We start from the raw sequence: 57,671 nt of genomic DNA on the forward strand, positions 1-57,671 counted from the left end.
GCGCTGGGCATCCCGACGTCGATGTTCACGTGCATCTTCGCGATGGCGCGTACGGTCGGCTGGATCGCGCAGTGGAATGAGATGATTGCGGATCCCGAGCAGAAGATCGGTCGTCCGCGTCAGTTGTTCATCGGTCAGGCGCCGCGTGAAGTGAAGCCGCTGGCGAAGCGGTAAGCTGATCGGAGTAAGTTGATCGGGAAGCCCCGGCGAGTGATCGCCGGGGCTTTTTGTTTAAGAGGTTTCGCTGTGGCGGAAGATCATGCACATAGCGCTGCATTCAAACTGCAAACAGTTCTTGCAGCGTGTGCAACGCATCTGCGAGTGTCTTCTCGGCTACGGCGCCTTCCTTTTTCAAGAGTCGTATCTTGTCCACGGTGCGCATCTGATCCAAGAGGATCAAGCCCTCCTTTCGCCTGAACGACACGGGAATACGAAAGGGCGCCGAGGTGCCTTTCGAAGTCATTGGCGCCACGATGACAGTGCGTAAGTGATCGTGCAATTCTGGCGGCGAAACGACCACGCATGGTCGGGTCTTCTGAATCTCACTGCCACGAGTCGGATCGAGCGCCACGAGCCAGATGTCACCGCGAGCTACCATTCGAGCTCCGTATCATCGTCGTTGCCGAACTCGCCCATGACCAGCGTGTCATCAGAAGCTGCGGCGATAGATTTGCTGGCTTCTGCCCAACCTTCGCGTGCGTGGGTTCGAGGTCGACGCAGTACGATCGCGTCATCTTCGACATTCATCTCCACCTCGTTCTCCAGCCCCAATTGCGCCAGAAACGGCTTGGGAATCAGGACACCCTGTGAGTTGCCCATCTTTCGGATGGTGGTTTTCATGTGATCGATCATGGCTGTTCTTGTATTTACAATGTTATTACTGCGTGCGGCGAGTCGTCAATCCACAATACGACCTCGCTCATACGGAGAACAGTCGACCAAACGGGTTAGGCCATCTTGCGGGCTCCATAAGGTGAGCTTCACCCGTGCGATTCAGTCCGAGCGCATCGAATCCCCATCCCGCTTCCCCACACACAACTCGATAAACCGCTGCACCGGCTGCGTCAGCGTCGCGCCCTTGCGCGTCGCGATGCCATAAGGCGCGCCACGCCGCTCCACGCGAATCGGCAGCACCGCCACCAGCCCGTGCTCCTCGAAATACTGCGCCACCTTCAGCGGCATCAGCCCGACCGTTCCCGCTCCGGATCGCAGCAGCGACAAGGTCGCGAACGTCGATGACGTCTCGATCGCGTAACGCGGAAACGGCACGTCCGCGTCGTCGAACAGTTGCTCGAGCAGCGAGCGCATCGGCAGCGTGGCTTGCGGCACGATCCACGGATTCTCGCCAAGATCCGCAAGCGATACGTGCTCCTCGCGCGCGAGCGGATCGCCGCCATCGACGACGAAGCACACTTCCTCCACCTCGAGTGGAATGAAGTCGTAAGCCTCCGGATGCACGCTGATGCTCGGCCGCCCGATCACGAGATCGAGCAGGCGCTGATCGAGCATCGACAGGAGCCGCGCGCTGTTGTCCTCCCACACTTCGACGGAAATATCCGGCTGCACTTCGCGCAGCGATTTGAGGATAGGCGTGAGCCACACGGGCATCGAGCCCATCACCGCGCCGATCGCGAGCGTGCCGCCGCCGCCGCGCATGATCGCGGCGAGCTCGTCGCGCAATGCGCCGATCTCCGAGCGCACCGCGCGCGCATGACGGATCACGCAGCGTCCGAGTTCGTTCGGCACGATGCCGCGCGGCGAGCGCGCGAACAGCTCCGTGCCGAACATCGCCTCGATTTCACGCAGGGATTTGGTCGTCGCGGGCTGCGACAGCGATACCTGTTGCGCCGCGCGGCGCAGCGAGCCGTGATCGTCTAGCGCGATCAGCAGCGCGACGTGATTGCCGCGAAGTCGCCTCAGGATCGCATCGATACTGGTTATCACCGATATAACTCCAGCTTCTCACCTGATCGGAAGGTTTCATTATCTGGCCGCGCCGCGCCTCTTTACACTGGCTTCGTCGATGTTCATCGCGCTCGAGCCGGCGCGGCTCGATCATAGCCGGAACGCACGCGCGAACGGGCACGCGCCGGAAAAGAAACGCATCCACATGGAGAGAGGCAAATTGAAAAGAATCGGTATCGATGTCGGCGGCACCTTCACCGATGTCGTGATGGTGGATGACCAGACGGGGAAGATCTGGTCGACCAAAGTGCCGACGACGCCGAAGGACCGCGTCGTCGGAACGATCGAAGGTTTCCGCAAGATTCTGGCGCTGTCGGGCACGCGCAGCGAAGACGTGTCCTTCCTCGGACACGGCACGACGATGGCGACCAACATGGTCGTCGAAGGCACGGGCGCGAAGACGGCGCTCATCACGACGCGCGGTTTCCGCGACGTGCTCGAACTGCGCCGCGTATCGCGGCATGATCGGGCCGATCTGTACGACCTGCTGTTCGACAACCCGCGTCCGCTCGTCGAGCGCCGCTGGCGGCTCGAAGTGAGCGAGCGGCTGCGCTATGACGGGCGCGTCGAGACGCCGCTCGATCAGGCCGGCCTCGAAGCGCTCGCCGATGAGATCCGCGATTCGGATATCGAAGCGATCGCGGTGTGCTTCCTGCATGCACACGTGAATCCGCAACACGAGCGCGAAGCCGTCGAGACGCTGCGGCGCCTGCTGCCCGACCGCTTCATCTGTGCATCGCACGAAGTCAATCCGGAAGCGATGGAGTACGAGCGCGCGAGCTCGACCGTCATCAACGCGATGCTCGGCCCCGTGTGCGGGCGCTACATCGGGCGGCTCATCAACGCGCTCGCGCAACTCGGCTTCGCGGGCAAGTTTCTGTTCATGCAATCGAATGGCGGCCTCGCGAGTCCGGCGATGGTCGCGGACAAGCCCATCGTGCTGCTCGAATCCGGTCCGGCGGGCGGCGTGTCCGCGGCGATCCGCAACTGCGAGAAGAGCGAGCTCAAGAACGCGATTCTCGGCGACATGGGCGGCACGACCTTCGATGTCTCGCTGATCCGCGATTTCCGTCCCGAGCTGCGCAACAAGAGTCTCCTACATACGTACACCGTGCGCTCGCCGAGCATCGATATCGATTCGGTCGGCGCGGGCGGCGGCTCCATCGTCTGGATCGATGCGGGCGGCGGCGTGCGCATCGGACCGGAAAGCGCGGGCGCCGATCCCGGCCCCGCATGCTACGGACGCGGCGGCACGCGTCCGACCGTGACGGACTGCAATCTCGTGCTCGGCTATATCGATCCCGACAGCTTCCTCGGCGGCGAATTCAAGCTCGATGCGAAGGCCGCCTGGCGCGTCGTCGAGGACGTGATCGCGAAGCCGCTGGGCGTCTCCGTGCCGGAAGCCGCGCAGGTCGTGCGCTCGGTCGCGAACGCGCTGATGGCGCAGGCCATCCGCATCATGACCGTCGAGCGCGGCTACGATCCGCGCGAGTTCTCGTACATCTGCTATGGCGGCGCAGGCCCCGTGCATGCGGTCGATCTGGCGCACGAGATGGGTATCCGGCGCGTCGTGATTCCGCCGCTGCCCGGCCTCTTCAGCGCGTTCGGCATGACGGTCGCGGATCAGCAATACGACTATCAGCGGCCGCTCGAAAGCGATCTCGCCATGATCGACGATGCCACGCTGCATCAGGCGCTCGACGAGCTCACGGCGCAAGGCATGGAAGAGCTGGCGCGTCATGGCGTCGATCGCGACGGCGTGAAAGTCGTGCGTCTCGCGGACTGCCGCTACGCCGGCCAGCCCGACGTGATCACCGTCGAAGTGCAGGACGAGGCGCAAGGCATCCGTGCCGCGCTCGCGCAGGCGTTCGAGCGCGCGCATCAGCGGCAATGGAACTTCGTCAGCAAGGACAAGCCGGTCGTCGTCGCCAACGTGCGTCTGCAACTCGTGACGAGCACGGGCTGGCGCGGCGGCGTCGCAGGCAGCGATGGCGGCATCGTGCCGAAGCCGGTCCGCACGCGCGACGTGTATTTCGACGGCGGCGTGCGCACGCTGCCCGTGTTCGCGCGCACCGAGATTCCGGTCGGCGCGACGATCGAAGGGCCGGCCGTGATCGAAGAGCACAGCAGTTGCGCGGTGCTGAAGGCGTCGCATGTCGCGCGCGTCGATCCTGACCTCAACCTCGTCATCGAACTGGCAGCCTGAATTCATGGACATCGTTACATACGAAATCATTCGCAGCAGTCTCTTCGCGGTCGCGCGTGAAATGAAGATCGCGATGATGCGCACGGCGGGCAGCCCGCTGATGCACGCGAGCGGCGACTCGTCGGCCGCGATCTTCGACGCCGACATGCAGCTCATCGCGCAAGGCAACGACATCCCGACGATGCTCGGCTCCGCCGTCATCTCGACGCGCGTCTCGGTCGAAGCGGTGGGCCGCGAGAACCTGCGCCCCGGCGACGTCATCATCAGCAACGACGCGTATGTCGGCGGCGGCAATCATCAACCCGACGTGCAGTTCACGCGTCCGGTCTTCGCGGACGGCAAGATCGTCGCGTTCGTGATGACGCGCGGGCACTGGACCGATATCGGCGGGCAATCGCCGGGCAGCTACACGGTCACGACGTGGGACGTGTTCGCGGAAGGCATCCGCATTCCGCCGGTCTTTCTGTATCGCAACGACGAGCCGGTGCAGGACATGCTCAACCTGCTCACGAAGAACAGCCGCAACGCGCATGAACTGCGGCTCGACATTCAGGCGCAATACGCGGGCACGTTCGTCGGCGACAGGCGTATCGGCGAACTCGTCGCGAAGTACGGCGCCGATGCGCTCGCCGAAGTGATGAGCCAGAGCCTCGATCATTCGGAGAAGCTGATTCGCGCGGAAATCGCGCGCATTCCGGACGGCGTGTACGAAGCCGAGGAGTATCTCGATCCGATCGAAGCGCCGGGCTGGAAGCAGGAGCGGCCGCTGCTGAAAGTGAAGATCACGAAGGCGGGCGACCACATCACGTTCGATTACACCGGCACGGGCGCGCAGGTGCGCGGCGGCATCAACTGTCCGCTGTCCGTGACATGCAATAGCACGTGGTTCACGGTGAAGGCGCTGACCGATCCCGGCATTCCGATCAACCAGGGCTGTTATCGGCCGGTGACGATCATCGCGCCCGAAGGCAGCGTGCTGAACTGCCGCTATCCGGCATCGGTCGTGTCGGGCAATACGGAGACATCGCCGCGCGTCATCGACCTGCTGCTGAAGGCGCTCGCGCCGGCGGTGCCCGAGCGCATCACGGGGCAGAGCAACTGCGCGTCGTGCGCGGGCATCTTCAGCGGACGCGACACGGACGCGGCGCGCATCGCGCGCACGGGCCAGGAGTTCGTCACGATGCACGATGTCCACGCGGGCGGCATGGGCGCGCGTGCGCAAAACGACGGCGTGAGCGGCGTGCGCGTGTATGTCGGCAATGCGGGCAGCCAGTCGATCGAGATGATCGAGACGACTTCGCCGCTCGTCGTCGAGGAATGGTCGCTCGTGACGGACAGCGGCGGCGCGGGAAGGCGGCGCGGCGGGCTCACGTCGCGGCGCGTGTATCGCGTCGAGTATGACGAAGCGACCTTCACGGTGTCCGGCGAGCGCGGCCGCTCCGCGCCCGAGGGCCATTTCGGCGGATTGCCCGGCACGCGCTTCCATTGCATCGTGCAACGCGCGGACGGCAGCGAGCACCGCGTCGCGGCGAAGGGCGGACAGACGGTCGTGTATCGCGGCGATCGCGTGATGGTGCAGCCCGCGGGCAGCGGCGGCTATGGCGATCCGCGCGAACGCGAGCACGATCGTGTCGCGGCCGATATCGCCGATGGCTATATCAGCGCCGATGCCGCCGCGCGGCTCTACGGCGAACACGGGAACGCCGGCGCGCGGGAAAGCGCGGACGCATCGCTCGCGGTGGCGGCCGAATGAGCGTGCATGCGGACATGACGAAGCCCTTGCCGCTCGCGGGCGTGTGCGTCGTCGAGATCGGCCACAGTCTCGCCGCGCCCTACGCGGGCATGATTCTCGGCTCGCTGGGCGCGGAGGTCATCAAGATCGAAAGCGCGGAGGGCGGCGATTACGCACGCGACTGGGGCCCGCCTTTCGTCGATGGCGCCGCCGCGCTCTTTCACGCGGTGAACCACGGCAAGTCGAGCATCGCGATGTCGCTGTCGAATCCCGACGAAGCGCAGGCGCTGCGCGAGTTGATCGAACGCCGCGCCGATGTCGTCCTGCAGAACCTGAAGGCGGGCGGCACCGAGAAGTACGGCCTCGGCGGCGAAGCGATGCTGCGCATGAAGCCCTCGCTCGTCTACTGCAATCTCGGTGCGTTCGGCACGGCCGGGCCGCTGCGCGACAAGCCCGGTTACGACCCGCTCGTGCAGGCGCTGTCCGGCCTGATGAGCTTTCTCGGTCAGCCGGGCGAGCCGCTGTCGCGCATTCCCGTCTCGGTGAACGATATGGGCACGGGGCTGTGGGCCGCTATCGGCGTGCTCGCCGCGCTGTTCCGGCGGCAGGCGAGCGGCGCGGGCGAGATCGTGTCGGTATCGCTCTACGAGACAGCGATCAGCTGGGCGGGCATCCAGATCGCCGACTATCTGGCGTCGGGCGTGCTGCCGGGACGCTGGGGCTCGGGCACGGCGGCGATCGTGCCGCATCAGGCGTTCGAATGCGCGGACGGCACCATCATGGTCGCGGCGGGCAACGACCGCCTGTTCCGGCGTCTGTGCGGCGTCCTCGCGGTGCCCGCGCTCGCGGACGATGCGCGCTTCGTCACCAACGGCGCGCGCGTCTCCAACCGCGTCGAGCTGATCGACCTGCTGCACGTCGAGTTTCGCAAGGAGGGCACGGCGCACTGGCTCGCGGCGCTCGATGCGGCCGGTATTCCGTGCGGGCCGATCCAGACGATCGATCAGGTCGTCGCGCACGAGCAGACGAAAGCGCTCGACCTGCTGCGCACGACCGACGACGGCGCCGCGACCGTCGTGGGCGTGCCGATCTCGTTCGGCGGCGCGCGGCCCGCGCATACCGGCGTCACGCCGAAGCTCGGCGAACACAACCATCTGCTGGCGAAAGCGCCACTGGAGACACCTTGAAGATTGCATCGCAACTGGGCAGCGCGCTCGACACGCTGACCCTCGAAGAAATCGATCAACAGATTCTCGTCGTCACGCTGAATCGCCCGGAAGTGTCGAACGCGATCAGCACGACGATGGGCCACGAGCTGATCCGCGTATTCGGCGCGCTCGAAGCGGACCCGGCGCAGTATCGCTGCGTGATCCTCACGGGCGCGGGCGAGCGCGCATTCTGCGGCGGCGCGGATCTGAAGCAGCGCGAAGGCATGACCGACGAGCAGTTCGGCGTGCAGCACTATCTGTTCGAGCGCATGAACCGCGCGCTCACGTATTGCCCGGTGCCGGTCATCTGCGCGGCGAACGGCTCGGCGGTCGCGGGCGGACTCGAACTGCTGCTCGCGTGCGACTTCGCGTATGCCGCGAAGAACGCGGTGTTCGGCTTCACCGAAGTGAAGCGCGGCATCATGCCGGGCGGCGGCGGCACGCAGCAGTTGCCGCGCACCATCGGCGCGCGGCGCGCGAAAGAGCTGATCTTCCGCGGCGCGCGTTTTTCCGCCGATGAAGCGCTCGCGTGGGGCGTGGTCAATCGCCTGTGCGAGCCGGGCCGCGTGCTCGCCGATGCCATCGACGCCGCGCGCGACATCTGCACGAGCGCGCCGCTCTCGGTCGCGCAGGCGAAGAAGGCCATCGACCTCGGCATGCAGGGCGATCTGCGCACCGGCCTTTATCTGGAGATCGAAGCGTATAACCGCCTGATTCCGACGGAAGACCGTCTCGAAGGAATCAGCGCCTACAACGAAAAGCGCTCGCCTCGATTCAAAGGCCGCTAGCCAGCCACGCGACGGCCGACACAACACCCGGAAACACCGGAGGAGACAGACATGAACCCCGATATCGGCAGTTTCGACAGACCGCAGGCGGAAGCGACCTACGGCAAGATCACCCGCAGGCTGATCCCGTTTTTGTTCCTGTGCTACGTGTTCGCGTTTCTCGATCGCATCAACATCGGCATTGCGCAGCTCGACATGAAGCACGATGTCGGCTTCAGCGATCTCACCTATAGCGTCGGCGCGGGCATCTTCTTTCTCGGCTACGTGCTGATGGAAGTGCCGAGCAACCTGCTGCTCGCGCGCATCGGCGTGAAGCGCACGTTCTCGCGCATCATGATCCTGTGGGGGCTGATCGCATCGGCGACGGCCTTCGTCACGCTGCCTTCGCATCTCTATACCGTGCGCTTTTTCCTCGGGCTCGCCGAAGCGGGGCTGTATCCCGGCGTGATTTTCTATCTGACGCGCTGGTATCCGGTCGAGCGGCGCGCGAAGGTCATCGCGATCTTCACGTGCGCGACGGGCATCGCGGGTCTCTTCGGCGGGCCGCTGTCGGGCGCGCTGATGACCTACTTCAACGGCTGGTTCGGCCTGCACGGCTGGCAGTGGATGTTCATCGTGCAAGGCCTGCCCGCGAGCGTGCTCGGCGTGGTCGCGTTCTTCTTCCTCGATGATTCGCCGCAGAAGGCGAAATGGCTCACCGAAAGCGAGAAGGCGCTCGTGGCGGACGACATCCGCAAGAGCTCGAGCGTGTCGGCGAAGCATGCCGAGCATACGTTCGGACGCGCGCTCGCCGACTATCGCGTCTATGTGATGGGCTTCGTGTGGTTCACGCAGATCGCGGGCGTGTTCGCGATCGGCTTCTGGCTGCCGACGCTCATCAAGAGCGCGGGCGTGTCGAGCGCGTTGCAGATCGGCTGCTATTCCGCGATTCCGTACTTCGTGAGCTGGATCGCGCTCATCACGCTGAACCGCCATTCGGATCGCACGATGGAGCGCCGCTGGCACTGCGCGATCGCGATGCTGTTCGGCGCGGCCGGGCTCGTCGCCGCGGCGTTCACGGGCGGCAATCTCGCGCTGTCGCTGGTCGCGCTGTCGGTGGCGACCGCAGGCATCCTCGCGCCCAATCCGCTCATCTGGGCGATCTCGACGGACTACATCCGCGGCAGCGGCGCGGCGGGCGGCGTCGCGATGATCAACTGCCTGGGCCTGCTCGGCGGCTTCGTGAGCCCGATGATCATCGGCTCGATCAAGACGATGACGAACAGCATGGCGGGCGGCCTCGGCGCGATCGCGCTCCTGATGGTGATCGGCGCCATCGCGGCCGTGGTGCTCGCGCCGTCGACCTCGGCCGCGCCTTCGGACGATGGCCACAAGGAAGAAAGCGGCGAAGCAGTTGCAGATGCAACCATTTGACTGGACACGAACGATGACTGATGCAGCAGTGCAGATTCGCGAAGTCGGCTTGCGGGACGGCTTGCAGATGGTGCGCACGATCCTCGCGAGCGAACAGAAGCTCGCATGGTGCGCGCGGATGGTCGATGCGGGCGTGCGCGATATCGAAGTGACGTCCTTCGTGCCGCCGACGATCGTGCCGCAGTTCGCGGACGCGGTCGAGGTCGCGGCGGGCGCGCTCGCCATCGACGGCCTTCATGCGGCGGCGCTCGTGCCGAACCTGAAAGGCGCGCAACGCGCGTTCGAAGTCGGTTTGCGGAAGGTGCACTATGTGCTTTCCGCGAGCAACGAGCACAACATGAAGAACGTGCGGCGCAGCACGGCGGAATCGGTGGAGGACTTCGCGCGCATCGTCGCGGCGCGCGATGACACCGCCGGAGGCGTCGTGCTCGGCGCGGGCGTGGCGACGGCGTTCGGCTGCACGATCGCGGGCGAGGTGGACGAGCGCATCGTGCTCGGGCTCGTCGAGACGCTCATCGAGGCGGGCGCGGGGGAAATCACCATCGCCGATACGGTCGGCTATGCGAATCCCGCGCAGGTCTACGCGCTGCTGCGTCAGGTCATGTCGCTGGCCGGCGATGTGCCGGTAGCCTGCCATTTCCACGATACGCGCGGCCTCGGCCTCGCCAACGTGATGGCCGCGCTCGATGCGGGCGTCCGCGCGTTCGATGCGTCGCTCGGCGGTCTCGGCGGCTGCCCGTTCGCGCCGAACGCGACGGGCAACATCAACACCGAGGACACCGTGTTCATGCTCGAAGCGCAGGGCATGAACACGGGCATCGACATCGGCGAGCTGCTGGCGATCCGCGAGAGCGTGTCGGCATGGCTGCCGGGCGAGCCGTTCACGGGCGCCATTGCCCGCGCGGGTCTGCCGAAGACGTTCGCGCGGGCGGAGGCCGTGGCGGCTTGACGCGCGTTCGCTAGGACCGGACAGCCAGCCGTTCCAGCAGATCGACGAGCAGATCCGGCGCGAGCACCATCGCGTCGTGTCCGGTGTCGATCGACTCCCAGCCCCAACCGGGCAGCGCCTTGACGCGCTCGCGCACCGGCGCGAGCGTGTCGTACGACGGATTCGCGCAATGCACGTAGGTGCAGGGCAGGCCGTTGCCCAATGGATGCTTCAGCGCGAGCGGCGTCGTGTAGGTCGCGAGCGGATGCGGCGTCAGGCGGCGGCGCACCCATCCCGCGAGCGGATGATCCTCCGGTATGCCCGTGCCCACGAGTCCGTTCACGGGCATCGCGAGCGTCTGGCCGCTCGCTCTCACCGCCTTCATGCGATCCTCGACGACGCTTTGCGGCAGCACGTCGAATCCCGCCTGTCCGTTGTCGACGAGCAGGCTGTCGAGAAACACGAGCGAGCGGATCGGCTGTGGCATACGGTCCGCGACGCCCGACGCGACCAGCCCGCCGAAGCTGTGTCCCACGACGACGACGTCCGTCAACTCTTCCGCTTCGATCAGATTCCCGATGTCCTCGATGCACACATCGAGCGACGTCGCCGCTTCGAGCAAATGCCGGCGCTCGCCGAGCCCGGTCAGCGTCGGCGCGAACACGCGATGACCGCGCGCCACGAGCCTGTCGACGACGAAGCGCCAGCACCAGCCGCCATGCCATGCGCCGTGGATGAGCAAAAACGTGCTGCGCGCGGTGTCTTCTTGTGCCATCTGCGATTCTCCGGTTGTCTCGCCGCCGCCGATCGTATCAGCGAACGACGCGCGCAGTCATCCGGGTAGTGTTTATCCGGGTACTGTTGCCACCACGCAAGCCACTGTTTTTATTGGATTTTTTCGTAGACTGGTACTACCCGGGCGCCCCTTGACGGTGGCATAATCGACCCACAAGTGGTCAAACCCATCCCCGCAGTCACACACGAAAGCGCTCACCATGGCACAGACTCTCTACGACAAACTGTGGAATACGCACGTCGTCCACACGGAAGAGGACGGCACCTCGATCCTCTACATCGACCGTCACCTGCTGCATGAAGTGACGAGCCCGCAGGCCTTCGAAGGGCTGAAGCTCGCCGAGCGTCCGGTGTGGCGCATCAGCGCGAATCTGGCCGTGTCGGACCACAACGTCCCGACGACCGACCGCTCGCACGGCATCGCCGATCCCGTCTCCAAGCTGCAGGTCGATACGCTCGACGCCAACTGCGATAGCTTCGGCATCACGCAGTTCAAGATGAACGACCTGCGCCAGGGCATCGTGCACATCATCGGGCCGGAGCAGGGCGCGACGCTGCCCGGCATGACGATCGTCTGCGGCGACTCGCACACGTCCACGCACGGCGCGTTCGGCGCGCTCGCGCACGGCATCGGCACGTCTGAAGTGGAGCACGTGCTCGCCACGCAGACGCTCCTGCAGAAGAAGAGCAAGAACATGCTCGTGAAGGTCGAAGGCGCGTTGCCGCGCGGCTGCACGGCGAAGGACATCGTGCTCGCGATCATCGGCAAGATCGGCACGGCGGGCGGCACGGGCTACGCGATCGAATTCGGCGGCTCGACCATTCGCGCGCTGACGATGGAAGGCCGCATGACCGTCTGCAACATGGCGATCGAAGCGGGCGCGCGCGCCGGCATGGTCGCGGTGGACGACACGACCATCAACTATCTGAAGGATCGTCCGTACTCGCCGCAGGGCGTCGAGTGGAATCAGGCGGTCGAGTACTGGCGCCAGTTCAGGTCGGATGACGGCGCGCAGTTCGATCGCGTCGTCGAGATCAACGCCGCCGAGATCGTGCCGCAAGTGACGTGGGGCACGTCGCCGGAAATGGTCACGTCGATCGACGGCCGCGTGCCCGATCCCGAGAAGGAAAAGGACCCCGTCAAGCGCGATGCGATGGAACGCGCGCTGACCTACATGGCGCTGCAACCGAACACGCCGATCGAATCGATCCAGCCGGACAAGATTTTCATCGGCTCGTGCACGAATGCGCGTATCGAAGATTTGCGCGCGGCCGCGTATGTCGTGAAGTCACTGGGCAAGCGCGTTGCGTCGAACATTCGTCTCGCGATGGTCGTGCCGGGCTCGGGCCTCGTGAAGGCGCAGGCCGAGCGCGAAGGCCTCGACAAGATTTTCACGGACGCCGGTTTCGAATGGCGCGAGCCGGGCTGCTCGATGTGCCTCGCGATGAACGCCGACCGCCTGGAGCCGGGCGAGCGCTGCGCCTCGACCTCGAACCGCAACTTCGAAGGCCGTCAGGGCGCGGGCGGACGCACGCATCTCGTGAGCCCCGCGATGGCCGCCGCCGCCGCGATCGAAGGCCACTTCGTCGACGTGCGCAAGCTCGCTTAACTGGAAAGGTCCGAACGTCATGGAAAAATTCATTGTGCATAGCGGCCTCGTCGCGCCGCTGGATCGCGAGAACGTCGACACGGACGCGATCATTCCGAAGCAGTTTTTGAAGTCGATCAAGCGCACGGGTTTCGGTCCGAATGCGTTCGACGAATGGCGTTATCTCGATGTCGGCCAGCCCGGCCAGGACAACAGCAAGCGTCCGCTGAATCCGGACTTCGTGCTGAATCAGCCGCGCTATCAGGGCGCGTCGATCCTGCTGACGCGCAAGAACTTCGGCTGCGGCAGCTCGCGCGAGCACGCGCCGTGGGCGCTGGATCAGTACGGCTTTCGCGCGATCATCGCGCCGAGCTTCGCGGACATCTTCTACAACAACTGCTTCAAGAACGGTTTGCTGCCGGTCGCGCTGACGGAGCAACAGGTCGACAAGCTGTTCAACGAGACGTACGCGTTCGTCGGTTTCCAGTTGACCATCGATCTCGAAGCGCAAGTCGTGCGCACGGGTGACGGCACCGAATACGCGTTCGAAGTGCCGGGTTTCCGCAAGTACTGTCTGCTGAACGGTTTCGACGACATCGGCCTCACGCTGCGTCACGCCGACAAGATCAAACAGTTCGAAGCCGAGCGCCTCGCGAAGCAGCCGTGGTTGAATAACCGGCTCGTCGGATAAACACGCATAAAGGAAAGAGACACATGAAAATCGCAGTTCTGCCCGGCGACGGGATCGGTCCCGAAATCACCGCCGAAGCGGTCAAGGTCCTGAACGCGCTCGGCGAGAAATTCGAGCTGGAAGAAGCGCCCGTCGGCGGCGCGGGCTACGAGGCGAAAGGTCATCCGCTGCCCGATTCGACGCTGGCGCTCGCGAAGGAAGCCGACGCGATCCTGTTCGGCGCCGTCGGCGACTGGAAGTACGACAAGCTCGAGCGCGCGCTGCGTCCCGAGCAGGCGATTCTCGGCCTGCGCAAGCATCTGCAATTGTTCGCGAACTTCCGTCCGGCGATCTGCTATCCGCAGCTGACGGGCGCGTCGTCGTTGAAGCCCGAGATCGTGTCGGGTCTCGACATTCTCATCGTGCGTGAGCTGAACGGCGACATTTACTTCGGCGCGCCGCGCGGCCTGCGCGAAGCGCCGGACGGCCCGTTCGAAGGCGCGAAGGAAGGCTTCGACACGATGCGCTATTCGGAGCCCGAAGTGCGCCGCATCGCGCACGTCGCGTTTCAGGCGGCGCAGAAGCGCCAGAAGAAGCTGACGAGCGTCGACAAGGCCAACGTGCTCGAAACGTCGCAACTGTGGCGCGACACGATGATCGAGGTGGCCAAGGAATATCCGGACGTCGAACTGTCGCACATGTACGTCGACAATGCGGCGATGCAGCTCGTCAAGGCGCCGAAGGCGTTCGACGTCGTCGTGACCGGCAACATGTTCGGCGACATCCTCTCTGACGAAGCCGCGATGCTGACCGGCTCCATCGGCATGTTGCCGTCGGCGTCGCTCGACAAGAACAACAAGGGCCTGTACGAGCCGTCGCACGGTTCCGCGCCGGATATCGCGGGCAAGGGCGTCGCCAACCCGCTTGCGACCATCCTTTCCGCCGCGATGATGCTGCGCTATTCGCTCGGCAAGACCGAGCAGGCGGACCGCATCGAAAGCGCGGTCAAGAAGGTGCTCGAGCAGGGCTACCGCACCGGCGATATCGCGACGGCGGACGGCAAGGTCGTCGGCACGAAGGAAATGGGCGATGCGGTGCTGAAGGCGCTGTAAATTCCGGAAATCGATCGGCCGTTTGCCGTCAGAAAACGGTCGATCGTCTCTTTTTTCCGATGTTCGCGCACGATCCGCACGAATTTCCCGCAGGTGCAGCATCAGGCTCACGAAAACGCGAAAGTTTCGTGTAGACTGCAAAAATCATGGCGAAGAACTCCCAATTCTCTCTGGATTCCATCGATCGCGGCGCTGAAGCCCGCGCGACGGGTCTCGCCATCATCACGCGCATCGTGGCTGTCAAAGCCACGGCAAAAACGCGCATTACGAAAATCTCCATCAAAGCGATCACGATTCGCTGATCGTCCCTCGTGTCCGAGCGTCTTCCCCGCGCGGCCACGCCGGGTAAAGATGCGGGGAAGTGTCCACAGTCAAAGGTTAGTCATGAACGTAGGTCTCGTTGGTTGGCGCGGCATGGTCGGCAGCGTCCTGATGCAGCGCATGCAGCAGGAAGGCGATTTCGACTTGATCGAACCGGTGTTTTTCAGCACCAGCAATGCGGGCGGCAACGCGCCGTCGTTCGCCAAAAACGAGACGAAGCTCAAAGATGCAACGAGCATCGACGACCTGAAGAAGTGCGACGCCATCATCACCTGCCAGGGCGGCGACTACACCAACGAGGTGTATCCGAAGCTGCGCGCGGCGGGCTGGAAGGGCTACTGGATCGACGCGGCGTCGGCGCTGCGCATGAAGGACGACGCGGTCATCATCCTCGATCCGGTGAACCTCGACGTCATCAAGGATTCGCTCGTGAAGGGCGGCCGCGATTTCATCGGCGGCAACTGCACGGTCAGCCTGATGCTGATGGCGCTCGGCGGCCTGTTCCGCGAGAACCTCGTCGAGTGGACGACCGCGATGACCTATCAGGCCGCATCGGGCGCGGGCGCGCAGAACATGCGCGAACTGCTCTCGCAGATGGGCGCGCTGAACAATGCGGTCAAGGACGATCTGGCGAACCCGTCGTCGGCGATCCTCGACATCGACCGCAAGGTGCTCGCCACCATGAACAGCGACGCCATGCCTACCGACAACTTCGGCGTGCCGCTCGCGGGCTCGCTGATTCCGTGGATCGACAAGGACCTCGGCAACGGCATGTCGAAGGAAGAGTGGAAGGGCGGCGCGGAAACCAACAAGATTCTCGGCAAGCCCGCGATGGGCACGCCGGGCTCGATTCCCGTCGATGGCCTCTGCGTGCGTATCGGCGCGATGCGCTGCCATTCGCAGGCGCTCACCATCAAGCTCACGAAGGACGTGCCGCTCGACGAAGTGCACGGCATCCTCGCATCGGCGAACGACTGGGTGAAGGTCGTGCCGAACGAGCGCGAAGCGTCGATGCGCGATCTCTCGCCGGCGGTCGTCACGGGCACGCTGACGGTGCCGGTCGGCCGTCTGCGCAAGCTGGCGATGGGCGGCGAGTATCTGTCGGCGTTTACTGTCGGTGATCAACTGTTGTGGGGCGCCGCCGAACCGCTGCGCCGCATGCTGCGCATTCTGCTCGACAAGTAAAGTAAACTACGCGCCTGGAAGCGCGTGCCAAGACCGAAAGCGTCGCGTTTCTCGCGGCGCTTTTTGTTTTTGTGCAGTTTTATTGCAAAAGCCGTGTTTATCGAACGGTTTTTTCGCCGTATGGTTCAATTTTTGCCGTGCCCGGAGACTCAATGATCCAACGACCTCGCCGGTCTTTCCTTTCGTCGTCGCGTGCGGCGCTCGCCGCGGCAAGTCTCGCCGTTTGCGCGATCTTCTGGGCGAATCCCGGCGACGCGCTCGCCCAGCCGAGCAATACGCCGACAGGGCAAACCTACGCGGTCAAACCAGGCCAGTCGCTGAGCGATATCGCCGGCGAGCTCACCGGCTCGAAGGATCGCGACGTTCGCGCGCGTGCGGCGCGTGCGCTGTTCGATGCCAATCCGAACGCGTTCGGCAGTCACGATATCAACAAGCTGAAGCTCGGCGCGGTGCTGAACGTGCCCGCGGATCTGAGCGGCGCCGCGCCAGGCGCGGCTTCGGCGCCCGCTGCGCAGGAAAGCGCGCCCGCTGCCACGGCCGAGGCCGCTTCCGGCGGCGCTCCGGCGCCGCTTGCGCCTGCATCCGAAAGCGAGGCGGCGGTGGCGGCGGCCGGGGCGCCTGCATCGGCGGTCGAATCGCAAGCGAGCGCGCCGGAGCCTCAACCCGAAGCAGCGGCTTCGGCCCAGGCGCCTTCGAGCGCGGCCTCGGCACCCGCGCCTGCGACGGCCAGCGGCACCGGTATGGCGCCTGCGGTCATCGGGCTCACGCCGTTCATCGTCGGTGCCGTGATCGTGGTGATCGGTGCTCTGCTCTTCGGGATGCGACGCGGCAAGCGGCGCGCGGCCACCGGCACCCACGACGACGCCGATCGCGCGCCACGGACGTTCTCGAGCCTCGAAGAAGCCCAAGCGGACGCGGACCGGCGCAACGAAGCGCTGCGCACGGCGCGCGCCGCGGCGGCGACGCGAACGGCAGGCGCGGCGGCCAATCCCGAAGGTGCATCCATCGCGCGCGATCAGTCCGGGTTGGGCGCGGCTGCAGCGAGCATCGAAAACGCGGACGCGCCTCGAGCGCTCGCCTCATCCTCCGGGAACGAACTGCCGCCGACGATCGAAACGAAGCCTGCCGAACCGGCCGCACAGGCAGACCCGGCGCGCGACGAGCCGTTCGCGCCCGTCGCGCCCGCCGCCCGTCACGCCGACTTCGTTCCGCCGCCGCCCGTCGCGCCGGCAGGCGAAGCCGAGGCCCATGAGCAGCATGACCAGCACGCCCGCGAGATTGCCGCGCGCGAAGCGGCCCGCCGCGAGGCTGAAAAGTGGGAAATCGAGGAGCGTGAGGCCGCGGCGCGTCAGGCAGCGGCCCGGGAAGCCGAGGAGCGCGAAATTCGCGCGCGCGAAACCGCCGCTCGCGAAGCGCTCACGCGCGACATGGCCGAGCGCGAAGCCGAGATGCGTCAGGTGACCGAGCGCGAGGCGTTGGCGCGCGAGGCTGCGGCACGCGAAATCATCGCGCGCGAGGCCGAGCTGCGCGAGCTTCAGGCGCGCGCCGCCGAGGAGCAGGCCGCCGAGCAGCGCGCAGCCGAGCAACGCGACGTCGAGGAGGAAGCGGCGCGGGAAGCAGAGCGGTCGGGCATCGCGCCGGACGAGGAGCCCGTGGTCGCGCATCGTTTCCCGATGCCGAAGTTTCCTCAGGACGCAATTCAGGCGCTCGGCTCGCTCGAAATGGAGTTGCCGCCGCGCATGGAGCTGAGCATCAAGCCGCCAGCCACCACCGAGCCGGCGACACCGCCAGGCGGCGCGCCGTCCGGAGCGTTCGAGCCGCCGCCGGCAGGTGCGCAGCCGATCGAGCAGGCGCCGTTCGTTCCGCAGCCGGTGAGCCGGCCCGCTTCGGCGCAGCAGGCGCAGTCGCAGTTGCAGTCGGTGGCTTCGCAGATCGAGGCGGGCACGGCCGGCGCGGCGTCGGTCGCGGGTCTCGGCGCGACGAAATTCGGCCCGCTGAGCCTCGATTTCGACCTCGGGCCGGCGTCGACCTCGACCGAATCGATGCCCGCGCTGACGCCTGCGCAACTGGCGACGATCGCGCGCAACAAGCTCGAACTGGCGGCTGAATACATCGAGCTGGGCGATCTTTCCGGGGCGCGCACCTTGCTTCAGGAAGTGATCGAATCGAACGATCCGGCGACGCGCCCGCAGGCCGCCACGCTGCTGTCGACGCTCGCGCCGCATTCCTGAGATGCGCATCGCTTTAGGCATTCAGTACGACGGTTCGGCGTTTTGCGGCTGGCAATCGCAGCCGCACGGCAAGACGGTCCAGAACGAACTCGAGCGCGCCCTCGCCGAGTTCGCGCAGACGCCGCTTTCGACCGTCGTGGCCGGGCGCACGGATACGGGCGTGCACGGTATCGGCCAAGTCGTTCATTTCGATACCGATCTCGATCGCACCGAGTTCTCGTGGGTGCGCGGCACGAACGCGTTTCTGCCGGAGAGCGTCGCGGTGCAGTGGGCGAAGCCGATGCCCGACGATTTTCACGCGCGCTTCGCGGCCTTCGAACGCACTTATTTTTACGTTCTGTACGTCAATCCGGTGCGTTCACCCATGCTGGCGAAACGCGCGGGCTGGGTGCACACGCCGCTCGATGTCGGCGCGATGCGCGATTCGGCCGCGTGTCTCATCGGCGCGCACGATTTTTCGTCGTTCCGCGCGGCCGATTGCCAGTCGAAGACGCCCGTGAAGCACGTCTATCAAATCGACGTGCGCGAGCAGGGCGATTTCATCCATTTCCGCTTTCGCGCCAACGCGTTCCTGCATCACATGGTGCGCAATTTGATGGGATGCTTCGTCGCGATCGGGCGAGGCCGTCATCCGTCGACGTGGATGGCGGATGTGCTCGCCGCGCGCGACCGCCGCGCCGCCGCGCCGACCTTCATGCCGGACGGGCTGTATCTGGCCGGGGTCGGTTATCCTGAACACTTCGCGGTGCCGCCGCCGCATATCGCCGCCATGCCCTGGAGCGCAATCTGGGCAGAGCCTAAATGAACCAACGAGATTTGCATCGCACCCGCATCAAGCTGTGCGGACTGTCGCGCGTCGAGGACGTGCAACACGCCGTCGCACTCGGCGCCGACGCCGTGGGCTTCGTGTTCTATCCACCGAGCCCGCGCTCGGTGAGCGTCGCGCAGGCGGTCGAACTGGCGCGGCACGTGCCGCCGCTCGTGTCGGCGGTCGGGCTGTTCGTCAACGCGACGCCCGAATGGATTCGCGAAGTCACGGCGAACGTGCCGCTGTCCCTGCTGCAATTCCATGGCGACGAAACCCCCGAACAATGCGAGGAACTCGCGGCAATTGCGGGTTTATCCTATTGGCGCGCGCTGCGAATTGGGGCTGATGCGTCCACAAGCCATTTGATAGAATCGTCTCTCAAGTTCAAAGCCGCAGGCGGTCTTCTGCTCGACGCTCTCGTCGAGGGCTTCGGCGGCGGTGGAAAGGTATTCGATTGGTCACTTATCCCAACAGATCTCGGGCATCGGGCCGTTTTGAGTGGTGGGTTGAACGCGCAAAACGTCAGTGACGCCATTCGGCGTGTGCGCCCGTACGCGGTCGATGTCTCGAGCGGCATCGAAGTGCCGGGCGCCAAGGGCGTGAAAGATCCCGCCCGAATGGCGGCATTCGTGCGCGCGGTGCGCGAGGCGGATGCCGGGTGATTCGAACGTGAGCCGCGTTGCCGGCTCGCGTAACCGAGGGAGTGACGCAATGTACAACTTGCCAGACGAAAGAGGCCATTTCGGCCAATATGGAGGCGTGTTCGTCTCCGAAACGCTCATCCACGCGCTCGACGAATTGCGCGTCGCGTATGAGGTAGCTCAAAAAGATCCCGAATTTCAGGCTGAATACGAGTACGAGCTCAAGCATTACGTGGGCCGTCCGTCGCCGATCTATCACGCGAAGCGCTGGAGCGAAATGCTCGGCGGCGCGCAGCTTTATCTGAAGCGCGAAGATCTGAATCACACGGGCGCGCACAAGGTCAACAACGTGATCGGCCAGGCGCTGCTCGCGCGCAAGATGGGCAAGCCGCGCGTGATCGCGGAAACCGGCGCGGGCCAGCACGGCGTGGCGACGGCGACCATCGCGGCGCGCTTCGGCATGGAATGCGTGGTCTATATGGGCGCCGAGGACGTGCGTCGCCAGGCGGCGAATGTCTATCGCATGAAGCTGTTGGGCGCGACGGTCGTGCCGGTCGAATCCGGTTCGAAGACGCTCAAGGACGCGCTCAACGAAGCCATGCGCGACTGGGTGACGAACGTCGAGAACACGTTCTACATCATCGGCACGGTAGCGGGTCCGCATCCTTATCCGATGATGGTGCGCGACTTCCAGCGTGTGATCGGCGACGAATGCCGCGTGCAAATGCCGGAAATGGCTGGCCGCCAGCCGGACGCGGTAATCGCGTGCGTGGGTGGCGGATCGAACGCGATGGGCATCTTTTATCCGTATATCGACGATAAAGACGTCAAGTTGATCGGCGTAGAAGCGGCGGGCGATGGCATCGATACGGGCCGTCACGCGGCTTCGCTGATGGGCGGCAGCCCCGGCGTGCTGCACGGCAACCGCACGTACCTGCTTCAGGACGAGAACGGCCAGATCATCGAGACGCATTCGGTGTCGGCAGGGCTCGACTATCCGGGCGTCGGTCCGGAGCACGCGTGGTTGAAGGACGCGGGCCGCGCGGAGTATGTCGGCATCACCGACGAGGAAGCGCTCAAGGCGTTCCACGACTGCTGTCGCATCGAGGGCATCATCCCGGCGCTGGAATCGAGCCACGCGCTCGCCTACGGTGCGAAGCTCGCCAAGACGCTGCCGCGCGACAAGGTGCTGCTCGTCAATCTGTCGGGCCGGGGCGACAAGGACATGCACACGGTCGCCGAGCGATCGGGCATCCAGTTCTGAGCCTCCGATAGATGCGCACCGTCATCGACGAGCCGTTGTCCGTCGGCGCTCTCCAGGGCGCCGGCAGCGACATCCGCAACCGCGACTTCCTGGTCGATGCCGAAACCATTCCCGACGCGTCGATCGATCTGATCGTCGCGGACCCGCCCTATGGCCTGGGCAAGGATTACGGGAACGATTCGGACATGCTGTCCGGCGACGCCTTTCTCGAGTGGACGTACCGCTGGCTGGATCTGGCGATTCCGAAGCTCAAGGCGAGCGGCTCGCTGTACATCTTCTGCACGTGGCAATACTCGCCCGAACTGTTCGTGTTCCTGAAACGCCGTCTTTTGATGATCAACGAGATCGTCTGGGACCGGCGCGTGCCGAGCATGGGCGGAACGACGCGCAAATTTACGTCAGTGCACGACAACATCGGCTATTTCGCGGTATCGAAGGATTACTACTTCGATCTCGATCCGGTGCGCATCCCTTACGACGCAGAGACGAAAAAGGCGCGCTCGCGCAAGATCTTCGAAGGCAGCAAGTGGCTGGAGCTCGGCTACAACCCGAAGGATGTCTGGTCGGTATCGCGGCTGCACAGGCAGCACGCGGAACGCGTCGATCATCCGACGCAAAAACCGCTGGAGATCGTCGAGCGCATGGTGCTTGCGAGCTGTCCGCCGGGAGGCCGCGTGCTCGATCCGTTCATGGGCAGCGGCACGACGGGCGTCGCGTGCGCGCGTCACGGCCGCCAGTTCACCGGCTACGAGATCAACGCGGATTACTGCGCGATTGCCGAGAGCCGGATCGCCGAAGCGCGCGCCGCGCGCCTGCAGCCGGAAAAGCCGGAACGCGCACGCCGCAAGGCGCTGGTGACGGCACCCGAAGCCGCGCAAGCTGCCGAATAGCGCCTTTTCGCCGCTGATCGCGTCAGATGCGCTCATGGCATCGACGCCAACGAATACGACTACGAGAAATCTCATGTCCCGTATAAAGAACACATTTGCGGCGCTGGCCGCGCAGGGCAAGAAAGGGCTGATTCCGTTCATCACCGCGGGCGACCCGAATCCGGAGCAGACCGTCGAGTTCATGCACGCGCTGGCGAAGGGCGGCGCGGACGTCATCGAGCTGGGCGTGCCGTTTTCCGATCCGATGGCCGATGGCCCCGTGATCCAGCGCTCGTCCGAGCGCGCGCTCGCACGCGGCGTGACGCTGAAGAGCGTGCTCGCCGACGTCGCGCGCTTCCGCGAAACCGACGACAAGACGCCCGTCGTGCTGATGGGCTACGCGAATCCGATCGAGCGCATGGGCGCCGAAGCTTTCGCGAAAGCCGCGAAGGAGGCCGGCGTCGACGGCGTGCTGGTGGTCGATTACCCGCCCGAGGAAGCCGAAGACTTCGGTGCGTCGATGCGCGCGGCCGGCATCGATCCGATCTTCCTGCTCGCGCCCACGTCGACGGAAGAGCGCGTCGCGGCGGTCGGCAAGATCGCGAGCGGCTATGTCTACTACGTTTCGCTGAAAGGCGTAACCGGCGCGGCAAATCTGGACGTTTCCAGCATCGCGAGTAAAATCCCGGCCATCAAGTCGCATGTGCCTCTGCCGGTCGGTGTCGGTTTCGGCATCCGCGACGCTCAGACCGCACGCGCCGTCGCCGATGTCGCGGACGCCGTGGTCATCGGCAGCCGTCTCGTGCAACTGCTCGAGGACGCGAAGCCGGACACCGCGGCCGCGTCGCTGACGAGCTTCATCGCCGAAATTCGTCAGGCGCTCGACGCCGCACAGTAAAATACGCGCCGCCGCGTTCCGCTCGCTTTCGAGCGCCGCGCGGCGCCCCCGATCAGTCAAGGAAAAACGATGAGCTGGCTCGACAAACTGCTGCCGCCGAAGATCAAGCAAACCGATCCCAAGAGCCGCAAGGGCATTCCCGAAGGCTTGTGGGTGAAGTGCCCGGCGTGCGAGGCGGTGCTGTATCGCAACGACGTCGAGGCGAACCTGCATGTTTGCCCGAAGTGCAGCCATCACATGCGTATCGGCGCGCGCGAGCGGCTCGATCGCCTGCTCGATCCGGAAGGCCGCTACGAAATCGGCCAGGAAGTCGTGCCGGTCGACGCGCTCAAGTTCAAGGACAGCCGCAAGTATCCGGATCGCATCAAGGAAGCGATGGAGGATACCGACGAAACCGACGCGATGGTCGTCATGGGCGGCGCGATCCACACGATTCCGTGTGTCGTCGCGTGCTTCGAGTTCTCGTTCATGGGCGGCTCGATGGGCTCCGTGGTCGGCGAGCGCTTCGTGCGCGGCGCGCGCAACGCGCTGGAACAGAACGTGCCGTTCATCTGCTTTACCGCTTCGGGCGGCGCGCGCATGCAGGAAAGCCTGCTTTCGCTCATGCAGATGGCCAAGACCACCGCGCTGCTGACCAAGCTCGCCGATGCGAAGCTGCCGTTCATCTCCGTTCTGACCGACCCGACGATGGGCGGCGTGTCCGCGAGCTTCGCGTTCCTCGGCGACGTCGTGATCGGTGAGCCGAAGGCGCTGATCGGCTTCGCCGGCCCGCGCGTGATCGAGCAGACCGTGCGCGAAAAGCTGCCGGAAGGCTTCCAGCGCGCCGAATTCCTGATGCAAAAGGGCGCGATCGACATGATCGTGGATCGCCGCAAGATGCGCGAAGAACTCGCCCAGTTGATGGCGCTGATGACGCGGCAGCCCGCCGACTCGGTCGCCTGAGTCAACGATAGGCAGCGCCGCGCCGCGCGTGAACTCAGGTTCCGCGCGGCGTTTTTGCTTTCTCGATCTCGAAAATGAACACATTTCCCACTCTCGACGCGTGGCTTGCTCATCTGGAAGCAGCGCATCCGGTCGGCATCGACATGGGCCTCGCGCGCATCGGGCGCGTGAAGGACGCGCTGGGCCTGAGCTTCGCATGCCCGGTCATCACGGTCGGCGGCACGAACGGCAAGGGCTCGACGTGCGCGATCATCGAAACGATCCTGCTGCGCGCGGGTTATCGCGTCGGCTGCCATACGTCGCCGCATCTGCTGGCGTTCAACGAGCGCGCGCGCATCGACGGCGCCGAGGCATCGGATGCCGATCTGCTGGAGCACTTCGAGGCGGTCGAAAAGGCGCGCGTGAGTCTGCCGGAGCCGGTCTCGCTGACCTACTTCGAATTCACGACGCTTGCGATCCTGCATCTCTTCGCGTCGCGCGGGCTCGATGCGGTTGTTCTGGAAGTGGGGCTCGGCGGGCGTCTCGACGCGGTGAATATTGTCGATACGGACTGCGCGGTGATCACGAGCATCGATATCGACCATACGGACTATCTCGGCGATACGCGCGAGAAGATCGGCTTCGAAAAGGCCGGCATCTTCCGGCCGGGTAAGCCCGCGGTGTGCGGCGATCCTTCGCCGCCGCAGAGCCTCATCGATCACGCGGAAGCGATCGGCGCGGATTTGTGGCTCGTGGGACGCGATTTCCGCTACGAGGCGCAGCCGGGCAACGAGCGCCAGCAGTGGAGCTATATCGGCCGCGAGCAGCGGCGCTCGGCGCTGGCGTATCCGGCGCTGCGCGGTGCGAATCAGCTGATCAACACGTCGGCGGCGCTGGCCGCGCTCGAAGCGCTGCGCGACCGGCTGCCGGTTTCGGCGCAGGACATCCGTCTCGGGCTTGCCAACGTGGAATTGGCGGGACGCTTCCAGGTGCTGCCGGGCAAGCCGCAAATCATTCTCGATGTTGCGCACAATCCTCACGCTGCCGCGGTTTTGTCGCAAAATCTCGGCAACATGGGCTATTTTCCGTACACTTACGCGGTATTCGGCGCGATGGGCGACAAGGACATCGAAGGCGTCGTGAAGCAGTTGAAGGGCGAGATCGATCACTGGAACGTCACCGCGCTGCCCACGCCGCGCGCGGCATCGGCGGAGCAACTGGAACACGCGTTGCGCGATGCCGGTGTCAACGAAGGCCCGGACAGCAGCGTTTCTCGTTTTGAAACGCCTGCCGCTGCTTTTCAAGATGCGTTAAGCCGGGCGTCCGAAAATGATAGAATTTTGGTTTTCGGCAGTTTCTACACGGTGGCCGGCGTCATGGCCTTCCGCAAATCGCAGCATCATTGAGTAGCATCACCTAGACGGTCGGCCGTCAGCACCAAGCGATACATGGGACTCTTTTCGTTCGGCAAGAAAGACGACTCCGGTCGCGACGCATATTCCGATTCCCCGCGCGGCTCGCGTCATACGGTCCGCACGGAACGCCGCACGCGCAGGTCCGACCGTAGCGAACGCACCGACGCCGACGCGATGATGCTCGATCCCACCCTGCCCGAAAAGCAGCGCGCGCGGCGCAGGCTCGTCGGCGCCATCGCGCTGGTGCTGGCCGCCGTCATCGTCCTGCCGATGGTGCTGGATTCGCGGCCGAAGCCCGTCACCGACGATATCTCCATCGACATTCCCAATCGCCCGGCGCCCGCCGCGAAGCAGTCGCGCGACGCGAACGACGCCGACACGCAAGCCGGCGTCGCACATGATGCGCCTGCGGGCGCATCGGGCAGCGTTGCCGCTGGCGTGACGCAGCCGCAGGCCGCGGCAGCAACCAAGCCCGAACCCAAGGAACAGGCCAAGCCCGAAGCGAAGGCGGAAGCCAAGCCCGAAGCGAAGCCGTCGAAACCCGCCGCCGTCGCGAGCCAGAACGCGAAGCCGCCGGCTGCCGAGCCTTCCGAGGAAGCGAACGCGAACACTGCCGCCAACGCGGCCGCGGGCGCCGCGAACACGCCGTCGTCGCCGGCGGGCAGCCGCTTCGTGCTGCAGATCGGCCAGTTCGACGACGAAACCGCCGCGCAGAACTGGGTCAACAAGTTGAAAGCCGCGGGCGTGCCCGCATATCTCGAACATCGCAAGCTTTCGGACGGCGCGACCAAATCGCTGCTGCGGGCGGGACCGTTCCCGGATCGCGCATCGGCGCAGGCTGCGCTCGTGAAGGTACGCCAGGCCGGTCTCGGCGGCGGCTCGCGGTCGGCATCGAACTAAGCAGATTCGATGTTCACCGCTTTCGACTACGCCGTGATGGCCGTGATCGGCCTGTCCGCGCTGCGCGGCATGTGGCGCGGTCTGCTGGCGGAGGCGTTCGGTCTGGTCGGCTGGATCGCGGCCATTCTGATCGCCGGGCGCTTCGTCGGGCTCGTCGTGCCCTATATTCCGGCAACGTGGCCGGGCGGGGCGCTGACGCAATGGCTGGTGGCGTTCGTGCTGGTGGTCGCGGCCGTGCTGCTCGTGTCGAGCGTGCTGTCGGCGCTTTTGACGCGCATCACGGAAGTGACCGGCCTGCGCGGCGTGGACCGCTCGCTCGGCCTGCTGTTCGGCCTCGTAAGAGGGGCTATATTGGTAGTGATTCTGGTCGCCCTGGCTGGCTTGACCGAACTGCCTCAGAACGATTTTTGGCGCAATGCGCTGCTGCGGCCGATGGCCGAGCAAGGCGTGCGCGAATTGAAACCGCTGCTCCCCGATACGCTCGCCGCGTACGTGCATGTCGCTCCCGATCCGAGCGTCCTGGCGCCAGACGCCGCACAATAGACGAACGGCTTGCTACACGAGGACCGCGCGACGGCTCGAAGACCGCTCGACCCGGCCTGATTCTGGCTGGATGTCGGGAGAAGCGTCGGCGGAGCCGGCCAACGCCTTGTCTACCCGTTTCGACTCTTTGAAGGACCATGCCATGTGCGGCATCGTAGGTGTAGTTTCCCAAAGTCCCGTCAATCAGCTGATCTATGACAGTCTGCTCCTGCTGCAGCATCGCGGCCAGGACGCGGCGGGCATCGCCACGGCGAACGGCAATAACTTCCACATGCACAAGGCCAATGGCATGGTGCGCGACGTGTTCCGCACGCGCAACATGCGCAGCCTGCCGGGCAATGTGGGCATCGGTCAGGTGCGTTATCCGACCGCCGGTTCCGCATCGAGCGAGGAAGAAGCACAGCCGTTCTACGTCAACGCGCCGTTCGGCATCATCCTCGCCCATAACGGCAATCTGACGAACTGGATGCAGCTGAAGGACGAGATGTTCCGCATCGACCGCCGGCACATCAACACCGCATCCGACACCGAAGTGCTCCTCAACGTGTTCGCGCACGAACTGCAGCTCGCCAGCTCGGGTCTGCAGCTCGATGCCAACGCGCTGTGGAAGGCCGTCGCGGGCGTGCATCGCCGCGTGAAGGGCTCGTACGCGATCGTCTCGCTGATCGCGGGCTACGGGCTCGTCGCGTTCCGCGACCCGTTCGGCATCCGTCCGCTCGTGCTCGGCAAGCTGGAAACGTCGACGGGCGTCGAGTGGATGGTCGCGTCGGAATCGGTGGCGATCGAAGGTATCGGCTTCGAATTCGTGCGTGATGTCGAGCCGGGCGAAGCGATCTTCATCGACGCCGAAGGCAACCTGCACAGCCATCAATGCGCCGAGAAGCCCGAGCTCAATCCGTGCATTTTCGAGCTCGTGTATCTCGCGCGTCCGGACTCGTGCCTCGACGGCGTGCCGGTCTACAACGCGCGCCTGCGCATGGGCGACTATCTGGCCGAGAAGATCAAGCGCGTGCTGCCCGATGTGCCGATCGACGTCGTGATGCCGATTCCCGATTCCTCGCGCCCCGCCGCGATGCAGGTGGCCGCGAAACTGGGTGTCGAGTATCGCGAAGGCTTCTTCAAGAACCGCTACGTGGGCCGCACCTTCATCATGCCGGGCCAGGCGGTGCGCAAGAAATCCGTGCGCCAGAAGCTCAATGCAATGGGCATCGAGTTCAAGGGCAAGAACGTGCTGATCGTCGACGATTCCATCGTGCGCGGCACGACCTCGCACGAGATCGTGCAGATGGCGCGCGATGCCGGCGCGAACAAGGTGATCTTCGCGTCCGCCGCGCCGCCGGTGAAGTTCCCGAACGTGTATGGCATCGACATGCCGACGCGCGGCGAACTCGTCGCGCATGGCCGCAGCGATGAGGAAGTCGCGCGCATGATCGGCGCGGACTATCTCGTGTATCAGGACGTGGAAGACCTGAAGAGCGCGATCCGCGACATCAACCCGAAGCTGCACGAATTCGAAGCCTCATGCTTCGACGGCAACTACATCACCGGCGACGTGACGACCGATTATCTCGATCGCATCGAGTCCGCGCGTCTCGCGCCGCAATCGCAGTCGGATCGCGATGCGGCAAGCGATGCGCAAGAGGGCGGCATGGCGCGCTCACAGTTGCACCTGCAACTATCGGTGGAATGATGCGCCGATAGCGCTTCGGTTGCAGTGCCGAACGAGCCCGCTTCGTCGATCGAGACAAGCGGGCTTTTTTGCGTCGCGAGCCTGAAAACAAGGGAGAAAAACATGGAAGACAACCTGAGCTTCGATACGCTCGCCGTGCGCGCCGGAACCTTGCGCAGCGAGTTCAACGAGCATGCTGAAGCGCTCTTTCTCACGTCGAGCTTCTGCTTTTCGAGCGCCGCCGAAGCCGCCGAGCGCTTCAAGAATGCCGAGGAAGCGTACACGTATTCGCGCTTCACCAATCCGACCGTCACGATGTTCCAGAACCGCCTCGCCGCGCTCGAAGGCGGCGAGGCATGCATGGCGACGGCATCGGGCATGTCGGCGATATTGTCGGTCGTGATGGCGTCGATGCAGCAGGGCGATCACATCGTGAGTTCGAAGAGTCTGTTCGGCTCGACGATCGGCATGTTCACGCAGATCTTCCCGAAGTTCGGCATCACGACGACCTTCGTCGATCCGACGAATCTCGACGAATGGCAAGCCGCCGTGAAGCCGGAGACGAAGATGTTCTTCCTGGAGACGCCTTCGAACCCGCTGACGGAAATCGCGGATATCGAAGCGATCGGCAAGGTCGCGAAAGCGGCGAACGCGATCTTCGTCGTCGATAACTGCTTTTGCAGCCCCGCCTTGCAGCAGCCGCTCAAGTTCGGCGCGGACGTCGTCATGCATTCGGCCACGAAGTTTCTCGATGGCCAGGGCCGCGTGCTCGGCGGCGCGCTCGTCGGTTCGAAGCGCCTCATCATGGAGACCGTGTTTCCGTTCGTGCGCAGCGCCGGCCCGACGATGTCCGCGTTCAACGCCTGGGTGCTGCTGAAGGGCATGGAGACGCTCGCGCTGCGCGTCGAGAAGCAATCGGCGAATGCGCTCGAGATCGCGCGCTGGCTCGAAGCGCATCCGGCCGTGAATCGCGTGTTCTATCCTGGGCTCGAATCGCATCCGCAGCACGCGATCGCGAAGAAGCAGCAGAAGGCGGGCGGCGCGATCGTATCGTTCGAGTTGAAGGGCGACACGCAGGAAGCGCAGCGCGCGAACGCATGGCGCGTGATCGACGGCACGAAGCTGTGTTCGATCACCGGCAATCTCGGCGACACGCGCACGACGATCACGCATCCGTCGACGACGACGCATGGACGTCTCGCGCCCGAAGTGCGCGAAGCGGCGGGCATACGCGAAGGGCTGATCCGTCTAGCGGTGGGCCTCGAAGACCCGGCGGATATTCGCGCCGATCTCGCGCGCGGTCTGGGTTAAATGTCGCGCGCGGACCTGAAGTCGCCGTTGCGCCATTGGCCCGGCGCGATGCCGAAGCGTTTCGAGAACGCGTGCGTGAACGCGCTTTGATCGGCGAAGCCGATATCGAGCGCGATATCGGTGAGCGACGCGCGCGGGTCGGCGAGCAGCGTCAACGCCGTGTCGAGCCGCAGGCGATGCAGATAGCGATGCGGCGTCTCGCCGAACGCTTCGTTGAAGAGTTGATGAAAGCGCCGCATGCCGAAGCCGCAGTGCGCGGCGAGATCGGCGATGCGCAGCGGCTCCGACAGATGCAGGCGCAACCATCGGTCGATGCGCGTGAAGTCGAGGCCGCGCATCATGTCGATGGCATCGTCCGTGTCATGCATCAGCGCGCCGCACAAATGCGCGGCCGCCTGCCATGCGAAGCGGTCGGTGAGGCGCGTGTCATCGAGATGCACGCCGCGCGCGATATCGGCGACGGCTTGCGTGACGCGTGGATCGATTGCGATCGCGCGTGCCCGCTCGAAGTAGCGCTCGGGCACCGCGACGGAAGACGCCGGCAGATCGAGCACGAGCTGGCGGTTGTCGCTGTCGGCCCAGTAATCGTGACGCGCCCCCGCCGGGATGATCCACGCGCCGCTGCAGTCGATGCGCGCGCCGTTGCCGTCGACGGCCATTTCCATCGACCCGTCGAGGCCGAGCACGATCTGATGAAAGTCGTGCACGTCCGACGCCTGGCGCCCGTCGTAACGGCGCAGCGATACGGCGGGACGATGCAGCGGCGCGCTCATGCGGGAAATACTCAGACGTCCAGCAGTTCCACTTCGAACACGAGCGTGGCGTTCGGCGGAATCACGCCGCCCGCGCCGCGCGCGCCATAGCCGAGTTGCGGCGGAATCGTGAGACGGCGCACGCCGCCCACCTTCATGCCCTGAACGCCTTCGTCCCAGCCCTTGATGACCATGCCGCCGCCCAGCACGAAGGCGAACGGGTCGTTGCGGTCCTTGCTCGAATCGAATTTCTGGCCGTCCGTGAGCCAGCCCGTGTAGTGCACGCTGACGGTTTTGCCCGCGACGGCTTCGGCGCCGCTGCCAACGGTGACGTCTTCGTACTTGAGACCGGAATCGGTCGTGACAATCGACATGGTTGCTCCCTGGTTGCCCGGCCATCGACGATGGATGAGCCGGTGGTCGAAACCGTCATTGTAGAACGTCGAAGGGAAGCGGGGCGGCGCCCGCAGGCGCCGCCTTCATGGCATGTGCGTGTTTCAGAGATGACGACCGTGCGGACCGAAACGCGAGCCGATGCGCGGCCCGATTTCCGGCTTCACGTTGCGGCCGATCGCGGTGCCGATCGAGGCGCCGTGCTGCGAGTCTTCCATCGCGGCGGCGGCGGCCTTGTCGCCGAGCTGCCGTTTCGCGAGCTTGAGCGCGCGCACGCGCACGTAGGCCAGCGCGATCAGGGTCCACGGCGCGAGATACGCGAACTCGGGCACGGACACCATCATCATCGTCCAGGTCGCGGCGCAGCACTGGCGCAGCGCCATGCCACGCGGGTCCCAGTCGAGCTTGAACGCGGGATAGAGGATCAGCGCGCTGATGAAAACCGTGCCGATGACGCCGTTATTGACGAGCAGCGTCGAGAAAAGATCGAACGAACGGATATAGCCGAAGCCGACGCCGAAGAGCTGATTGAGCGGCGCCAGATGGAACCACAGCCGCATTGATTCGAAGAACTGCAAGCTGCGGTCCGAGCCCGATTCGGTCTTCTGCTCGAGCTTGTCCGTCACCATCTGCTTGAAGAGATCGGCGATATAGTCCTGCAGGATATAAGCGATGATGCACAGCACGAAGACGCCGATCAGCGCCTTGATCGGATCGATGCCGAGCTTGCGGATGCGGATGAGCGAATACACCGCATAGCCGATCAGCACCGTGGACGAAGTCGTCATCAGCAGCGACAGGCCGATGATCCATACCGGCCAGCGCAGGCGCGAGGTCGCGTTGAAGTAGACCCAGCACGGGAAGATGGACATCGCGTACATCGACGGCTCGCCGGTCAGCGCTTTCAGACGCTGGATCGGAAAGCCCTTGATCTCGATCTGCTGGAACGAACTTCCGTTCACCGTGCCGTCCGAACGCACGATGCCCTTGCCGAACTGATCGCCGAATGCACGGTTCGAGATGAAGTCGCCCGGCTTGCCGGTCACGATGTAAAACGCCACTTCGTACATGCCATAGAGCGCGAACAGCGTGACGGCCGCGAGAATCCACTGATCCCACGTCGGCTTGTAGTAGTTGTAGACGTAAGCCACGTAGAACACGACCGCCGCCACGTAGATGGACTGCGTGAACATCGTCTTGCGCATGACGAACGTAAAGGGATCCTTGTCGTCGACGAGCAGGATCTTGCTGAAGTCGGGATCGAAGGGCGCCATCACGTCCGCAAGTTGCGTCGTGCACAACATGATGAGCCAGACGAGGATCGCCGCGCCCACGAAATGCAGCCAGCTCTTGCGCGCGCGCCCGCCGAACAGCAGTACGAGCGGCACGGAAAGAAAGCACATCAGATAGCCGATCGTCGTGCCCTGTATCGATGGCATGACGAGAAACGACGTCACCGGCATCGCGAAGGCCCAGATTCGGTAGTAGAGGTCGGTCAGCGCCGCTTTTTCTTTCATCATCGAATATCGAAACGTGCCTCAGAACGTGAAGCGCCGCGTGATGGGCACGCGGCGCGATGCATCGACGCAATGCGCGCTTCGTCGCGCGCACGATGTCAGTTCATCGATTTGAACGTGCTCGTATAAGCCGCCGCGTAGCCGTAGCTGCGGCGATTGCTCGGACGTCGCGGAATCGCGTTGAAGACCGAGCCGACGAGCCTGCCGCCCGAGCGCTGCACCTTCTTCACGGTTTCCTCGATCTCTTCCTCGCTCTGGATGCCCGAGCGCAGCACGAGCACCGTCGAGCCCGCGTCGCTTGCGACGATCGCCGCATCGGTCACGACGAGGAACGGCGGGGTATCGACGATCACGAGATCGAACTGGTCGCTCATGCGCGCGAGCATGTTGCGAAAGCCCGGCATCATCAGCAGCTCGGACGGGTTCTCCGGATAGCCGCCGCACGACATGAACGAGAGGCCCGGCACGCCGACGTAACGGATCGCATCGCCGAGGGCCATCTCGCCCTTCAGCACTTCGGCGAGACCGCTCGGATTCGACTGCTTGAAGAACGATGCGATGTGGCCGCGTCGCATATCGCCGTCGATCAGCAGCACGCGCAGGCCGATTTCCGCGAGCAGCACCGAGAGATTCGCCGCGACGAAGCTCTTGCCCGCCGAAGGAATCGGACCCGTCAGCATCACGATGTTGTTCGGCGCGTTGGCGAGATCGCGATACAGCTCCGTGCGCACCGCGCGCAGCGCCTCGACGGCCGGATCGTGCGGATAGCGCGTCGCGAGCACGCGGGCGTCGCGGTCCGTGTCGGCCACATGCGGCATCGCGAACGCGTCGTGCTCCGGCAGGTCGATGTACGGCAGCGCTTTCGGCGGTCCGCCGTTCTGCGTGCCGGAGTAGGAGAGCGGCGCGTGCTCCACCGGCGACACCGCGATCTCGTGATCGAGCTGCGCCTGCTGCCGGCTGTACAGCACTTCGCCCAGCACGGGCACCGAGAGACGGCGCTCGACGAACATCGGATCGGTCACGCCGATCATCGCGTGGCGTCGCAGGAAGATGAAGAACGTGCCGAGGAAGAAGCCGAGGCCGGTGCCCGCGGCGATCACGATTGGCTTGTTCGGTTTCACCGGACGATACGGGCGCAGCGCGTTATCGACGATATGCGCGCCGCCGCTCGTGCTCGCACGGCGCACGGAGAGCTCCTGGGCTTTGTTCACCATGCCCATGTAGATCGTTTCCGCGACGCGCGCGTCACGCGTGAGGGTCGCATTCTGACGTTCGGAGGAGGGCATGCTGTCGAAGCGCTGCTGGATCTGCTTGTTCGACGCTTCGAGCTCGGCGATCTGCTGATCGAGATTGACCACTTGCGGGCTATTGGGCTGGAAGCGCTGCAAGGCCTGCGTGCGCTGCAGCTTCAGCGTCGCAAGCTGCTGCATCGATACGATGCTGCCTTGCAGATAGGCCTGCGCTTCGGGGATCGGCTGCACCGACTGCGACTTCGCGCGAAACGCGCTCAGGTTTCCTTCGGCCGTCTTCAGCTCGTGTTCGAGACGCGGCAGTTCTCCGCGGATGAATTCGAGCGTCTTTGTGTCGTTCGCCTGACGCGCCTGCACGGCGGCCGTGAGATACGCCTGACCGAGCGCGTTGGCGACATCGGCGGTGAGCGCGGGATCGTCGGCATTGAAGGTGATTTGCACGACGCCCGTGTCCTTCGCGGATTCGGCCACTTTCATGGTCTTCTTCATGAGCGCGATGGCGTCGAGCGTGTTGAGACGCGTCACGTCGAAGTGCATGCCGGGGCGGCCGATCGCGCTGTTCACGAGAATCGATACGCCGTTCGCCGACGCCGGACGACCGATCGTGCCGCGCAGGAGCATCTCGCCGTCGGGATCGCGCAGCTCGTACTGGTTGTTGTCGAGCAGAACGAAATCGAGCTTCTGGTCTTCGAGCGCGGGCGGCACGTCGAGCCGGCCGATCTGCAATGCCTCGCCGCCCCAGCCGTACGAATCGAGGCCGAGCCATGCGGGTGAGAGATGGCCTTTCTTCGCGAACAGTTCCGCGATCTGGCCGAGCACCGGGAAGGTATTCGGCTTGACCTTCACGTCGAAGTGAAACTGCTTGACGACGGGCTCGAGCACGGAGCGGCTCTGCATCACGGAGATTTCCGCGGGCGCGAGCTGATTGACCGTCGGTAGCGACTGCTGCATCGGCGACTGGCTTTGCGGCGCGATGCCGAGCGCGTTCGGATCGGGTGGATCGACGCGCACCACGACATCCGACGAATAGATGGGCTTGGCGATAAAGGCATACGCGGTCGCGAGCGCGGCCATGATCCCGATGAACAGGAAGAGAATGCCAAGGTGGTCGCGCAGGAGCCTGAGCATGTCGCTCGCGGTGAATTCACCGTCGTCCTTGCCCGGGCGCGAAGGTCCGGAGTTGACATATAAGGTGTTCAAAGGCGGCGTCCTCAGTTCGATAAGTTGAGCGTTAGTTTCCGGCTTTAAAAACAGATAGCCCGCGCGGCGTGTCCGCGATACGTCTAACGTGTTGTTGGTCCGGCGTGTTGGCCGTTGAATTTCCCAGACTAAAGGCGCGCGAGAGGCTCGAGAAAAACGAGCGAAGCGCAATGCTTCGAGTTCGCATGACGGAGCACGTCGGCTCGGCAAAGTGCGATATGTGCAGAAGCACACACCGTGCCTCGGAACCGCGCCTCGAGGATCCGGCGGATGAAACTCGCGGATCCCGCTTCGAATCGTCTGATGCCAGATGGTTCGATTCGTCTGGAAGAAATAGCGTCAAGCCTATCTTCCGGTCGCGAACTACTCGCGTCTGTTAAGTAGCGAACGTTAAATGCCCGGAAATGGCGGGTACGCCACTTGCGAGGCAGCCCTTTTGCGCGATAATCGTTGGTTTCGCGCGCCCTTCATTTGTCGTACCAAACCATCCTTGCTCACGGCATCGGGTTCGCCTTGATGAAGTCCCGCACCGTATTGAAGCGTGATTTGCGCGTTTTGCCATCATCGTGAATCACGCCGTAGTTGCCATCGCCACCGTAGCGCTGGTCGTCGTACAGCTCGTACAACGTCACGTTCTGAATGTTGTAGGTCTTTGCAAGCGACACGAATCCCTTCAGCGCTTCCTTGCCCGTCAGATAGCCGCCCGGATCCGCATGATTCGGCCGCACGCCGTACTCGGTGATCCAGATCGGCTTGCCATAGCTGTCGCGCAGGCGCCCGAGCACGTTGACCTTCTTGTCGCCCGCCGCCGTGATCGAGCCCATGTTCGAATACCAGTGCCATGCGGTGATGTCCCAGTGCGGTATCGGATGGCCGCTCGTGCCGTCGGGTTGCGTGCCGGCGTATAGCATGTCGGTGAAACCGTAATGAAGCCAGCTAAATGATGTCAGCAGAATTTTCGCGTCAGGATTGGTTTCGCGTATGCCCTTGATGAGCCCGAGGATCGAGCCTCGCGCTTTCATGAACTTCGCATTGTCGTAGTCCGACGGATGCTCGCCGCTTCGGTCCGAGCCGAGGATCGTCCAGTTGTCGTACTCGTTACCGACCTGATAGTACGTAACGAGGCCCTTCAGAACGCGGCCCGCGGTTTTTCCGAGCGCATAGCCGCGCTCGAAGGTTTCCTGTTCGTTCGCGCGCTTCTCCTGCTCGAAGGGCGTGACGAGCGCGAGCACGCCGATGCACTGCTTTGCCGCCGCGCGCGCGAAATCCGCGACCATGTGCGCGCTTTCCTCGTTCGACACATCCTGCGCGTAGATCGTGACACCCAGATCGCGCAACTGTGAAATCTGCAGGGCGTGGTCGCTCATGCGATATGCGCCGCGATGCTCCAGATGCCCCGCAATGCCGTAGAAGACGCCGGTCGAGCCCTTGCCGCAGGCGATCTTCGGCGCCGCGGAGCCCGCCGCATTTCCCTTGGTGCTGGACGTACTGGACGAAGGGCTGCTGTGCCACGCGTCGGACGTGCCGCTGCGCGCATAGATCAGCACCGATGCGCACAGGAGCATGCCAAACAGTGAGACCGCAACTGCCAGGGTTCGCATCGACATTCGGCCCTCGTGAGTGAGTGAATGCGCGCGGCTATTTCGACTTCGCGAGCACGTCGGAATGCTGTGGCACTGCCTGAGCGCCGCCATTGCGCGTGCCGCACGCATGCAGCACGACGCTTTGCGCCTGCGCGTCGAACACTTCGCGCGAGAAGCGGCGCCTGAACTCGCCGGTCAACGCGGCGAGCGGGAACGTGCGCGCGGCGAAGATGCGTTCGACGAATGCGCCGTGATCGTCCGCGGGAAAGAGCAGTGCATCGGGCAGATACGAATCGAGGCCCGACACGCGCGACACGACGATCGGTCGTTCCGCGAGCACGGACTCGATCATCACGAGCGGCACGCCTTCATACGCAGACGGCAGCACGAGCGTATCGCTCGCGACGATCCACGGCAGCACGTCCTCCTGCGGCCCGACGATGCGCACGCACGCGGACAGCGTCGGGCTCGCGTCGATCATGTCCTGCAGGCGCGTTGCATCCGGTCCCTCGCCGATGATCAGCACGAGCGTACGTGCGAATGCATCGGCGTGACGTTCGATCGTCTGCATCAGAAAGTCCTGGCGCTTCTGCTGAAAATTGAGCCTGCCGATATGCGCGATGATCGTGGTGCCGTCGTCGGGCAGACCGAGCGCGGCGCGCGCGGCCTGCTTCGTGAGCATCGAACGGCTGAAGCGGTCGTCGACATAGTTCTCGAGGACCATCGCGCGCGCGTTGGGCGCGAGACCGTTCAGCCTGTCGCGCAGATGATCGTTCAGCGTGACGTATTCATCCGGCATGCGATACAGCACGCGCTTGACGAGCCACTTGATCTTGCCGGCGCTGCCCGGATTGATGGGCGCATCGTCGACGAGCGGCAGATAGCTCACCGAGCGGGTCCGCGCATCGCGCGCGGCGAACAGCCCCGCCAGCCCGGAGACGATCGTGCCCTGCGCGATCAGCAGCTTGTCGAGCCGCAGCGTGCGCAACGTCGCCGCCGTCGCGCGGATCATGCGCCAAAGGGCAAAGACATTGCCGCGCAGCGACTCCGCCGTGAACGAAAGACCGACCGTCTTCACTTTCGGGTGCGCCTCCGCCAGGTCGCGCACATAACGATACAGCGGCTCGTTCGCCGTTGGCACGAGAATATGCAATGTCTCGATCTGCGCGCTCGCGACAACCGCGAGCATGAAGCGCTTGAGCATCTCCTCGTGACCTCCGTTGACACCCGAGTCGCAATAAATTCCCAGCCTCACCGGCTCCCTCCCTTGCTGCGCGCTTCTGTTCATCGTGCTGCGCGCCCTCACGCCTTGTCGATGAACTGCATGAGCAGGCGCGCGCTCTCCGTCCAGCGAAAGCGTTCGGCATGCTCGAGACCGCGGCGTTTCAGGTCCGCGCTGAGTTCAGGCGAATCCAGCAGCTCGCGCAACTTGTCCGAAATATCTTCGACCGAGTACGGGTCGCAGTAGATCGATGCATCGCCGCATGTTTCCGGCAATGCGCCCGCGCGGCCGACGAGCGTCGGGCAGCCGTTGCGCATCGCTTCGAGCGGCGGAATGCCAAAGCCTTCGTAGATTGAAGGATAGAGGAAGCACGCCGCATGCTGGTAGAGCGCTCTCAGCTTTTCATCGCTGACATAGCCCGCCTGCTTGATGTTAGGCGCACTCGACAGATCCTGCGCCTTGCCGAAGATCGCGGCATTCTTCATACCGACGATCACGAGATCGGTCGACGGATCGTTCATACGCATGAACGCTTCGACGAGGCGCTTGAAGTTCTTCGTCGGATTCATGCTGCTCACGGCGAGCACGTAGCGGTTCTTCGTGAGCTTCAGTTCGTCGATCACCGATGTATCCGGCGTGATGTGATCGAGATGATCCGCCGCGAGCGGCACCACGCCGATGCGCTCCGCGGGCACGCCGACATGATGCGCGAGCCGGTCGCGCGAGAACTTCGAGTTCGTCAGCACGCAACTCGACGTTCTCGCGAGAATCCAGAACATCACGTGATACCAGGTGCGGAATTTCCACGAGAAATGCGCGGGCGTATCGAACACCGCGGCATCGTGCATATAGATGATCTGGTTCGAGCGAAAGATCGAGCCCGAGTTCGAGAGGTTCACGATGCGCGAGCGGCCGGCGAAGAGCGGCAGCACGAGCTGCTCCCAGAGCACGCCTTTGCCGAAGCCGAGCTTCACGGTGTCGACGCCCTGCACGGGATCGAGTCCGTCTTGTGGCGGAACCGCGAGCGTCACATGCGAGCCCTGCGGCAACTGCACGAGCGCCGCGACGAGTTCGCGCGCGACGCGCTGCACGCCGGTGGTTTTCTGGCTCGTGAAGCGACCGTTATAGACGAGCTTGTTGGTGGCGAGAGAGGTATCCATGTTCGGGCGTCAGAACTGTGAATCGGAACTGGTTTCATAGGAGGCGGCCTCGTCGGCGCGGAGCGGCTCGCGCGCACGCCTGTCGGAGTCGAGCTCGTACATCGAGAGCCATTGACGGAAGATCGCGTCCATCGAGAAGCGCTTGCTCGCCGATGTTCTCGCCGCTGCGCCCATGCGCGCACGCAATGCCGGGTCATCGCGCAACATCGCGAGATACTCGGCCATATCATCGACGTTCGATGCGACGAAGCCCGTCACGCCATGTTGCACGACATCGCGATTGCCGACCACATCCGTGACGACGGCCGGAATGCCCGCGACCTGCGCTTCGATCAGTGCGATAGGCATGCCTTCCCAACGCGAGGTCTGCACATAGACATCGAGACCGGCCGTGAGTTCGAGCGCGCGCTCGCGCGTGACCCAGCCGCTGCATGTCACGGCGCCCTCCGGCGTCTGCGCCGGTAGCTCGGTGGCATTGCCGCCGATCCACAGAAATCGCACGGCGGTGCTGTGCATTTGCGCGGCGAGCTTCACGAAGCCTTCATGATTCTTCTGAAACGTCGCGCGTCCGCTCATGCCGATGACGATCTCTCCGGCGTCTCTTTCGATGCGCGGAGGAATCTCCGGCACATTGACGCCGTTCTCGATCATGCGTGCGGTGCGCGCATGCATGCGCGTCTCGATCTCGGAGAGCTCGCTGTTCGAACACGCGACGATGGTGCCGCCGAGGCGCGCGGCCATGCGCTCGAAGCTCAGATACGCGAACTGCTTGATCGGCGACACGTCGCGCCGCAGGAACGCGAGCCCATGCGGCGAATAGAACACGCGTGCACGCGGTGCCGCGATACGCGCGGCGGCGCGCCCGAGGACGCCGGCTTTCGACGAGTGCAGATGGATCACCGATGGATCGCACTCTTTCAGCTTGCGGATCAGGTCCCGAAGGCCGGTCAGGTCGCTCCTCATGCTCACTTCACGGGCCATGTTCACGTAGGTGAGCTTTACCGCCGGATGAAAGAGCTTCGAGAAATTCTTGGGCGTTTCCTGTCGGATCGAATGAAGGATCGTTACGCCGACGCCGGCCGCCGCTGCGCGGTTGGATAGCTGGGTCAGCATGGACAGCACACCGCCCCCAAAGGCCTCGGTGATATGGACGATCTCTTTCATATTGAACTCTTGGACTGGCGTTTGCCGAGCGCCCGCGGCAATGCGCAATAAAAGGAATGGCCTGCTTGTTAGTTGTAAATGACGTAACACTTTCGAGTAAGGACGACGCGACCCAAGATGGCAGGCGCGCCATTTTCGGAGAAACGATAAAGAAGCCGGGATATGCGTGTCGCAGTACTAATCGAGCGTTTGTAATACGCAGTCGAAAAATACACACGCGATCCGGCATGGCTTTGCTCGTTCCGGGCGCACGAATGCGCGGAATCCCCGGCAAGCTTGATATCAAGCTCGATTTATCTGCCGCGAGCATCCGGACCAGTGATCTGGCCGGACTTGGCGCCCCGATGTCGGTCTGTGCGATGGTTATTGTGCGTCGCGCCGATGAGATATGCAGTCAAGCAAGCAACGGCCTCTCTACAGCGGACGTAAAACCGGTTCAACCAGATTATTTGAGCTTCAAGGCTCGAGCACTTGCCTTCAGTCCGTGCTCTGGACGTCGTCAGCACGAACCTTCCGTGCCGATGAATGCGGATTGGCCACGGTTGTTATTCCGTGGCGGAAGAATTCTGCTGAGCAATCACTGTCTCGCATATCTGCATGACGATTTGCAGATCCCGGAGCGGAATTGCGACGGACTGCATGCGCAGAACCTCGGCCTGCTCGACCAGCTTCTGCACGCGCTCGATCGACGTTTCCTCTGTTTCCATTCACGATCTCTCTTAATTAAGTACTGTTCGTATCATATCAATACGATATCTACTCCAACTGCATGGGTCGGTTCGGTCCATCACATACATAGGTGCAACTTTGGAGTAGGGCGCGGGTCGAACGCTCCTGTTGCGCGTTCAAGGTGCAAGCATTTCACTCTATTGATGCCCGCTTTCGCGGATGAATCGACTTCGAGTAAAAAAGCCAATCGCTTGCTGCTTTTTTATTTAGCGCATGTCGGTCGATCATTCAGACGATCAATTCGACCTGTTGCGATAAGACTGATTGCCTGTACATATGAGGCTTACGTGGTTCCCGAGCCCGCGCCGCCGGTGATCGGGCGCTTCAGCAGCGGCACGCCTTGCAGATGCAAAGTGAAGGCCATCGCCGCGGCCACCAACGTCTCTACAATCAACACCGTGGCTGCCGCACCCTGCTCGCCGAACAGCTTCGCGAGCACGGCCAGCAGACCGAAATTCAGTACCGCGGACGCGATCAGTACACGGCTGAACTGCCACTTCATGCCGAGCGGAAGCATCGTCTGAACACCGAAGAGATCAGAGAGCCCGGCCATCAACGGTACGAACGCCATCCAGCGCAACACCTCTACGGTAGGCAAGAACTTCGGTCCATACAAGAGTTTTACTGCAAGTGGTGCGCCGAAGAAGATGCACAACGAGATCAGCGACACCAGCACGCCCTGGAACACGAACATCTTGCGCAAGAATGCAAAGGCGTCTTCCTTCGCATGATGCATGAGAAAGCTCACGCGTGGATACGCCGCCGTCTTGAGTGGCTGAAGCATATTCAGTGCCGCGCGGATCAATTTGTCGGCCGCGGCGAAATAGCCGGCGGCGACGTTGCCCGCGATGAACGTCAGCAGCACGATGTTGCTCGATGCATAGATGTCGACGAGCGACGTGGCGATGAACACGCTCCAGCCATCCTTCAGACGACCGAAGATGGTCTTGAACGACACGCGCACGAAATCGAGTTCACGTCGAAAGTACAAATACGTGCAAATTGCGATGCCCGATAACAGCGGCACGAGCGCGTTGACGGCCATCGCGATATCGACATCGTCGTGCTCGCGCACGAAGAGATACATCGCGGGAATGCTGAGTGCGCGTCCGACGAATACGAGCCCGCTCAGCACACCGAGATCCTCGATGCCCTGGAAGTACCACGTGGGTATCAGCATCGCGCCCACGGCCTGACCATAACCGATGATGAGCAAGTCGCGATTCTCTTCGAGATACGGCACGACCGATGTCAGCGCGAGGAGCACGATGAAGCCGGCGAACGCGAGCGTGGCCTGCGTGAGGATGGTCTCCCAGAACATCTGCGAACGCAGTGCGCGGTTCTCGCGATTGATCGATATCTTCGGCGTGGCCGTCAGCGAAAAGCTGTAGTTCGTGAGCGAGATGAAATAGGCGGTAAAGGCCAAGCCGAACGAAAGGCGTCCATATTCACTCGGACCGAGGACGCGTGCGAGCCACGGAAGCGTCAGCAGCGGCGCGAGGTATGTGGATACCTGCAGCGTCATCAGAATCGTAAAGTTCTTTCGAAATGAAGCCATTGAACGGTTTTCCCGGCTTTAGCGCAGCGTGCTCTTGGTGACTATGAAGCAAGATTGCGAACCCCGCAGGTTCGCAGACGAAGGGGCCTTTGCGTGACCACGCGATGCGCGAATAGTTTCGCTCGTGCGCCCGCCGACAATGCGGCGCGGCCAAAGAAGGCTGCGCGCCCGTGCCTTGCTCTGGGCGCGCGGAAGTTGAACGGAATGCGCCGGTTCCGGAGGTCGTCGACATCGGGGAGGCGGTGCGAAGTGTAATGCAACGAACATTTAACAGGAGAAAAGCGCATTCATCAGTGGGTTTGCCCACGCAAGTCATCACCTGAGCGTGGGTCGTTCGGTTGAAACTTATCCAAAGTGCTGGTAGGACATCGCACATGCACATGGACGCCGCCTGGACATTCGATGCATCAAGGCACTTGAAGCGCGATATCGTCCTTCGCGCCTTCATCGGTACTCGTCGATGCATCGTTCGGCATCGCGTCGCCGCGCTCGATGACGCGCGGCGGCAGGCCGATGAACTTGCGCACTACATTGCGCGTGATCTGATCGACCACCACGCGGCTCTGCGCTTCGGGGTCCATCAACACGCGCGCCCAGTCGGTCGTGCCGCCGTTGAACACGAGACCTTGCCCGGGGCCACCATCGGGATCGGGCTGAAATACGCCCATCGCGCCCGCGCCGCCGATGTCCCATCCCTTGAGCGCGACCGTATCCGCGAGCTTGATGACACCGTTCTGCACGGGCGGCACGCCATCGACGCCATAGCCGACCAGACGATCCTTCGCGCCGAACGTCTGTCCGTTAGCGAGGCCCGTGCCTGAAAAGACCCAATGATCGGCCTGACGCACCGTGAAGCCGATTGCCTCGCGCTCGCGCCGTATCCATCCGCCGCGCAGTCGCTTCCATACGCCATGCTTGCCGCCGCCATAGCGATAGCTGAGACCGATGAGATCCGACTCGTCATGCCTCGGCCATGCGTCGCCGAGACGGCTCATCATCGTGTAGTCGCCGTCGATGGGCGCGGCGCCGAAATCGACCGGACGCAAGCATGTATTGCCGCCGAAGATCGCGACGTTGCCGCCTTGCGCGATGAACTTCCCGACGCGCTCGCGCATCTCCTTCGACCAGTACGCGTGATGTCCGACGCTCAACATGCACCGATAGTTCTCGAGCTCGAGATCCGTGCCGCGATGCAGGTCGTGATCGGTATAAAAGTCGCACGCGATGCTCTCCGCGCGCAGCCAGCGGATGAACTTCGCATCCCAATGTGTGAACTGCTGGCGCGGCGAGCGTGGATCATACGGATCGCTCGGCTCGCCGAGTTGCGCACCCAGACCGCCGCCCGGGCGCAGCAGGCTCACGGTTGTCTGCGCAGGCGTGCGATGAACCGGATCGCCGTAAAAGCCGCCGCCGCCTGACGAGTTGTACGCGTGATACGTGTTGACCGGCACGATGTACGCAAGCTTCGCCGACGGCGCGCGTGGCCTCGCGATGATGAGCGCCATGCTGTCGGAGTCGGGCGGACCCGCGAAGATCGGCTTGTGGGCGGCGGCGCGGCGTCCGAGCTGCGTGACCGGCTCGCCGTTCGCGCCGACCTCATAGGCGATCGCGACATACGCGCCTGTGGCAAGCGCATCGGTGTTCGGCCTGATCGTAATGGTCGGCCATGCCCAGTCCTCGTCGTGACGCCTGCGCACGACGCGCCCCGGCGATCGAAAAACATACTTGCCGTTCCTGAGATCGGCATGCACGGCGCCGCCCGGATGCACGGTTATCCCGCAAGTGCTCGTCAATGGCTCGTCATCGCCTTGATGGTAGAGCGCGACCGAAAAGCGGGACCCTGGCTGCACCGCGAGCTCGAACGGCTCGCCGGCGGTGAAGCCGGGCCTCATCGGATACGTCTGCATGCTGAACGCGCCTCATGATGTTCTTATTCATTGTTGGCCCCCGCAGGCGAGCCGCCGCGCAAGTTGCCCGGAGAATGCGCGCGCGATGCCGCCGCGGGCGGACGCAGCTCGAGGCCGAGCGCGCGCTTGACCATGCGCTTGGCCTGGAACACGCGGCGATCGACGACGATCTTTCTTTGAAAGCGCAACTCCTTCGGCGTGTCGTTGCGATGCGCGGCGAAGTCGCGATAGCGCGCGGCGGTCGCCTCGATCGTTCTCATCGACTCGGCGAATGCGCGGGCATCGACGCGCGCGGCCTGATAGCACGCATACGAGAAGACCTTGTGGAACATCGCGAGCCAGAAAGGATCGAGCGGCCCGCCGTTGCAACGCTCCATGGTTTCGTCGGCGCAGATCGCGAGCGACGTCACCGTGTACGGCGTCGCCTTCGTGGTGATGCTGCCTGCGCGCCGGCGATAGAAGTAGAGATCGTCGGCGAGACGGTAGAGCGACTTCGCGCGCGCATAGACGAGCGGAATCGCGGCGGCGTCTTCGTAGACGCGGCCCGACGGAAACTCGATGCCGTCCCAGAGATGGCGCCGGTAGACGCGCGCGACCGGGAACACCTGATACACGCGCGCGAAATCGAGCAGCGCGTCGAGGTCGCAGGGACGATGGCCTTGCGTGTCCGGATCGATCAGCGTGACCTTGTCGATCACCTTGCCGGTCGAATTGATGATGCCCACGTTGAACTCGATGATGTCGGCCGCGCTCGCGTCGAGCAGCGGCATGATCTTCGTGGTGAAATCCGCCGACCAGACGTCGTCGGAATCGAGAAAGCCGATATAGGGCGATGTCGCTTCGGCGATCGCCCGATTGCGCGCGGCCGAGACGCCGCGGTTCTCCTGATGGATCACGCGGATCGTGCGGCCGCGCTCGGTGCGCTGCACGTCGAGGATGCGTTCGAGCGTGCGGTCGGTCGAGCCGTCGTCGATGACGATGAGCTCGATCTCGTCGGAGCGCGGCTGCGAAAGCGCGGAGTTCAGCGACGCGGCGATGTATTGCTCCACGTTGTACGCGGGGATGACCACCGATAGCAATGTCGTGGGGTTGCCGTTGCGGACGCGTGTCATAGTGCTCGTTCACCGGTTAGAGTTTGAATCGAAAGCCACCGTTGGCCGAGGCTGTTCATGCGTTCCGGATATCCAATGCGATGAACTCCAGACTGAAATGCTATAGATAGATAGCCTTATTCCCGAAAGGTTCGACTAGGCGCATAAATACCTGAACTGCGCGTATTGTCCCGGTCGTGCAACGAAATATCCGCGTCAAGAGAAAAATAAAATCGATGACGCGCACTCCTTTGAAAAATCTCATTGCCGGCGACGAGGCACGGCGCCGCGCCCAGCTTGGCTGTAGAGCAATGCGAATTCCCGGAGCGGTGTATCATCTGTAAAAAACGTAACGAGAGTTTAAAAAGGCTGCAGCGCGGGGGATATTCAGAAATCGAATTAATAGCATTCCGATATTTTCTTGGACTGGATAGCTTTAGTGAAAATGGCTCGCATGCCAGGGACCAACTAAATAGCGGGCGCGCATAGCGAAGTCCGATAGGCCGGAACGCATGGCGCGCACGCCGCTTGCTACCAGCGGCGCGAACGGGAGACGGTGCACCCTGCTGCCGCATGCGCGTCAGGCGCTCACATATAATGAGTCGCGAGGGTTCATCCGCCATGGCAGTGCAGTCGGCACATCCGCTTTCCGCGACATCAACCGCAACACCGTTACACGCAAGGACCCATAACCGTGACAACGTCTTTTTCCAGTGCGGTCGAGCCCGAGGGCGACGAGTCCTCCGATTCAGCCGTGGCAGGAAACGACGGCGTGCTGGTGCTCGACGCCGCTCAGCGCTGCCTCTCGGCCGACGCCGTCTTGGCTCATCTCTTCGATCTCGATCCTGCCGCGCTGAATGGCCGCGCGCTCGCCGATACCCCGTTGCCGCGGCCGCTCGCCGCCGTGCTCGCCGAAGCCGCCGATGCCGCGCTCGCGGGCAACGGCACGCGCCGCGCGCACGTGTCCATCGGCGAGGACGACGCGACGCGCGCCTTCTCGATCATCGCGCTGCCGGGTGCGGATTGCGTCACGCTGATCGTGTCGCCGTCGGCGGGATCGGACACGGGTCACGACGCCGCTGACCGCGTCGCGCATCTGCGTGCCGAGGCTGCGCTCTTCATGCGCGATCACGTGCTGTCGGTCGTGTCGCACGATCTGCGCGGCCCGCTGAACGCGATCCACAGCTGGGGCTATGTGCTCGAACGCAAGGTCGACGCCAACGATCCCGCCGCGCAGCGCGCGCTCGCGGGCATCCGCTCGGGCGTCGAGCAGCAGGTGAAGCTGATCGAGCAATCCGTCGATACGACGCGCGCCGAAACCAAGGCGCTGTCGGTCGCGCTCGCGCCGGTCGCGCTGCGTCCGCTGCTGGAGCGCAGCGCGGTGCTCGCGCGTGCCAGCGTCGCGCGGGCTCGCGGCGTGACGATCGAGATCGACTCGCCGCTCGCGGAAGAGCAGGTGGAAGGCGATGCGGAGCGCCTGTTGCAGGCACTCTGGCTCATGCTCGCGTTCGCCGCGGAAGCGAGCCCGGCGGGGTCGTCGGTGCGCGCATCGAGCAATATCGAAGGGAGCATGTGGCGCACCGATGTGCGCTTCACCGCGTCGGCCGATGCGCTCAACGATGCGGCATCGCCGCATGTGCTCGAAGCGTTCGCGCGACGTCAGGCGCTGGAACCGCGCGAAGGCGGGCGTATCGCGTGGGGCCTCGCGCTGTGCAAGCGCGTGTCGGAGGCGCATGGCGGTGGCTTCGAGCAGACCGATATCGCCGATCAGGCGGAGGTCACGCTGTCGGTGCGCGTGCCGGTCGCGGGAATGTAATTTGACTTTCGATTTCCTGTCGCCTCTATACTGACGCTTTCCATTTCCGAAGAGAGTTGCTTTGGCTCAGGTTGTCGCGCTGATCGGCGCATTGTTGCTCGTCGCGTTGAATGGCTTCTTCGTCGCGGCGGAGTTCGGGCTCGTCAAGCTGCGGCCCACGCGCGTCAAGGCGATCGCGCGCACCAACGGCCTGCCGGGCCGTCTGCTCGCGAAGGTGCACGGGCAGCTCGACGCCTATCTTTCCGCGTGCCAGCTCGGAATCACGCTGGCATCGCTCGGGCTCGGCTGGATCGGCGAGCCGGCATTCGCCACGTTGCTGCATCCGCTTTTCACGCTCTTCGGCGTGGAATCCGAGAAGCTGATCGACTCGATCTCGCTCTTCTTCGCGTTCTCGGTCATTTCGTTCCTGCATATCGTCGTCGGCGAGCTGGCGCCGAAGTCGTGGGCCATCCGCCGCGCGGAGCAGGTGGGCCTATGGCTCGCCACGCCGCTCTACGGCTTTTACTGGCTGATGTATCCGTTCATCTGGGTGCTGAACTCGAGCGCGAACTTCGTGCTGCGGCTCTTCGGCATGTCGGGGGATCATGGCCACGACGCGCATTACTCCACCGATGAGCTCAAGCTGATCCTGCGCGGACGGCGCCACGGCGGTGCGTCTTCGTACAACGAGGACGAGTGGAACACCATCGCGCATTCGCTCGATTTCAGCCGCATGACGGTGTCGGACCTGATGCGTCCGGCGCACGAGCTGGTCGGCCTGCGCAATGATCTGCCGATGCGCGACAACCTCGCTGTGATCTCGCGGCATCGCTTCTCGCGCTATCCGCTGTTCGCCGATGCATCGGGCGAGCGCGTGATCGGCATGATCCATCTGAAGGACCTGCTGCTCGCGGGCGATGGCGGCGGGCGCGGCTTCAACTTCAGCCTCTCGAAGGATGCCACGGAGAAGATCGACAAGCTTTCTCGGCATGTGCGGCCGGTGCAGTATGTGGCGCCGAATCTGTCGGCGCTCGAATTGTTCCGACGCTTTCGCAAGGGCGCGCCGCATCTCGCGATCGTGGGGCGCAAGGGCGCGAAGCCTATTGGCTTCATCACGCTCGATAACCTGCTTGGCGCGCTCGTCGGGCAGATTCACGACGAGTTCCGTCAGGGCGATGCGGACTGGTCGCGGATGGACGACGGCACGTTGATGGGCAAGGGGAGCTTGCCGGTCGTTTCGCTGGAGCGGGCGCTCGGGATCGATATCGATGAAGGACGAGCGGAGTCGGTCGGCGGACTCGTCATCAATGCGCTCGGGGATCTGCCCAGCGAAGGGCAGCGCGTCGAGTTCGATCGGTTCGATATCGTGGTCAAGAAGATGAAGGGGCCGAGGATTGTGTTGGTGAGGGTTTATCCCCGGGAGGAGGCGCTTGAGGAAGCGGAATGACCTTTTTTTCTTCTTCTTGCTCGTGGGCTTCTATGGATTTCCTGTTTTCGCGTCGGTCTATTAGCGTTGCCCCTATGCGGGGCGGCAGTCACTTTCTTTGCTGCTGCAAAGAAAGTAACCAAAGAAACAGCTATCCCCAGCCTAAGCACTTCATGCCGGCCGCGGCACAGAAGATAGCACGTGGTCCGGCAGTAGCGAGTGCCCTCATAGGCCTTACCGGGCTTGGATCGCGCACGGTCTGTCACATCGCGCCGCTCAACTGACTGGTAAGGCGCCAAATAGCTCCGGCCCGCTACGCGGCCGACCGGTCCATCGGGTCGGCACACACTTCCTTGCTAACGCTTCTATCTCACTGCATACGCCGCAGGTTGGTTTCCGTTGCATACCCAACGGCAGCGCGTAGCGCTGTGCCGGAGCTATTTGGTGCTGAACCAGCGCCCTCAAGGTTCTAGCTTGTCAGACCGTGCGCGGTCCAAGCCCGGTATGGCCTATGAGGGCACTCGCTACTGCCGGACCACGAGAGTGCTTCTGTGCCGGGGCCGGCTGGAAGTACTTTGGATGGGGATAGCTGTTTCTTTGGTTACTTTCTTTGCAGCAGCAAAGAAAGTGACTGCCGCCCCGCACAGGGGCAACGCTAATAGACCGACACGAATACAGGCAGTCCATAGATAGAAGCACAAGCAGATCAAACGAACCAACCATCAAACCCCGGCCCTCGGCACACCTTCCTCAACAAGCAAAGCCACCGGCATAACCCCCAACGCATCGCGAATAAAGAGCCGCTCCCCTTCGGCCTTAGGCGCATTGGGACTCACCCAATCGAACAACGCGCGAGAATGCAACGCCTCGGGCAACAAGATAGCCGTATCGCCCCACCGCGAGGGCTCGACGAGCGGCACATCGTGCCCAGCGTCCATCAACGGCCCCGCGAGCCGCGTCGCGATCACGATCGCATACGCGCTCCCCGCATGCCGCGCATACGCGATCACATTTCCCGCATGCTCGCCTTGCACGTCGAGCGGCACATACTCGCCCTGCGCAAACAACGACTCGCAATGCTTGCGCAAAGCCAAAGCCCGCCGCACGAGCGCCAGCTTCACCCGCCCGTCGCGCCAGTTCGACAACTGCTCCGACGGCGGTCCTTTCTCTTCCACTTCAGCAAGCCACGCGCGTCGCAACTCATAATCGACAGGCCGACGATTGTCGGGATCCACAAGACTGAAATCCCACAACTCCGTGCCCTGATACAGATCCGGCACGCCCGGCGATGTGAGCCGCAATAACGTCTGCTGAAAGCTATTGATCGCACCGACCGGCCCGATGCGCGCGACGAATGCCGATAACGCCTGCAGAAAGCCATTGCGCCGCTGCGGCGCGACGATATCGAACAGAAAATCCTTGCACGCATTCTCGTAGGCTTCGTCGGGCGCGAACCAGCTCGTGCGCAGCTTCGCCTCGCGCAATGCCTTCAGTTGCCATTGCGCCACACGCTCGGCGAGCGCGTGAACGCCCGCCTCGTCATCGGGCGCGAGCGTCGGCGGCCAGCATCCGACGAGCGTCTGATAAAGCATCGCCTCAGCGGCCGGTCCCGGCGCCCACTCGTTGATATCGCTCGTTTCACCGTGTCCGCCGCTCGGGCCGCGTCTTAGCGGCGTGTTCAATGTGGACCATTGCCTGAGCGTCGTGGCCCACTCGTCGGGAATCTCGCTCAACGCCGCGATGCGCGCGCGCACGTCTTCTCCGCGCTTGTGATCGTGCGTCGCGGTGCAGAGCATCGCGTGCGGGAAGGTGTGAAAGCGTTCGCGATTGCACGCGTGAAATTCATCGACGGACAAGGCGAACTCGCCCGGGTCCGCGCCGACTTCATTGCGCGAAATAAGCCGTCCATAGCGATAGCACGCCGTATCTTCGACGGCCTTCGCCGCGACCGGCGACGTCAGTTGCGAGAACAGCGTCTGCGCCGCGCGACGCTGCGAGCCGCTCGACGACGGCGGGTTCTGAGCCGCCTGCGCCTGATTGCGGTCGCGCTCGCGATTGCGCTCGGCGGCGCGATCCCGGCCGCGTTCCGCACGTTCACCACGTTCGCCGCGGTCTCCACGTTCGCCGCGCTCGAGCTGCGGCAATTCATCCGGCAGCTTGCCGCCGAGCCATTGCGCGACCTGATCCAGCACGACATGATCCGCCCGCGCGAGCGCCGCGCGCGCGGCCTCGAGCGCCTGCGAGAAGAAGCGCTCGTCCTCGGGACTGCGCACGCCGCCCACCGGATACACGCGATACACCGGAAACTGCACGACCAGCTCCGCGACCACGCGCCTGATCGACGTGAACGTGAAGTCGCGCGTGGTCTGCGCATCGCGCGCGATGCGATGCAGCGCACGCGTCACGCGATCCAGTTCCGCCGAGAGATTCTCCGCGAGTATCTTGCGGCGCGCGGCGAGGGCTTCATCAGCGAAACATGCGCTCTTGCCCGTGATCTCGGCCCACAGCGCGGCGAGCGGCTCGGCGCCCGCCGGATCATGCAGCAGCGCGCCGACATCGTTCATGAAGTCGTAGCCGGTCGTGCCGTCGACCTGCCAGTCGCGCCGCAAGGGCTCGCCGCGCGCAAGAATCTTCTCGACGACGAAATACGTGCGCCCATTGCCGTGCCGCAACGCCTCGGGCCGCTCCGCCGACAATTCTTCCAGCCGCGCGCGCAAGCGCTGGCAATATTCACGCGGCTCGGCGAGCCCATCGACGTGATCGACTCTCACGCCGTCGATCAGGCCTTCGGTGAACAGCCTGAAGATCAGCGCATGCGATGCCTCGAACACTTCGGGCCGCTCCACGCGCACGCCGCCGAGCGTGCTCACGTCGAAGAAGCGCCGCCAGTTCACTTCGTCCGCGGCGGTGCGCCACCATGCGAGCCGGTAATGCTGCCGCTCCAGCAGTCGATGCAGCCGGTCGCGGCCAGCGGGCGTATCGGGCGAATGCGCGGCGAGGATCGCCTCGATCGCGGCCTGGCCGCCTTCGGTGCGCGCGATGGTGACGAGCGCGGTACGCGCATCGGCGGCGCGCGGCTGATCGGCGGGCTGCGTCGTCAGTCCGGCGAAACGTTGCGCAAGCTCGGGCGCTTCCTGAAACACGGCGGGGTAATCGACGGGGCACACCGGAAACGCATGCGAGTAATACTCGATGACGAAACGCCCTTCGTCCGCACGATACGCGAGCCTGATCTTGCCGCCCTGCAACTCGTCGCCATAGGCGGCGCCGAGAAACGGCGCGAGCACCTTGCCGCGCAGCGCGGGATCGGGCGAATGCCAGTCGACATCGAAGAAGCGCGCATGGGCCGCGTGGCGTCCCCATTCGAGAATGTCCTGCCACCACGCGTTCTCCGATCCGCCGACGCCCATGTGATTCGGCACGATATCGGCGATGAACCCCATTTCATGCGCGCGCAGCTTCTCGACGAAGCGCCGCAGGCCATCCTCGCCGCCCAGTTCGGGGTCGACCTTCGTGTAGTCCACGACGTCATAGCCGTGCGTGGAGCCGGCGGTCGCGGTCGTGATCGGCGACGCATACACGTGGCTCACGCCGAGCAGCGCGAAGTAGTCGACGTGCGCGGCGGCATCGTCGAACGTGAAGCCCTTGTGAAGCTGAAGCCTGAGCGTGGAACGCGGTACGGTCATGGTGTGTCGTTCGGTTTCGATGTGGTTTCGTTCGCTTGCGCGGAACGCTTGCGCGCGGCATCGACGGCGAGCAGACGGTCGGAAAAGGCATCGTCGAGAAACAGCTCGTCGATGGGCAACGTCATGCGCCTGCGCCAGTTCGGATGCTCGTCGATGGAGCCGGGCAGATTCGGCTGCTCCGCGAGCGCGAGCAGATCTTCGAGCGGATACGTGACGAGCGGCGCGGGCGTCGCGGCGACGAAGGCGAGCGCTTCATCGACGGGTGCGTTGTCGATGTCGGGCGCGGCCACGTCGTCGGGCGCGATGCCCGCGTCCTGGAACGCGCGCCACAAATGCGCGCGATCGTCGCCGCGTTCCTCGAGCGCTACTTCGACGGCGTCGCGTCCATCGTCGCGCGTCATCGTCTGGCCGATCTTCGAGCGCCACACGATGTCCTCGCCGCGCCACCATCCGGTGACGGTCGGCAGGTCGTGCGTCGTCGTCGTCGCGGTGACGCCTGAGTCCCATTCGCGCGGCGGCTTGAAGCCCGGGCCGTCCACTTCGCGTTCGAACCACAGCACGCGAATGCCAAGCAAGCCGTGCTCCTGCAAGCGCTCCGTAAAGCCGGGCGGCACGGTGCCGAGATCCTCGCCGACGACGATCGCGCGATGCCGCCACGATTCCAGCGCGATGAGCCGCAGCATGTCGTCGAGCGGATAGCGCAGGTACGCGCCGTCCTTCGCGCTTTCGCCCTCGGGCACGAGCCACAGGCGGCGCAAGCCGAGTATGTGATCGATGCGGATGCCGCCCGCGCATTTGAACGCGCAACGCAGCATGTCGATGAACGCCGAGAAGCCCTGCGTACGCATCGCGCGCGGCGAAAACGTCGTCAGGCCCCACGATTGCCCGGCCTGATTGAAGAGATCGGGCGGCGCGCCGACGGACACGCCCGTCAGCATCTCATCGCGATACGACCATGCGTGACTGCCCGCGCTGTCGCATCCGACCGCGAGATCCGCGACAAGCCCCACGGCCATGCCCGCATCGCGCGCGGCGTGCTGCGCGTGCATGAGTCCCTTCGCGGCGAGCCATTGCGTGAAGAGATGAAAATTCACCTCTCGGCGATTCGCGTCGGCGAATTCGGTCACCGCGTCGCTGCGCGGATCGCGCAACGCTTCGGGCCAGTTGCGCCAGTGGCCTTCGCCGTTCTGCGCGATCTGGGCGGCCTGCAGCGCCTCGAAGCGCGCGTGGTCTTCGAGCGCGCGTCCGCCTTCTTCGACGAACGCGGCGAAATCTTTCGCGAAGGGCGATTCGTGATCTTCGGAGAACGAGTCGAAGAGCGCGCGCAGAATCGCGAGACGCGCTTTCGACGCACGCGGCCAGTCGATCAGCGTGAGCCCTTCGAGTTCGGTCAGCTCCTTCGTCACGCCCGTTTTCTCGATCGCCGCACGCGCGGCGGGCGCGCCGAGCACGGCGGCCGGATCGACATGCGCGATGTTGAGAAAGAGCCGCGACGACGGCGAATACGGGCTGAACTTGTTCGGCTCCGCGCTGAACATCGCGTGCATCGGGCTGATGGCGATGGCATGGCCGCCGCGCTTCGCCGTCTGCGTCGCCAGCGACGCGAGCGCGGTGAAATCGCCGATGCCGCCATCGCCGTTGCGCCGCAGGCCGTACACCTGCGCCGCGACGCCCCAGAGCGGCGGCGCGTTCGACGCATCTTCGTCGAGCGTGCGCCAAGCATCGTCGAGGGTATAGCAGCGCGCGGGCGCGACCGCGAGTGTCGTGCGATGGTCGTTGATGACGAGCGTGTGATAGCCCGGCTCCGCGATCGGCGAAAGCAGCGCGATCTCGCCCTTCGGCGATGTGAAGCGGCCGTCGATCACCGCGCCGCTTTCCAGCTCGATGCGATAGCGCGCGCCCGACTTCGCCGCCGACACCGGCAGCGCGATGCCGCGATCCACTTCGGCGGTGATGAGCGGCGGCAGCTTGCGGCCGCTGAGCTCGGCATCGACGGCGGACATGCTTTGTTTGATCTGCGTGGCGTTGCCGCACGGCAGGCCGAGCTTTTCGAGCAGGATGTGCAGCGTCGTCTCCGGCACGCGCCGCATGTTCTTGTGCGCGTCCTGCCATTCGATCTCGAAGCCCGCGCGTTCCGCGAGCGCTTCGATGCTGCTCACGGGGCGCGCGTTGCGGGCGGCGCCCGTCTTGCTGGTGGCGGCGCTCACGAAATCTTTCCTTCGGCCGATGCCGGTTCGAAGCGGCGCGCGTCGTGCGCAATCGCATATTCGTTCACTTCGCCGGTGAGCCAGGCGAGGAAGGTGCGGCCGCCGAGCTCGCCGTCACGCGCGCGATCCTGCGCACGCGCCGGTGTCTCGAAGATGAGCTTGCCCGGCGGCTGCGCCGTCAACGCGATGCCCGCATCGCCGAGATTGAGCGCGACGGTCAGCGTCTCGCCGTCGCCGAGCTTCCAGCGCGCGACGAGCGCTTTTTCGCCGAGCACGTCCGCGCCGAGCGGCTTCGCGCCCTTCAGACGCGGCGTGATGAGCTTCGCGCGCACGGTCAACGCGGACCGGTAGAAATGCAGCCATTCGAGACGATCCTCTTCGTCCTGCCTGTCGCTGATCTTCGGCGACGACATCTCGAAGGTCTTCTGGTCGTTCGGGTCGGGAATCTGCGCGCGGCGTTTTTCGTCGCTGAATGCGGAGAACTTCGCGAACTCCTTGCGACGTCCTTCGCGCACCGCATCGGCGAGCTGATCGTGATAGTCGGTGAAGAACAGGAACGGCTGCCTCGACCCGTATTGCTCTTCCATGAACAGCAGCGGAATCTGCGGCGACAGCAGCAGCAGTCCCGTCGCGGCGAACAGCGATTCATCGTCGGTCAGCGAGCGCAGGCGATCGCCCATCGCGCGATTGCCGACCTGATCGTGGTTCTGCAGAAACATCACGAAGCGCGTCGGCGGCAGATGCGCGCTCTTTTCGCCGCGCGGCTTGCCATCGTGAATCGGCGAGGGATCGCCCTGATACGCGAAGCCTTCCTTCAGAATGCGCGCGAGCTTCTCGATGGGCTTGTCGCAATACGCGCCGTAGTAGCTCTCGTCTTCGCCGGTGAGGAGCACGTGCAGCGTGTTGTGCGCGTCGTCGTTCCATTGGGCGTCGAAATGCGTTTGCAGCAGGTTCGCCGTGTTGTGCTCGTTCTCCAGCACGAGATGCACATGACGCCCCGCTTCGACCGAACTGCGCACGCGCTGTGCGAGCTCGCGCAGCCATTCGTCGTCGTTGATCGCGTGCACCGCATCGAGGCGCAGGCCATCGAAACGATATTCGTTGAGCCAGTACAGCGCATTGTCGAAGAAGAGATCGCGCACTTGCGGGCGCTCGAAATCGATCGCCGGGCCCCACGGCGTATTCACGCCTTCGCGGAAAAAGGTCTTCGCGTATGCATGCAGATAATTGCCGTCCGGGCCGAAGTGGTTGTAGACGACATCGAGAAAGACCATCAGGCCGAGACCGTGCGCGGTGTCGACGAGCTTCTTCAGGTCGTCGGGGCGGCCATACGACGAATCGGGCGCGTAGGGCAGCACGCCGTCGTAGCCCCAGTTGCGCGAGCCGGAGAAATCGTTGAGCGGCATCAGTTCGATGGCCGTCACGCCGAGTTGCGCGAGTTCGGGCAGACGCGCCGTGACGCCCGCGAAGCCGCCCATCGCGCCGACATGCAGCTCGTAAAGCACGGTTTCTTCCCACGGCCGGCCGTGCCAGTTCGTATGGGTCCAGCGGTACGCGCGCGGATCGACGACTTCGCTCGGACCGTGCACGTCCTGCGGCTGAAAGCGCGAGGCGGGATCGGGCACCGCGAGATCTGCGTCGAGCCGATAGCGATACAGCGTGCCCGCACCGCCGTCGGCTTCGGCTTCGAACCAGCCGTCGCTGGTGGCCTGCATATCGACGAGTTCGGGCGTGCCGCCCGCGCGCTGGATTTCCACTTGCACGGCATCGCGCGACGGCGCCCAGAAGCGGAAGCGCGTGCGCGGATTTTCGCGCACGGCGCCCGTCAGATGTGCGCCGAAAGGAAGGCAATATGCATGGTGATGCTTGTGCGGATCGATCGGACGTTCGGACATGATTTCCTGCCTGTGTTGCGACTGTTTCGGCGAAATTCCCACGGACGTATGAAATGGATTGTGCGCGCTTCAGTGCGGCGAATCGATTTCGGGCTCGCGATGCGAAGGCATCGTTCCCGGGTCGGGCGGCAGCGCCGTCAGAAGACGCGGCCCCTGATGCGCGCCCGCCATCCAGACCGCCTGCCAGTCGGCCTCGCCGGTCGGCTCGGCCAGCAGCACGACGATGCCGTGCGCGGCCACTTCCAGTTCGCTCCCGACGAGCGGCCGCGTGACAGAGTCGGGCTCCGCGCTATCCAGGAGCACATTCCATTCCAAGTGCGGTGCGGGCGGTGTGAATGTCAGCGCCTGCGACGATGCGTTGAACATCAGAAGCAGCACGTCGATTTCACCGTCGGTGCCGGGCCCCGCGCGCCGCAGCGTGAGCGCGCGGCCCTCGGGGTCCTGCCATGCTTCGATCGCGAGCGCGTTGGCGCGTTCATCGAACCAGCTCACATCGTAGAGGCCCGGCAGCACTTCGCGGTCGCCGTAGAGAAAGCGCGTTTCGCGCAGCACCGGGTATTTCTTGCGCAATGCAATGACTCTTGCGACGAACTCGGTCATCACGACGCCTTGCGGCGTCTGGGCCGTGTCCCAGTCCAGCCAGGAAATCTCGTTGTCCTGGCAGTAGGCGTTGTTGTTGCCCCGTTGCGTGCGGCCGAATTCGTCGCCGGCGAGAAGCATCGGCGTGCCGAGCGAGAGCAGCGTCGTCGCCATCATCGAGCGGGCGAGACGCGCGCGGATCTCGAGGATCGCGGGATCGTCGGCCGGGCCTTCCACGCCCCAGTTCGCGCTGCAATTCTCGTTGTGGCCGTCGTTGTTGCCTTCCTGATTCGCGTCGTTGTGCTTGTGCGAATACGCGGTGACATCGGCGAGCGTGAAGCCGTCATGTGACGCGACGAAGTTCACCGATGCCCACGGTTTCCTGAAGCGCCGGTTGAAGAGTTCCGCCGAGCCCGTGAGACGCGCGGCGAGATCGGGGCGCATGCCGGCATCGCCGCGCCAGAAGCGGCGCACGCCATCGCGATACTTGTCGTTCCATTCGGCGAAGCCCGGCGGATGATTGCCGACCTGATAGCCGTCCGGCCCGATATCCCACGGTTCGGAGATGAGCTTGCGCGTCGAGAGGATCGGGTCCTGGCGAACCGCGTCGAAGAAGCCCGAGCCCGGATCGAAGCCGTGGCCTTCGCGGCCGAGCGTCACGCCGAGATCGAAGCGGAAGCCGTCGATGTTGAACGCCGTGCTCCAGTAGCGCAGCGAGTCCATCACCATCTGGAGCACGCGCGGATGCGACAGGTTCACGGTATTGCCGCAGCCGGTCTCGTTGATGTAATGCCGCTCGTCGCCGGGAATCAGGCGGTAATAGCTCGCGTTGTCGAGGCCGCGCCACGAGACCGTGGGGCCGAGCTCGTTGCCTTCGCACGTGTGGTTGTAGACGACATCGAGAAACACTTCGATGCCTGCCGCGTGCAGCTGGCGCACGGCGATGCGCATTTCATTGAGCCGATGCGTCGACAGATAGGTGGGCTCGGGCGCGAAGAACGCGGCGGTGTTGTAGCCCCAGTAATTCCTCAGGCTGCGCTCGACGAGAAAGCGGTCGTTCAGGAACGCATGCACGGGCAGGAATTCGACGGCGGTGATGCCGAGCTTCTTCAGATGCTCGATGAACCACGGCGACGACAGCGCCGCGAACGTGCCGCGCTCGTGCTGGCGGATGT

At 64.1% G+C, this 57,671-nt stretch carries 46 protein-coding genes (1 of these 46 running past the window's edge); 26 read left to right on the top strand and 20 right to left on the bottom strand.

The window, feature by feature from the left end; all coding sequences use genetic code 11:
* The coding region (locus AWB78_RS44015) for a citrate/2-methylcitrate synthase (RefSeq protein WP_332460123.1) at positions 1-174 on the top strand (174 nt) is incomplete at its 5' end.
* A gap of 103 nt (positions 175-277) precedes the next feature.
* Here AWB78_RS44015 and AWB78_RS30570 read toward each other — a convergent pair.
* The 3 genes from AWB78_RS30570 to AWB78_RS30580 form a co-directional block, all read right to left on the bottom strand.
* Positions 278-598: a type II toxin-antitoxin system PemK/MazF family toxin gene (locus AWB78_RS30570; RefSeq protein WP_062610367.1), complete on the bottom strand. Its 321-nt coding sequence runs from the start codon at positions 596-598 to the stop codon at positions 278-280.
* Positions 592-840: an AbrB/MazE/SpoVT family DNA-binding domain-containing protein gene (locus tag AWB78_RS30575; RefSeq protein ID WP_062610406.1), complete on the bottom strand. Its 249-nt coding sequence runs from the start codon at positions 838-840 to the stop codon at positions 592-594. Before AWB78_RS30575 ends, AWB78_RS30570 begins: the two co-directional genes overlap by 7 nt.
* A gap of 153 nt (positions 841-993) precedes the next feature.
* The gene (locus tag AWB78_RS30580) at positions 994-1,944 is read right to left on the bottom strand and encodes a LysR family transcriptional regulator (RefSeq protein WP_062610368.1); all 951 of its coding nucleotides are present in this window, start codon (positions 1,942-1,944) and stop codon (positions 994-996) included.
* Positions 1,945-2,125: 181 nt separating this feature from the next.
* On the opposite strand from AWB78_RS30580, the gene AWB78_RS30585 reads away from it, so the two are divergent.
* Genes AWB78_RS30585 through AWB78_RS30610 form a run of 6 tightly spaced genes read left to right on the top strand, consistent with a single transcriptional unit; the run spans position 2,126 to position 10,261 of the window.
* The gene (locus AWB78_RS30585) at positions 2,126-4,171 is read left to right on the top strand and encodes a hydantoinase/oxoprolinase family protein (RefSeq protein ID WP_062610407.1); all 2,046 of its coding nucleotides are present in this window, start codon (positions 2,126-2,128) and stop codon (positions 4,169-4,171) included.
* A gap of 4 nt (positions 4,172-4,175) precedes the next feature.
* Positions 4,176-5,924, top strand: a complete 1,749-nt coding sequence (locus AWB78_RS30590) for a hydantoinase B/oxoprolinase family protein (protein WP_062610369.1) — start codon at positions 4,176-4,178, stop codon at positions 5,922-5,924.
* On the top strand, positions 5,921-7,090 hold the full coding sequence (locus AWB78_RS30595) for a CaiB/BaiF CoA transferase family protein (protein WP_062610370.1): 1,170 nt from the start codon (positions 5,921-5,923) through the stop codon (positions 7,088-7,090). The genes AWB78_RS30590 and AWB78_RS30595 overlap by 4 nt, the downstream gene beginning before the upstream one ends.
* Positions 7,087-7,899 carry an enoyl-CoA hydratase-related protein gene (locus tag AWB78_RS30600; protein WP_062610371.1) on the top strand — a complete coding sequence of 271 codons (813 nt, stop codon included), beginning with the start codon at positions 7,087-7,089 and terminating at the stop codon, positions 7,897-7,899. Before AWB78_RS30595 ends, AWB78_RS30600 begins: the two co-directional genes overlap by 4 nt.
* A gap of 51 nt (positions 7,900-7,950) precedes the next feature.
* The gene (locus AWB78_RS30605) at positions 7,951-9,312 is read left to right on the top strand and encodes an MFS transporter (RefSeq protein WP_062610372.1); all 1,362 of its coding nucleotides are present in this window, start codon (positions 7,951-7,953) and stop codon (positions 9,310-9,312) included.
* Positions 9,313-9,325: 13 nt separating this feature from the next.
* Positions 9,326-10,261, top strand: coding sequence for a hydroxymethylglutaryl-CoA lyase (locus AWB78_RS30610; protein ID WP_062610373.1), 936 nt, complete (start codon positions 9,326-9,328; stop codon positions 10,259-10,261).
* A 10-nt stretch (positions 10,262-10,271) separates the two neighbouring features.
* On the opposite strand, the gene AWB78_RS30615 is transcribed toward AWB78_RS30610, so the two are convergent.
* The gene (locus AWB78_RS30615; protein ID WP_062610374.1) at positions 10,272-11,015 is read right to left on the bottom strand and encodes an alpha/beta fold hydrolase; all 744 of its coding nucleotides are present in this window, start codon (positions 11,013-11,015) and stop codon (positions 10,272-10,274) included.
* A 220-nt stretch (positions 11,016-11,235) separates the two neighbouring features.
* Here AWB78_RS30615 and leuC point away from each other — a divergent pair, with 220 nt between their 5' ends.
* The 17 genes from leuC (at position 11,236) to AWB78_RS30695 (ending at position 29,382) form a co-directional block, all read left to right on the top strand.
* On the top strand, positions 11,236-12,645 hold the full coding sequence (gene leuC / locus AWB78_RS30620; RefSeq protein ID WP_062610375.1) for a 3-isopropylmalate dehydratase large subunit: 1,410 nt from the start codon (positions 11,236-11,238) through the stop codon (positions 12,643-12,645).
* Between the two features lie 19 nt (positions 12,646-12,664).
* Positions 12,665-13,315 carry a 3-isopropylmalate dehydratase small subunit gene (gene leuD / locus AWB78_RS30625; protein ID WP_062610376.1) on the top strand — a complete coding sequence of 217 codons (651 nt, stop codon included), beginning with the start codon at positions 12,665-12,667 and terminating at the stop codon, positions 13,313-13,315.
* Positions 13,316-13,338: 23 nt separating this feature from the next.
* Complete coding sequence (gene leuB, locus AWB78_RS30630; protein ID WP_062610377.1) at positions 13,339-14,406, top strand: 3-isopropylmalate dehydrogenase; 1,068 nt, start codon at positions 13,339-13,341, stop codon at positions 14,404-14,406.
* Positions 14,407-14,552: 146 nt separating this feature from the next.
* The gene (locus AWB78_RS46870) at positions 14,553-14,708 is read left to right on the top strand and encodes a hypothetical protein (protein WP_157697676.1); all 156 of its coding nucleotides are present in this window, start codon (positions 14,553-14,555) and stop codon (positions 14,706-14,708) included.
* An 82-nt stretch (positions 14,709-14,790) separates the two neighbouring features.
* On the top strand, positions 14,791-15,912 hold the full coding sequence (asd, locus tag AWB78_RS30635) for an aspartate-semialdehyde dehydrogenase (protein WP_062610378.1): 1,122 nt from the start codon (positions 14,791-14,793) through the stop codon (positions 15,910-15,912).
* A gap of 152 nt (positions 15,913-16,064) precedes the next feature.
* Entirely contained in the window at positions 16,065-18,143 is a 2,079-nt protein-coding gene (locus AWB78_RS30640; RefSeq protein WP_082883478.1) for a FimV/HubP family polar landmark protein, read from the top strand.
* Between the two features lies 1 nt (position 18,144).
* Positions 18,145-18,948, top strand: a complete 804-nt coding sequence (gene truA / locus AWB78_RS30645; protein ID WP_062610380.1) for a tRNA pseudouridine(38-40) synthase TruA — start codon at positions 18,145-18,147, stop codon at positions 18,946-18,948.
* Complete coding sequence (locus tag AWB78_RS30650) at positions 18,945-19,613, top strand: phosphoribosylanthranilate isomerase (protein WP_062610381.1); 669 nt, start codon at positions 18,945-18,947, stop codon at positions 19,611-19,613. The genes truA and AWB78_RS30650 overlap by 4 nt, the downstream gene beginning before the upstream one ends.
* Positions 19,614-19,662: 49 nt before the next feature.
* Complete coding sequence (trpB, locus tag AWB78_RS30655; RefSeq protein ID WP_062610382.1) at positions 19,663-20,856, top strand: tryptophan synthase subunit beta; 1,194 nt, start codon at positions 19,663-19,665, stop codon at positions 20,854-20,856.
* A gap of 11 nt (positions 20,857-20,867) precedes the next feature.
* The gene (locus AWB78_RS30660) at positions 20,868-21,746 is read left to right on the top strand and encodes a DNA-methyltransferase (RefSeq protein ID WP_062610383.1); all 879 of its coding nucleotides are present in this window, start codon (positions 20,868-20,870) and stop codon (positions 21,744-21,746) included.
* 73 nt (positions 21,747-21,819) lie between these two features.
* Positions 21,820-22,623 carry a tryptophan synthase subunit alpha gene (gene trpA, locus AWB78_RS30665; RefSeq protein WP_062610384.1) on the top strand — a complete coding sequence of 268 codons (804 nt, stop codon included), beginning with the start codon at positions 21,820-21,822 and terminating at the stop codon, positions 22,621-22,623.
* 69 nt (positions 22,624-22,692) lie between these two features.
* On the top strand, positions 22,693-23,565 hold the full coding sequence (gene accD / locus AWB78_RS30670) for an acetyl-CoA carboxylase, carboxyltransferase subunit beta (RefSeq protein ID WP_062610385.1): 873 nt from the start codon (positions 22,693-22,695) through the stop codon (positions 23,563-23,565).
* A 74-nt stretch (positions 23,566-23,639) separates the two neighbouring features.
* Positions 23,640-24,950 (top strand): bifunctional tetrahydrofolate synthase/dihydrofolate synthase, encoded by a 1,311-nt coding sequence (folC, locus tag AWB78_RS30675; RefSeq protein ID WP_062610386.1) that lies wholly within the window; start codon positions 23,640-23,642, stop codon positions 24,948-24,950.
* Positions 24,951-24,992: 42 nt separating this feature from the next.
* Positions 24,993-25,859, top strand: a complete 867-nt coding sequence (locus AWB78_RS30680) for an SPOR domain-containing protein (RefSeq protein ID WP_062610387.1) — start codon at positions 24,993-24,995, stop codon at positions 25,857-25,859.
* Positions 25,860-25,868: 9 nt separating this feature from the next.
* Entirely contained in the window at positions 25,869-26,402 is a 534-nt protein-coding gene (locus AWB78_RS30685; protein WP_062610388.1) for a CvpA family protein, read from the top strand.
* A 142-nt stretch (positions 26,403-26,544) separates the two neighbouring features.
* Entirely contained in the window at positions 26,545-28,092 is a 1,548-nt protein-coding gene (purF, locus tag AWB78_RS30690) for an amidophosphoribosyltransferase (RefSeq protein ID WP_062610389.1), read from the top strand.
* A gap of 102 nt (positions 28,093-28,194) precedes the next feature.
* On the top strand, positions 28,195-29,382 hold the full coding sequence (locus tag AWB78_RS30695) for an O-succinylhomoserine sulfhydrylase (RefSeq protein ID WP_062610390.1): 1,188 nt from the start codon (positions 28,195-28,197) through the stop codon (positions 29,380-29,382).
* On the opposite strand, the gene AWB78_RS30700 is transcribed toward AWB78_RS30695, so the two are convergent.
* From AWB78_RS30700 to AWB78_RS30750, 12 genes are all read right to left on the bottom strand, one after another.
* Positions 29,379-30,164, bottom strand: a complete 786-nt coding sequence (locus AWB78_RS30700; RefSeq protein WP_374729499.1) for a helix-turn-helix transcriptional regulator — start codon at positions 30,162-30,164, stop codon at positions 29,379-29,381. The two genes, AWB78_RS30695 and AWB78_RS30700, sit on opposite strands and share 4 nt — an antisense overlap.
* Before the next feature lie 2 nt (positions 30,165-30,166).
* Positions 30,167-30,508, bottom strand: coding sequence for an FKBP-type peptidyl-prolyl cis-trans isomerase (locus AWB78_RS30705; protein WP_062610392.1), 342 nt, complete (start codon positions 30,506-30,508; stop codon positions 30,167-30,169).
* Between the two features lie 123 nt (positions 30,509-30,631).
* Entirely contained in the window at positions 30,632-32,047 is a 1,416-nt protein-coding gene (locus AWB78_RS30710) for a hypothetical protein (protein ID WP_062610393.1), read from the bottom strand.
* Between the two features lie 95 nt (positions 32,048-32,142).
* Positions 32,143-34,494: a polysaccharide biosynthesis tyrosine autokinase gene (locus tag AWB78_RS30715; RefSeq protein WP_062610394.1), complete on the bottom strand. Its 2,352-nt coding sequence runs from the start codon at positions 34,492-34,494 to the stop codon at positions 32,143-32,145.
* A gap of 494 nt (positions 34,495-34,988) precedes the next feature.
* A complete protein-coding gene (locus AWB78_RS30720) occupies positions 34,989-36,101 on the bottom strand; it encodes a glycosyl hydrolase (protein ID WP_062610395.1) in 1,113 nt (370 codons plus the stop codon).
* 31 nt (positions 36,102-36,132) lie between these two features.
* Positions 36,133-37,281, bottom strand: a complete 1,149-nt coding sequence (locus tag AWB78_RS30725) for a glycosyltransferase (RefSeq protein WP_232477945.1) — start codon at positions 37,279-37,281, stop codon at positions 36,133-36,135.
* Positions 37,282-37,379: 98 nt separating this feature from the next.
* Complete coding sequence (locus tag AWB78_RS30730) at positions 37,380-38,459, bottom strand: glycosyltransferase family 4 protein (protein ID WP_062610396.1); 1,080 nt, start codon at positions 38,457-38,459, stop codon at positions 37,380-37,382.
* Between the two features lie 9 nt (positions 38,460-38,468).
* Positions 38,469-39,623 carry a glycosyltransferase gene (locus tag AWB78_RS30735; RefSeq protein ID WP_062610397.1) on the bottom strand — a complete coding sequence of 385 codons (1,155 nt, stop codon included), beginning with the start codon at positions 39,621-39,623 and terminating at the stop codon, positions 38,469-38,471.
* Between the two features lie 545 nt (positions 39,624-40,168).
* Complete coding sequence (locus tag AWB78_RS46875; protein ID WP_157697677.1) at positions 40,169-40,330, bottom strand: hypothetical protein; 162 nt, start codon at positions 40,328-40,330, stop codon at positions 40,169-40,171.
* Positions 40,331-40,635: 305 nt separating this feature from the next.
* Positions 40,636-41,910 carry a flippase gene (locus AWB78_RS30740; protein ID WP_062610398.1) on the bottom strand — a complete coding sequence of 425 codons (1,275 nt, stop codon included), beginning with the start codon at positions 41,908-41,910 and terminating at the stop codon, positions 40,636-40,638.
* Between the two features lie 407 nt (positions 41,911-42,317).
* Complete coding sequence (locus AWB78_RS30745) at positions 42,318-43,817, bottom strand: N,N-dimethylformamidase beta subunit family domain-containing protein (RefSeq protein WP_062610399.1); 1,500 nt, start codon at positions 43,815-43,817, stop codon at positions 42,318-42,320.
* A gap of 23 nt (positions 43,818-43,840) precedes the next feature.
* Entirely contained in the window at positions 43,841-44,929 is a 1,089-nt protein-coding gene (locus AWB78_RS30750; RefSeq protein ID WP_062610400.1) for a glycosyltransferase family 2 protein, read from the bottom strand.
* A gap of 673 nt (positions 44,930-45,602) precedes the next feature.
* Between AWB78_RS30750 and AWB78_RS30755 the strand changes: the two genes are divergently transcribed.
* Together AWB78_RS30755 and AWB78_RS30760 are read left to right on the top strand one after the other, a co-directional pair.
* On the top strand, positions 45,603-46,724 hold the full coding sequence (locus tag AWB78_RS30755) for a sensor histidine kinase (protein ID WP_332460122.1): 1,122 nt from the start codon (positions 45,603-45,605) through the stop codon (positions 46,722-46,724).
* A gap of 61 nt (positions 46,725-46,785) precedes the next feature.
* Positions 46,786-48,150: a hemolysin family protein gene (locus AWB78_RS30760; protein WP_062610401.1), complete on the top strand. Its 1,365-nt coding sequence runs from the start codon at positions 46,786-46,788 to the stop codon at positions 48,148-48,150.
* A gap of 701 nt (positions 48,151-48,851) precedes the next feature.
* On the opposite strand, the gene treY is transcribed toward AWB78_RS30760, so the two are convergent.
* The 4 genes from treY to glgX form a co-directional block, all read right to left on the bottom strand.
* The gene (gene treY / locus AWB78_RS30765; protein WP_062610402.1) at positions 48,852-51,815 is read right to left on the bottom strand and encodes a malto-oligosyltrehalose synthase; all 2,964 of its coding nucleotides are present in this window, start codon (positions 51,813-51,815) and stop codon (positions 48,852-48,854) included.
* Positions 51,812-54,022: a 4-alpha-glucanotransferase gene (gene malQ, locus AWB78_RS30770; RefSeq protein WP_062610403.1), complete on the bottom strand. Its 2,211-nt coding sequence runs from the start codon at positions 54,020-54,022 to the stop codon at positions 51,812-51,814. The genes treY and malQ overlap by 4 nt, the downstream gene beginning before the upstream one ends.
* On the bottom strand, positions 54,019-55,917 hold the full coding sequence (treZ, locus tag AWB78_RS30775; protein ID WP_062610404.1) for a malto-oligosyltrehalose trehalohydrolase: 1,899 nt from the start codon (positions 55,915-55,917) through the stop codon (positions 54,019-54,021). The genes malQ and treZ overlap by 4 nt, the downstream gene beginning before the upstream one ends.
* A gap of 69 nt (positions 55,918-55,986) precedes the next feature.
* A protein-coding gene (gene glgX / locus AWB78_RS30780) for a glycogen debranching protein GlgX (RefSeq protein WP_062610405.1) crosses the window boundary here: on the bottom strand, positions 55,987-57,671 show its 3' portion. Its footprint extends 541 nt past the window's final position; the window shows 1,685 of its 2,226 coding nt (coding positions 542-2,226); the start codon falls outside the window, past its right edge; the stop codon is at positions 55,987-55,989.

The sequence above is a fragment of the Caballeronia calidae genome, from assembly GCF_900044055.2.
GTDB lineage: Bacteria > Pseudomonadota > Gammaproteobacteria > Burkholderiales > Burkholderiaceae > Caballeronia > Caballeronia calidae.

Excerpts from the sequence above, each read along its gene's own strand:
- asd (WP_062610378.1), top strand. The coding sequence starts at position 14,791 with ATGAACGTAGGTCTCGTTGGTTGGCGCGGCATGGTCGGCAGCGTCCTG.
- AWB78_RS30745 (WP_062610399.1), bottom strand. The coding sequence starts at position 43,817 with ATGCAGACGTATCCGATGAGGCCCGGCTTCACCGCCGGCGAGCCGTTC.
- purF (WP_062610389.1), top strand. The coding sequence starts at position 26,545 with ATGTGCGGCATCGTAGGTGTAGTTTCCCAAAGTCCCGTCAATCAGCTG.
- AWB78_RS30680 (WP_062610387.1), top strand. The coding sequence starts at position 24,993 with ATGGGACTCTTTTCGTTCGGCAAGAAAGACGACTCCGGTCGCGACGCA.
- leuB (WP_062610377.1), top strand. The coding sequence starts at position 13,339 with ATGAAAATCGCAGTTCTGCCCGGCGACGGGATCGGTCCCGAAATCACC.
- truA (WP_062610380.1), top strand. The coding sequence starts at position 18,145 with ATGCGCATCGCTTTAGGCATTCAGTACGACGGTTCGGCGTTTTGCGGC.
- AWB78_RS30720 (WP_062610395.1), bottom strand. The coding sequence starts at position 36,101 with ATGTCGATGCGAACCCTGGCAGTTGCGGTCTCACTGTTTGGCATGCTC.
- trpA (WP_062610384.1), top strand. The coding sequence starts at position 21,820 with ATGTCCCGTATAAAGAACACATTTGCGGCGCTGGCCGCGCAGGGCAAG.
- AWB78_RS30695 (WP_062610390.1), top strand. The coding sequence starts at position 28,195 with ATGGAAGACAACCTGAGCTTCGATACGCTCGCCGTGCGCGCCGGAACC.
- AWB78_RS30615 (WP_062610374.1), bottom strand. The coding sequence starts at position 11,015 with ATGGCACAAGAAGACACCGCGCGCAGCACGTTTTTGCTCATCCACGGC.
- treY (WP_062610402.1), bottom strand. The coding sequence starts at position 51,815 with ATGACCGTACCGCGTTCCACGCTCAGGCTTCAGCTTCACAAGGGCTTC.
- treZ (WP_062610404.1), bottom strand. The coding sequence starts at position 55,917 with ATGTCCGAACGTCCGATCGATCCGCACAAGCATCACCATGCATATTGC.
- AWB78_RS30610 (WP_062610373.1), top strand. The coding sequence starts at position 9,326 with ATGACTGATGCAGCAGTGCAGATTCGCGAAGTCGGCTTGCGGGACGGC.
- AWB78_RS46870 (WP_157697676.1), top strand. The coding sequence starts at position 14,553 with ATGGCGAAGAACTCCCAATTCTCTCTGGATTCCATCGATCGCGGCGCT.
- AWB78_RS30570 (WP_062610367.1), bottom strand. The coding sequence starts at position 598 with ATGGTAGCTCGCGGTGACATCTGGCTCGTGGCGCTCGATCCGACTCGT.
- leuC (WP_062610375.1), top strand. The coding sequence starts at position 11,236 with ATGGCACAGACTCTCTACGACAAACTGTGGAATACGCACGTCGTCCAC.
- AWB78_RS30705 (WP_062610392.1), bottom strand. The coding sequence starts at position 30,508 with ATGTCGATTGTCACGACCGATTCCGGTCTCAAGTACGAAGACGTCACC.
- trpB (WP_062610382.1), top strand. The coding sequence starts at position 19,663 with ATGTACAACTTGCCAGACGAAAGAGGCCATTTCGGCCAATATGGAGGC.
- AWB78_RS30605 (WP_062610372.1), top strand. The coding sequence starts at position 7,951 with ATGAACCCCGATATCGGCAGTTTCGACAGACCGCAGGCGGAAGCGACC.
- AWB78_RS30730 (WP_062610396.1), bottom strand. The coding sequence starts at position 38,459 with ATGGATACCTCTCTCGCCACCAACAAGCTCGTCTATAACGGTCGCTTC.
- accD (WP_062610385.1), top strand. The coding sequence starts at position 22,693 with ATGAGCTGGCTCGACAAACTGCTGCCGCCGAAGATCAAGCAAACCGAT.
- AWB78_RS30735 (WP_062610397.1), bottom strand. The coding sequence starts at position 39,623 with ATGAAAGAGATCGTCCATATCACCGAGGCCTTTGGGGGCGGTGTGCTG.
- AWB78_RS30650 (WP_062610381.1), top strand. The coding sequence starts at position 18,945 with ATGAACCAACGAGATTTGCATCGCACCCGCATCAAGCTGTGCGGACTG.
- AWB78_RS30725 (WP_232477945.1), bottom strand. The coding sequence starts at position 37,281 with ATGCTCAAGCGCTTCATGCTCGCGGTTGTCGCGAGCGCGCAGATCGAG.
- AWB78_RS30575 (WP_062610406.1), bottom strand. The coding sequence starts at position 840 with ATGAAAACCACCATCCGAAAGATGGGCAACTCACAGGGTGTCCTGATT.
- AWB78_RS30595 (WP_062610370.1), top strand. The coding sequence starts at position 5,921 with ATGAGCGTGCATGCGGACATGACGAAGCCCTTGCCGCTCGCGGGCGTG.
- folC (WP_062610386.1), top strand. The coding sequence starts at position 23,640 with ATGAACACATTTCCCACTCTCGACGCGTGGCTTGCTCATCTGGAAGCA.
- AWB78_RS30640 (WP_082883478.1), top strand. The coding sequence starts at position 16,065 with ATGATCCAACGACCTCGCCGGTCTTTCCTTTCGTCGTCGCGTGCGGCG.
- AWB78_RS30740 (WP_062610398.1), bottom strand. The coding sequence starts at position 41,910 with ATGGCTTCATTTCGAAAGAACTTTACGATTCTGATGACGCTGCAGGTA.
- AWB78_RS46875 (WP_157697677.1), bottom strand. The coding sequence starts at position 40,330 with ATGGAAACAGAGGAAACGTCGATCGAGCGCGTGCAGAAGCTGGTCGAG.
- AWB78_RS30660 (WP_062610383.1), top strand. The coding sequence starts at position 20,868 with ATGCGCACCGTCATCGACGAGCCGTTGTCCGTCGGCGCTCTCCAGGGC.
- leuD (WP_062610376.1), top strand. The coding sequence starts at position 12,665 with ATGGAAAAATTCATTGTGCATAGCGGCCTCGTCGCGCCGCTGGATCGC.
- AWB78_RS30710 (WP_062610393.1), bottom strand. The coding sequence starts at position 32,047 with ATGATGAAAGAAAAAGCGGCGCTGACCGACCTCTACTACCGAATCTGG.
- AWB78_RS30750 (WP_062610400.1), bottom strand. The coding sequence starts at position 44,929 with ATGACACGCGTCCGCAACGGCAACCCCACGACATTGCTATCGGTGGTC.
- AWB78_RS30590 (WP_062610369.1), top strand. The coding sequence starts at position 4,176 with ATGGACATCGTTACATACGAAATCATTCGCAGCAGTCTCTTCGCGGTC.
- AWB78_RS30685 (WP_062610388.1), top strand. The coding sequence starts at position 25,869 with ATGTTCACCGCTTTCGACTACGCCGTGATGGCCGTGATCGGCCTGTCC.